The organism is Rhizobium sp. BK619, assembly GCF_014195245.1.
In the GTDB taxonomy this organism is placed as follows: Bacteria; Pseudomonadota; Alphaproteobacteria; order Rhizobiales; family Rhizobiaceae; genus Rhizobium; species Rhizobium acidisoli.
Window position 1 is genome coordinate 1 of sequence record NZ_JACIBH010000013.1, and the last position, 54,435, is coordinate 54,435.

Here is a 54,435-nt window from a genome sequence, read left to right on the forward strand (position 1 = left end):
CCGCTGAAAACATGCGAGGGACGGTTGAAACATGGGTCAATTCTCAATGGAAATATCTAGCTGCGCCGGGTCAGCTCTCAGTGGAAATCAACACTTCTCATCTTTGAAGATGATTTTCGCCGCCTCATTGACGTCAGTCAGTTGCCATCCAGCCGGTACGATGACCAGCGCTACGCAAAATGGTTCCGAGATCAGCTCGATGTTACGCCGAACCAGGCTCACTAGCGCACAATAAGATAAAAAGAGGCGGGCAGACCGCATTGCGATTGCTGCACCTTCGCGTCCTATTCTCAGCGGATGAGCGCCTCGCACCCCATTCAGCCGGATCGCGATCTGCTGAAGTTTACTGATGTATTGGTCCAGGTTGTCCTTAAAGGCCGTATCCATCGATTTTCTCCGCGTCGGTCAAATGAGGCCTTCATCGAACCGATACCAACGGCTCAGCGTTCTTCCGAGCTGCCGTTTTGTGTCGAGGTAAAATAGCTCAGAGGTGACGCCGGGTCCGTTCTTGATAGACGGATGTCCGCTCATCACGCCCATAAGGCAGGGAACTGCGCGGCTCGCGAGGACACAGTTCCGGATGTTGACCGCCTCGTTCGGAGTTGGATGGCTGCCAGGCACGGCAAGTTGTTCGAGATCGGAAAGGAGCGACCTCAGTCGCGGGAGGATCACGAAGGGCGGAGTTCCAAGCCATTTGTCGTTCATCGAGTGGGACCTTTTGATTCGAGTGCCGGTTGCTGGCGAGCAAGGAAATAGTCCGATTCGTGAGACATAAGCAAAGAAAAAGAGCAAAAATCTCTAACTGCGAGACAAATGCTCAATATGTTGACATTTTGCAAATGAGGGCTGCTCTTCCGCCAAATGAAGATTTTGGCGAGCCAATTCCGGGCAGCACGAGCGCTTCTTGGCGAAGATCAAGAGGTTGTTGCCGCATGGGTGGAACTGGATCGACGCGAGATCAGCCGATGGGAGGCGGCTAGATACAAGCTGTTTTCCTCAGATGCCGAGGACCTGCAAAAGGCATTTGAAAAAAACGGTATCGAATTCCTGTCAGCAACAGGAGCCCAGGGGGCAGGGGTGCGCTGGCTCAAGCCAGGCCAAAAGGATCGATTTCGGGGAGCGCAGTTCCGCGCAGCCCGAGCGATGGCCAACCTGTCGATGCGTGATCTCCAAGCAAAGTCTGGCGTGAACCGGAACTTCGTTACCCGCTTGGAAACGGGACAAATCGGCGGTTTGAACCTAGAGACGTTGAAGAAGCTGGAGCAGGCATTTACCCGCTTGAATATTGAACTCACCCCGGAGACTGAGAACTGGGGTGCGGGGGTTCGATGGACGGTACCTGAGCCTTTTGAATAGCGTGGCGTGCAATCTTGAAAATATCACGCTCAAACAGGGTAGGGTCGCTAATTCGACTCCAGAACGGGTATAAAAGGGTAATCCAATAGCCACCCGCATGGGCATTCAAGCGTGAGCGAACCAAATGAAACGGCATTCGTTTCGGAATTGATCCGTGCCGCGAACCAAATCGAAAAACTGACCGACCACGAGGTCAAACAGCTCCTGTTTCGGTCGATTGTGATGGCCCGAGACCTGCGGGAAGCAGTCGGCATACCGGGCAGCGGGACCCCAGAGGATGCGGTTGTTCGGCTTTACGACATTGCCGTGGCTGTCGATCAGGTTAGTCCGGCAGCTCGGACCGGCGCTCTGCTTGAGGCGGCCGGATTGATAAGAGACCTAAGGATCGTCGTGGAAAGTGGCACGAAACTGGCGTTGTGGCAGCCTGTATCTCAGCCGGTCACCTAGCGGTGACAAATGCGCTTTCATCAAACTTACGCGGTTTCGATGTGATTGCCTTCTAGAGGCCGCACCCCCAGGGCTCTTCCAAATCCCGAGGATGCAAGAAGCTGTGGATCGACCCTGCGCCAAGCCTGACATGTAAGGAGAAGCTGGTCAACGCAAGCGAGCTTGCGTCCTCCACTGCGTTCGGCCCTGGCGGGTGACAAGCTCCTCCTTACATGTCGTGCGATAGCTATCGGGACGGGGAACATCAAAAAGAATCGATCCCCTCCGGGGGATCGAACAGGGAACAGGCTCTGAGGTAGCGGACGATCTCAAACGTTGAATTTGGATTGTGCGAATTGACTATCGTCAGCGGAAGCCGACAATGAGAACTGACTCGTTTTATGGTACCAAGTTATGAAAAAAACTGCTGATGTCGGAAAACCGTTCAACATCGCCTCCTATGCGCTTTTGACGATGATGGTGGCTGAGGTCACCGGGCTGAAGCCCGGCGATTTCGTGCATACGCTTGGCGACGCTCACCTCTACCACAACCATTTCGACCAGGCGAAGCTGCAGCTGGCGCGCCGGCCGAAGCCGCTGCCCTTCATGCGCATCAATCCCGATGTGAAGGACATCTTCAGCTTCACCTTCGACGATTTCGAGCTGATCGGCTACGAGGCCGATGCCAGCATCAAGGCGCCGATCGCCGTCTGATCCGGGACATTCCATGGCCGACATCCGCAGGACCATTATCGCCGCCGTTGCCCGCAACGGCATCATCGGCCGCGACGGCGACATGCCCTGGCGGCTGTCGAGCGATCTCAAGCGCTTCAAGGCGCTGACATTGGGCAAGCCTGTCGTGATGGGCCGCAAGACCTATGATTCGATCGGCAAGCCGCTGCCGGGGCGGCCGAACGTCGTCATCTCCAGGCAGGCGGCGATAGACCATCCCGATATCTCCATGGCGCATTCGCTGCCGGAAGCGATGACGGCGGCCGAAAGGCTGGCGCGCGAAAGCGGCGTCGACGAGGTCTGCATCATCGGCGGCGGGCAGGTCTATGCCCAGGCGATCGGCCTTGCCGACCGGATGTGCATCACCCATGTCGAGGCCGACCTCGACGGAGACGCATCGTTCCCCGCGATCGATCCCGACATCTGGCGGGCAGGGGAGCCTATCGCGGTTCCGGCCGGCGAGAAGGACAGCCACCCCACGCACTTCGTCGTCTACGAGCGCCGACACGCCTGAAAATGAACTATTTTCCAATTAAATTGACCAAGTTTCTCACGTTGCGTTGAAAGCCGCTGCGGCGATACTTATAACGGTCCCAACGCATCCGCCGGTCAGCCCCCACGGTTCCGGATGCGTGGAAGACTTAACGAACAACGAGGTTTTGATGCCCTGGAGCAATCAGAATGGCGGCGGCGGCCCTTGGGGCGGCGGCGGCGGTAATAATAATCAGGGACCATGGGGCCAGGGGCCGAACCGCCCGCGGGGCGGTGGCAGCGGCAAGGGTGGACCGCCCGATCTGGAAGATATCATCCGGCGTGGCCAGGACCAGCTGCGCAACATCGTTCCCGGCGGTTTCAACGGCGGCGTGGCGGTGATCGTCGCGGCGGTCGTCGCCATTTTCTGGCTGATCCAGTGCGTCTACGTGGTGCAGCCGGACGAACGCGGCGTCGAGCTGCGGTTCGGCAAGCCGAAGGACGAGATCTCGATGCCCGGCCTGCATTTCCATCTCTGGCCGCTGGAATCCGTCGAGACCGTCAAGGTGACCGTGCAACAGCTGAATATCGGAGCGACCTCTGCATCGTCTTCGAACGGCCTGATGCTGTCGAGCGACAAGAGCGTCATCAATGTGCAGTTCGCCGTCTTCTACACGGTCAGCGATCCGAAGGCCTATCTCTTCAACGTCGAAAATCCGGCAGAGACCCTGCAGCAGGTTTCCGACAGCGCCATGCGCGAAATCGTCGGGCGTCGTCCGGCGCAGGACGCCTTCCGCAGCAATCGCCAGCCGATCGAAGTGGATGTGCTCAATATCGTGCAGGATACGATGAACCGTTACGGCGCCGGCGTGACCGTGACCGGTGTGACGATCCAGAACGTGGCTCCGCCGCGCGAAGTCGCCGATGCCTTCGAAGAAGTGCAGCGTGCCGGCCGAGACCGCGACAGCACGATCGAAGACGCCAACCGCTACACGAACCAGAAGCTCGGCCAGGCGCGAGGCGATGCGGCACGAATCCGCGAAGATGCAGCCGCCTACAAGAACCGTGTCGTGAAGGAGGCGGAAGGTGAGGCCCAGCGCTTCACCGCGATCAACGACGAATATTCGAAGGCGCCCGAAGTGACCCGCAAGCGGCTGTTCATCGAAACGATGGAGCAGGTGCTGAAGAACTCGAAGAAGGTCATCATCGACGAGAAGCAGGGCGTGCTGCCCTATCTGCCGCTCAATGAGCTCGGCAAGCCGGCGCAGCAGGGAGGTTGAACCATGACATCGAACAGACTTCCCATCATTCTCCTCATCCTCGCCATCGTGCTGGTCGGGCTTTATTCGTCGATCTTCGTGGTGAATGCCCGCGAGCAGGCGATCGTCGTCCGCTTCGGCCAGATCCAGTCGGTCAAGACCGAACCCGGCATCTATTTCAAGCTGCCCTTCGGCTTCATGGATGCCGACCGCGTCCAGCTTGTGGAAAAGCAGGCGCTGAGGCTCGATCTCGACAATATCCGCGTTCAGGTTCAGGACGGCCAGACCTTCGATGTCGATGCCTTCGTGATCTACAATATCTCGGATGTTCGCCGCTTCCGCGAAACGGTCTCGGGTGACCGCGAGGCTGCGGAAGCGCGGCTGAGGGCGCAGCTCGATTCATCGCTTCGCCGCGTTTACGGCCTGCGCGACTACAATGCTGCGCTCTCGGAAGAGCGTGTCGCGATGATGCTGGAGATCCGAGACGACCTGCGCACGGATGCCGAAAATCTCGGCCTGCATATCGACGACGTTCGCATCCGCCGCACCGACCTTTCTCCGGAGGTTGCGCCCAACACCTACAACGCCATGCGTTCGGAACGCCTGGCCGAAGCCGAGCGCATCCGCGCGGAGGGCAATGAAGAAGGTCAGCGGCGCCGGGCCGTCGCCGACCGCCAGGTTGTCGAGTTCACCGCGGGCGCCCAGCGCGATGCGGAAATCCTGCGCGGTCAGGGCGATGCGGAACGCAACCGTGTCTTCGCCGACGCCTTCAACAAGGATCCGGCTTTCTTCGAGTTCTATCGCTCGATGGCGGCCTATTCCTCGGCGCTTTCTTCACAGGATACGACGCTGGTGTTGTCGCCGAATACGGAATTCTTCCGCTATTTCGACAATGCCGCCGGCACCCTGAAGGCGCCGACAAATCCGGCTGCGGCAATTCCCGGCGCGGCTGCTCCGGCAGCACCCGCCCAGCCGGCGAACTGACACCGACGGATGCCACGAGCATCCTGACAATCCTGAAAGGGCCGGCCCGGGTGCCGGCCTTTTTTTCGTGGAAAGGTCGAGATAATCAGGCTTTTGTGAGGGTACGTCGTATTGCACGGGGATTTCGCGAAAAGGTGATTTCGCCCTCCATCATTCCGCCTTATGCTGGTGCTCAATGTGCGCATTTACCCCTTATGAGGAAGCTTGATGGCCCCCACGAATCGCTCGCCCTTCAGACGAACGCTCGCGCTTATGGCCAGCGCTGCAATTCTTGCGCATGCCGGCATGAACGGGGTCGCCTATGCGCAAACCGCGCCGCAGACGACGGCGCCCGGAGCTGTTACACCCGCTCCGGCTACTCCGGAAATCGCTGCTCCTGCGCCGACGCCGCCTGCAGCGGCTGCAGCGCAGCCGACCTCGCAAATTCAGGCCGCAGCCCCGAACAACGGTCCGGCTTCGGTCGCCGATCTCGCCGAAGGGTTGCTCGATGCCGTGGTCAACATCTCGACCTCGCAGAACGTGAAGGATGACGAGGGCGTCGGCCCGGCGCCGCGTGCGCCCGACGGCTCGCCCTTCCAGGAGTTCTTCAACGACTTCTTCGACAAGAAGCAGGGCAACAAGGGTCCGAACCATAATGTCAGCTCGCTCGGCTCCGGCTTCGTCATCGACCCGGCGGGCTATATCGTCACCAACAACCACGTGATCGAGGGCGCCGACGACATCGAGATCAATTTCGCCAATGGTTCGAAGCTCAAGGCGAAACTGATCGGCACGGATACGAAGACCGATCTTTCGGTGCTGAAGGTCGAGCCGAAGGCACCGCTGAAATCGGTGAGATTCGGCGATTCCAGCACCATGCGCATCGGCGACTGGGTGATGGCGATCGGCAATCCGTTCGGCTTCGGCGGTTCGGTGACGGTCGGCATCATTTCCGGGCGCGGCCGCAACATCAATGCCGGCCCTTACGACAATTTCATCCAGACGGATGCCGCGATCAACAAGGGCAATTCCGGCGGGCCGCTCTTCAACATGAAGGGTGAGGTGATCGGTATCAACACGGCGATCATTTCGCCGAGCGGCGGCTCGATCGGCATCGGCTTCTCTGTACCGTCAGAGCTTGCCTCCGGCGTCGTCGACCAATTGCGCGAATATGGTGAGACGCGGCGCGGCTGGCTCGGCGTGCGCATCCAGCCGGTCACCGACGATATCGCCGACAGCCTCGGGCTCGACACCGCCAAGGGCGCGCTGGTCGCCGGCGTCATTAAGGGCGGCCCCGTCGACGACGGTTCGATCAAGGCGGGCGACGTCATTCTGAAATTTGACGGCAAGACCGTCAGCGAAATGCGCGATCTGCCGCGCGTCGTGGCGGAAAGCTCGGTCGGCAAGGAAGTCGACGTGGTGGTGCTGCGCGACGGCAAGGAGCAGACCGTCAAGGTGAAACTCGGCCGGCTCGAAGACAGCGATCAGGCGGCGGCATCCGGCGATGCGGCGCCTGACGGTTCGCAGGATGACGGCGTGATCACCCCGGACCCCGGCGAGAACAACGACATGGACGAGCCGGACTCTGGCGATCAGGCCCAGCCGGCACCAGGCGCGCCCACGCCGGACCAACACCAGGGCCAGGTGTCACCGGATGCATCAACGCCGAAGAACGTGCTCGGCCTGTCGCTGTCGCTTTTGAGCGCCGAGACGCGCAAGGCTTTCGGCATTGCCGAGAGCGTCGACGGTGTCGTCGTGACGGAGGTGACGCCCGGCTCCGCTTCGGCCGAAAAAGGGCTGAAGCCCGGCGACGTGATCGTCGAAGTGGCGCAGGAGTTCATGAAGTCGCCGGACGCGGTCGCTGCCAAGGTGAAGTCGCTGAAGCAGGAAGGCCGCCGCAACGCCCAGCTGATGATCGCATCGGCGAATGGTGATCTGCGGTTTGTGGCGGTGCCAATGGAGTAAGGGGGACGGCGGCGACTAGCCGCCGCCTTCCTGTTCTCGCTCAACCTCTCCTCCGTCATTCCTGTGCTTGTCACAGGAATCCAGCCACCGCGCGTCTGCGCGGTGAATGAGTCTCATGAAGGTAAGGGGTATCCCGCGCCCAACGACTTGGGCGCGCTGGATCCCTGTGACATCCCCGGGTCAAGCCCGAGGACAGGGATGAGGAGATTGGGGTAAGCGTTCGCGCCAAATTCTATGCCGACGCGTCGGATAGTGACTGGGTTTGGCTTAGCAACCGTCCAGAGACGGTGAGCTGAAACATTCAACCCGCTACAAAATCCGTCTTCCGGTAACCCTGGATATAAAGCAGCGCCGTCAGATCGCCGTGGTTGATGCGCATCTGTGCCTCGGCGGCCACGGCGGGTTTGGCGTGGAGGGCGACGCCGGAGCCGGCGAGGTGCAGCATGCCGAGGTCGTTGGCGCCGTCGCCGACGGCGATCGCGTCTTCAGGCGAAATGCCGAGGTGAGCCGAAATCTCGTTCAGCGCATCGACTTTCGCCTGCTTGCCGAGGATCGGCTCGGCGACGAAGCCGGAGAGAATGCCGCCGTCTTCCAGCAGGATGTTGGCGCGGTTCTCGTCGAAGCCGAGGGTGGCGGCGATGCGGCTGGTGAAGACAGTGAAGCCGCCGGAGACGAGGGCGGTGTAATGGCCTTTCGACTTCATGGTGGCGATCAGCTCCGGTCCGCCGGGGGTGAGCGTGATGCGCTTGCCGATCACCTCGTCGACGACCGATATCGGCAGACCCTTCAGTAGGGCAACCCGCTCACGCAGCGCCGGTTCGAAGGCGATCTCGCCGTTCATGGCGCGGGCGGTGATGGTCGCGACCTTTTCCTTCAGGCCGACTTCGGCGGCAAGTTCGTCGATGCATTCCTGGCCGATCATCGTCGAATCCATGTCGGCGATCAGCAGCTTCTTGCGGCGGCTTTCCTGCTCCTGAATGACGAGGTCGATCGGCGCGCCTGATATGACGGCAAGAATATTGGCCTCGGTCGCCTGCAACTCCGTGCCGTCGCGCAGCGCGATGTCGCAGGCGATGCCGTCCGCCAGCCAGTAGAGGCCGGAAGCGTTCACCGCTTCGGCCGCCTGTTCGGCGATCTTGGGTGTCAGCACGGGATTTGACGGATTGGCAACAAGCGTGGCAACGAGAGCCATGATGGAAAACCTTCTGAGCACAGTGAACGCGATCCTGATAACCGGGCCGACCGCCAGCGGCAAGTCCGCGCTTGCCGTCGAACTGGCCAAGCGCCATGGCGGCGCGGTCGTCAACGCCGACAGCATGCAGGTCTACGACACGTTGCGGGTGCTGACCGCGCGCCCATCGGAAGAAGAAATGCAGGGTGTGCCGCATCATCTCTACGGCCATGTGCCGGCGGGTGCGGCCTATTCCACCGGCAGCTGGCTGCGCAATGTCTCGGCGCTGCTGCCGGCGCTCAGGGCCGCCGGCCGGCTGCCGGTCTTCGTCGGTGGCACCGGGCTTTATTTCAAGGCGCTGACCGGCGGCCTCTCCGATATGCCCGATATACCCGAGGCGCTGCGAGAAGAGTTGCGAGCGCGTTTATTGGAGGAGGGGCCGGATAGGCTCCATGCAGAGCTTGCCGAGGTCGATCCTGCCATGGCGGCGGGCCTCAACCGCCAGGACGGGCAGCGCATCGTCCGGGCGCTTGAGGTGGTGAAGGCAACGGGACGGTCGATCGCCGATTTCCAGGGCCGGTCGGGACCGGTGGTGATCGACGCTGCCCAGGCTCGCAAGATCGTCGTGCTGCCGGAGCGGGCCGTGCTGCATGCCCGCATCAACGGCCGTTTCGAAAAGATGCTGCGCGAGGGAGCGGAAGACGAGGTGAGGGCGCTGCTTGCGCTCGGCCTGCCTGCCGAGGCGCCTGTCATGAAGGCAATCGGCGTCTCGCAGATCGCGGCGATGCTGAGCGGCGATATGATCCGTGACGAGGTGCTGGAGAAGGGTGCCGCGGCGACGCGGCAATATGCCAAGCGGCAGATGACGTGGTTCCGCAATCAGATGGACGAGAGCTGGGAGCGGCTGACGGTTTAGCTGTGGGCCAGCCCGTCAGCCGCCGCACTTGTGCTGGGCATCGGGCAGGATCCAGCTTTCACCGGTGCGGCCGTTGGTGACGAGGAACAGTTTCCCGCCCTCGTCGGGGCTGCAATCGCGGTCGATCTCGACCAGGCACATGGTGACGGGATCGCCGGGCTTCGATCTGATCAGCGCTTCCTCCCTGTCATAAGAGACCTGGTAGCCGTCATTGGCATAATCGATACCCGTGCCACTATCGAAATCCGCATCGTCAGCCGCGCCGCCATTGTCGAGGCGGGGATGAACCTCCAGGACCGATGTGGTCGCACAGCGCCCGGCTTTCGCAGGGATTGCGGTTGCCTCGGGCAATTGGCTGCCCGCGAGAGACCGGGCTGAAATCCCCTGCATGAAATCGTTTTTGTCGGGCGAGATATTCCAGAGGACCGCGAGATAGGCGCTCAGAATGCACGACCTGTCGTCGCCGCAATCGCGCCGATCCGCCAGGAAATTGCGGGCGACATGGATGTTATCCTCGTCAGGCTCGGCTTTTTTCTGAGCGGCATAGCGTTGGTTGAAAAGCTCGTCGAGCCGGGAGAGTTGGCTGTCGCCGCAGACGATCTTTTTATCGGCGCTGCCCGCCTTGGAACAGTCGAAGCCGGCAGCATCGGCCACTGTTGCGAAAAGAATGCCGACACCGAAGACAATGATGAAGTTCAAGATGGATTTCACGATCGCCCTCTCCGAAAACTACCGTCTCCGACGGCGCAACGCACATTCGCATCACGGTGTGGACTCATCAATGCGCAGCCGTCAGTATGCCATGCTTTTCTCGACGGCGCCGATGGTGCGCGGTTATGCCAGGGCGCGCCGCTGATCGGGGGAAGTCTCGTCATCTTCTTTGCCGGTGCGGGATCGCGCCTGCTGTTTTCCACTGATCGTTTTCAGGATCGCATCATGTCCCTTGCCTCTCCGTTTCATGGCCTTTCGGCCTTTCCGCCAACGCCCGCCGACATCAATGGCCGAGTGGACACCGAAGCCCTCTGCGGCTTGCTGGAACGTCTGTGCGAGGCTGGCGTCGCCTCCATCGGCCTTCTGGGCAGCACCGGGATCTACGCCTATCTCACCCGCGAGGAGCGGCGGCGGGCCGTCGAGGCGGCGGTCGAATGCGTCAACGGCCGTGTTTCCATCCTCGTCGGCGTCGGCGCTCTGCGGACCGACCACGCGCAGGATTTAGCGAGCGATGCGGAGGCTGCCGGCGTCGATGCTCTTCTGCTTGCCCCCGTCTCCTATGCGCCGTTGACCCAGGACGAAGCCTACGAACATTTCCTGGCGGTCACGAAGGCAGCGAAGCTGCCGCTCTGCATCTATAACAATCCCGGCACGACCCATTTCACCTTCAGCCGAGACCTGCTGCAGCGCCTGTCCGCCATCGAGACGATCAGGGCGGTGAAGATGCCGCTGCCGGGCGATGGCGATCTGCGGGGGGAACTCGCGGCATTGCGTGAGAAGACCGATCTCGCGATCGGCTACAGCGGTGACTGGGGTGCAGGCCAAGCGCTGCTTTCGGGCGCCGACGCCTGGTACAGCGTCATTGGCGGCCTGCTGCCGCGTACAGCTCTCGCCCTGACCAAGGCTGCCATGGCTGGCAACGGCGAGGAGACGCATTGGCTTGATGGGCTTTTCCAGCCGCTCTGGGACACGTTCAAGGCATTCGGAAGCATCCGGGTGATCTATATGCTGGTCGAGCATCTCTCACTCGGCCGGGCGGAGCTTCCGCGGCCACTCTTGCCGCTAGGATCGGCGGACCGCCAACGGGTGCTCGACGTCGCCCGGCCGCTGATCGCCCAGGAGATGGGGCAGCCGCATCAATCCTTGTTGTAAAGGCTGCTCAGCGGCTTTTTCAGAATGCTTTCGCGCAGCGACGGGCCGGGCTCCCGGCGGGTGATTGCGGGCTGGTCGGCCGGAGGCGCCGGCCGGGGAAAGACCGGTTCTTCGCGGCGCATCTCGCGGCGGAGCGCATCCAGCCGGGGATCGATCGCCGGCGGCGCGGCGGGGTCAAGCCGCGGTGTCTGCGGCAGCAGTTCGCGCCGGTAGGATTCGAGCGGCGCGGACGACGGGGCAGGCGGCGTATAGGGCTTTGCGTCGATTTCCTCGTCGAACGCATCAACCTCGTCGGGGGCTGCCGCTGATGCAGCATAGCTCTGCTGGAAATTCGAAATGTCGGGTCCGACGGTCACCGCCCGCATGCGGGTGACGATCTTGCGCAGATCGACCGTATCCGGATCTTCCTCGCTGTGTTTGCTGTTGGCGCTGGCTGCCTTCGGCAGCAGGCTCTCGTCGACGCGGGAAAAGCGCATACGCATCGGCACGCTGATCGCCTCGCCGAAGGCGATCGCCTCGCCGTTGCCGATCGAGGAGATGAAGCTCGTCGTCGAGATCGACGAATTCGGGATGGCCGAGCGGATGATTTCCTGGTCGCGGTCATTGGCCAGGCGCATGGCAAAGAGCGTCGAGCACTGCGACAGGATCGTCTGATCGAGCTCGCCCGGCCGCTGGGTGATGATGCCGAGCGAGACGCCGTATTTGCGGCCTTCCTTGGCGATGCGGGCGATCGCCTGGCGCGTCGGCACGAAGCCGAGGGTCGGATCGGAGGGGATATAGCGGTGGGCTTCCTCGCAGACGACGAGCATATGGATGGCGCCCTCGCTCCACAGCGCCACTTCGAAGGCCATGCGGCAGAGCACGGAGGCGACCGAATTGACGACCTCGGAGGGAATGCCGGCGAGTTGGAAGGTGCAGATCGGCCGGTTTTCGCCGGGAATGCGGAAGATCTGCGCGATGGTCTCGGTGATCGTGTCGCTGATCGTGTTGTTGGAGAACATGAAGTGATAGCGCGGATCGTTGATCGCGGCGATCAGGCGCATCTTCAGCGAGCGCAGGAAGGGCTTTTCCGTGCGGCCTTCCAGGCGGCCGATGCGCTCGTCGATCAGCGCCAGCAGATCGGCCATGCGGTAGGGAACCGGCGTGTCCGCGGTGATTGAGCTCTTTTCCGTCGTGCGGCGCACCAGCGAGTTGTCGCTGCCGCGGAAGGCGCGCTTGGCCTCGGGTAGGATATCGCGCAGCATGTCGAGTTCTTCCGGCACCGGCGGGCGGCCGCGAAAGACGACTTCGGCGAATTCCTCCAGCCGCATCAGCCAGAAGGGCAGGTCGAGCGTATCGGTATCGATGGTGACGGCATGCTTGGGGAATGCGGCGGCGAATTCGTTGTGCGGATCGAGGATCAGCACCCGCAGTTTCGGGTTGGCTGCGATCGCCTTGTGCAGCAGCAGCGACACGGCCGTCGACTTGCCGACACCGGTGGAGCCGACGACGGCGAAATGCTTGGAGAGCATCGAGGGGATGTGGATCGCCGCATCGATGCTTTCGTCCTGCGTCAGCTTGCCGATGACGGCGGTCGTACCCTCTCCGGCATCGTAGATGCGCATCAGGTCGGCGGCGCGGATGCGGTGGGCGATGGCGCCGAGATAGGGATAACGCGAAATGCCGGTCGAAAATTCCTCGCGCCCGTCCTCATCGACACGGACTTCACCGAGCAGTTCGGTCTCGATCTTGAAATTGTTGTCCTCGCCTTCGCCCCAGGCATGGCTGCCGGTATTCATCTGATAGACGAGGGCAACGACGCGGTTGCGGCCGACGCTGATCGAAATCAGCCGGCCGACGGACCAGAGCTCGGTCAGATCGGTACCGCCTTCTTCGGCGACGGCGGCAATCGTCGCCCGCGAGCCGCTGCAGGCAACGACGCGGCCGAGAAAGCGATTTCCCGGCGCATGGCCGTCGCGTCGATCGTGCTCGCCTGCCTTGCCAGACACGCGCAAGTCGTTGTTGAGCAAAGGGCTACTCCCTGCAATGGGGCTTAATAATAAAGTCCATCCTTTAACAAATCCTTCAAACCATGGTTTTTAGAGGGTAAAGGAGCGCGGATGGATTTTTATTGCGGCATGCGTTGACGCTGCGAAATTTTCTGTCTATCACTTCCGACCATGAAAATCGCAACGGCTCTTATCGTGGTGGGAAAGCGCATGGGCAGGATGGTGTAACCATCCGGCGGTAGCCACCCATGCGCTAGATGACAGGCTCCTCCGGGGCCTTTTTTTATGCCCGAAATTCGGGCTTCCGGCCACAAACGCAAATCCCAGCATAAACGGAACAGACAGATGAGCACGGACAATCAGGCGGCAGGCAATCGGATGACGGGAGCGGAGATCGTTCTCAAGGCGCTGAAGGACAATGGCGTCGAACATATCTTCGGCTATCCCGGCGGCGCGGTCCTGCCGATCTATGACGAGATCTTCCAGCAGGAAGAGGTCAAGCACATCCTCGTCCGTCACGAGCAGGGGGCAGGCCATGCGGCCGAAGGGTACGCCCGCTCCACCGGCAAGGTCGGCGTCATGCTGGTCACCTCGGGTCCGGGCGCCACGAATGCGGTCACGCCGCTGCAGGATGCGCTGATGGATTCGGTCCCGCTGGTCTGCCTGACCGGTCAGGTCCCGACCCCACTGATCGGCTCCGACGCCTTCCAGGAATGCGATACGGTCGGCATAACCCGGCCCTGCACCAAGCACAACTGGCTGGTCAAGGACGTCAATCAGCTCGCCGCCGTCATTCACGAAGCCTTCCGCATCGCCCAGTCCGGTCGTCCGGGTCCTGTCGTCGTCGATATTCCGAAAGACGTGCAGTTCGCCACCGGCACCTACACGCCGCCCGCCGATTACACGATCCAGAAGAGCTATCAGCCGAAGATCCAGGGCGACCTCAGCCAGATCCATGCGGCGATCGAACTGATGGCCACTGCGCGCCGTCCGGTCATCTATTCCGGCGGCGGCGTCGTCAATTCCGGCCCCGAGGCCTCCAAGCTGCTGCGCGAACTGGTCGAGCTCACCGGTTTCCCGATCACCTCGACGCTGATGGGTCTCGGCGCCTATCCGGCTTCGGGCAAGAACTGGCTGAAGATGCTCGGCATGCACGGCTCGTACGAAGCCAACATGGCGATGCATGACTGCGACGTCATGGTCTGCATCGGCGCCCGCTTCGACGACCGCATCACCGGCCGCCTCAATGCCTTTTCCCCGAACTCGAAGAAGATCCATATCGATATCGATCCCTCTTCGATCAACAAGAACGTCCGGGTCGATATAGGCATCCGCGGCGATGTCGGCCATGTCCTCGAAGATATGGTCCGCCTGTGGCGGGCGCTGCCGAAGAAGCCGGAGAAGAACCGCCTCGAAGAGTGGTGGACCGATATCGCCCGCTGGCGGGCGCGCAACTCCTTCGCCTATACGAGGAGCAACGACGTCATCATGCCGCAATATGCGCTGGAGCGGCTCTATGCGCATACCAAGGACCGCGATACCTACATCACCACCGAAGTCGGCCAGCATCAGATGTGGGCGGCGCAGTTCTTCGGCTTCGAGCAGCCGAACCGCTGGATGACGTCGGGCGGCCTCGGCACGATGGGCTACGGCCTGCCGGCCGCCCTCGGCGTGCAGATCGCCCATCCCGACAGCCTCGTCATCGACATTGCCGGCGACGCCTCGATCCAGATGTGCATTCAGGAAATGTCGGCGGCGATCCAGCACGATGCGCCGATCAAGATCTTCATCATGAACAACCAGTATATGGGCATGGTGCGCCAGTGGCAGCAGCTGCTGCACGGCAACCGTCTGTCGAACTCCTATACGGAAGCGATGCCTGATTTCGTCAAGCTGGCGGAAGCCTATGGCGCCGTCGGCCTGCGCTGCGAAAAGCCGGATGAGCTCGACGATGCCATTGTCGAGATGATCGAGGTCAAAAAGCCCGTCATCTTCGATTGCCGCGTTGCCAATCTCGCCAACTGCTTCCCGATGATCCCCTCGGGCAAAGCGCATAATGAAATGCTGCTGCCTGATGAAGCCACCGACGAAGCGGTCGCCAATGCGATCGACGCCAAGGGCCGCGCGCTCGTCTGACATTTTAATTTGCGCATAATCTTTCCGAAAATCGCTTCCGGTTTTCGGGGTTATGCGGCAGGGAAGAGGAAACTCAAGACCATGAATGCACACCTACAGCCCACGGGCTCCGCTTACTTCATCTCGCCGGAAACGGCGGCGATCGAAAGCCACACACTTTCCATCCTCGTCGACAACGAGCCGGGCGTTCTTGCCCGGGTCATCGGCCTGTTTTCCGGCCGTGGCTACAATATCGAGAGCCTGACGGTCTCCGAGACCGAGCACCAGGCGCATCTTTCCCGGATCACCATCGTCACCCGCGGCACGCCGCATGTGCTGGAACAGATCAAGGCGCAGCTCGAGCGCATCGTGCCGGTGCACCGCGTCGTCGATCTGACGGTGCGCGCCCGCGAACTCGGCCAGGAGCGGCCGATCGAGCGCGAGGTGGCGCTGGTCAAGGTGGTCGGCGAGGGCGAGATGCGCGCCGAGACGCTGCGCCTTGCCGATGCCTTCCATGCCAAGGTCGTGGATGCGACGATCGATCACTTCATCCTGGAGATCACCGGCAAGTCCTCGAAGATCGACCAGTTCGTGGCGATCATGAAACCGCTGGGGCTGATCGAGGTCTGCCGCACCGGCATCGCCGCGATGAACCGTGGCGCGCAGGGCATGTGAGCCGGGCACCACAACAGTGCTGAAAGCCGCTGGAGGTCAGAGCATCTCCAGCGGCTTTTTCTTTGCCGGCGGCGGGAAGGCGGCGTCGAGCGCCTGCCAGTCCTCGTCGGTGATCTCAAGCGAGACGCAGTCGCGATTCTCAGCCGCGCGGGCGGCATTCGACGTTTTCGGGATGACGATGACGCCGTCGCGTTCCAGCAGGAAGGCGAGCGCCAACTGGGCGGGTGTTGCCTGATAGGCCTTGGCGATGCGGATCAACTCGGGATGATGCAGGATGTGCCCCTGCTCAATCGGCGAATAGGCCATCACCGGAATGCCGCGGCTCTGGCACCAGGGCAGGAGGTCGAATTCGATGCCGCGGCGGGAGAGGTTGTAGAGTACCTGGTTGGCGGCGACATTGGCGCCGTCGGGCACGCCGAGCAGTTCCTCCATGTCGCCGGTGTCGAAGTTGGAGACGCCCCAGGCGCCGATCTTGCCGGAGGCCTTCAGCATTTCGAAGGCCGCGACGGTCTCGGCCAGCGGATGACTGCCGCGCCAGTGCAGGAGATAGAGATCGATGCGGTCGGTGCCGAGCCGCTCCAGGCTGCGCTCGCAGGCTTCCACCGTGCCTTTCAGGCTGGCATTCCAGGGATAGACCTTGCTGACGATGATGACCTCGTCGCGCCGTCCCTTGATCGCTTGGCCGACGATCTCCTCGGCGCCGCCGTCGCCATACATTTCGGCGGTGTCGATCAGTGTCATCCCCAGATCTATGCCGGCCTTGAGGCTTTCGATCTCGGCCATGGCATGACCGGCATCCTCGCCCATGGCCCAGGTTCCCTGGCCGAGCGCCGGCACTTCCGCGCCGTTCGGAAATCTGACGAATGGAATTGGGTCGTCCTGCATGGGTGTTTTCCTGGGAGAGAGATTGGGCCGCGTCGCCATCTTTCAAGTAATCCTGTCACCATGACAATGATGTAATGGCATCGGTGATTTAGGGCAGTTACGCTGAACTAAATAAACGGCCTGCGGGAAAGCCGGCCTCGGGAGGTCGCATGCCGCTGGATACGTTTCTCGCCCTCGTTCTCTTTGCCTTCACGACGTCGATCACGCCGGGGCCGAACAATATGATGCTCTTCGCCTCGGGGGTGAATTTCGGCTTCCGCAGAACGATCCCGCATATGTTCGGCATCGGTGTCGGCTTCTTCTCGCTGCTGATTGGTGTCGGCCTCGGGCTCGGCGCGGTGCTGCACACGATGCCGGCCGTCTATACGGCGTTGAAATTTGCCGGCGGCGTCTATCTCGTCTGGATTGCCTGGAAGATCGCCTCGTCGCGTTCGCTGAGCGAAGGCAAGAGCGCCGTCGAGCCGATGTCCTTCTTTTCGGCGGCGGCCTTCCAGTGGGTCAACCCGAAAGCCTGGGTGATGGCGGTCACCGCGATGGCGACCTATACCAATCCGGAACTCTATCTCGTCAGCGTGCTCCTCGTCGGCCTGGCCTTTGCGGCGGTCAATGTGCCGAGCGTTTCGACCTGGGCGGGTTTCGGCTCGGCGCTGCGGGAATGGCTTTCGGATCCGGTGCGGCTGAAATGGTTCAATACCAGCATGGCGGTTCTTCTGGTGGCGAGCCTCTGGCCGATGCTAAAATAGGGCGATCGACGGTTTCGTCAGCATCAGCCAGAGAATGCCGATGACAGCTGAGAAGGCCGGAAAGCCGCAGGCGAACCAGATGCGGTAGAGGCTGAAATAGGCCGGCGGCAATGCGCTTCCGGATTTTGCTGCGACACGGGCGAGATCGCGCAGCCGGATCTGGATCCAGACGACCGGCAGCCAGAACAGGCCGGTGACGATATAAAGCAGCAGCGACAGCGCGATCCAGCCTTCCCAAAGCTCCCAGCCGATCGCCCGCGCCAGCAGATATCCGGTCACGGGCTGGAAAATGGCGGCGGTGGCGGTGAAGATCGTATCGGCAATGACCACGGTTCCGGCGACATGGGCGATCAGAACGGGATCACGCGTGCGATGCGCCATCACCATGAAGAAGGCGATGCCGGCGCCGGTGCCGAAGAGCACGGTCGCGCCGATGACATGGGCAAGCAGCAGCCACTCCTCGAGCATCAGCGTTCATCCAGGGTGGCAAGGGCCGTCAGCGTCAGCAAGATCGACGGCAGCACCTTGACGAGGGGGCCGAGCGGGTCGAGCCAGAGCGCGGGTTCGAGCAGGCTGGCGCCGGTCAGATAGGCGAAAGAGACGGCCAGCATGCCGAGAAGAGAGCGTTTGGCGAGCGGACGGACAAGCACGGTGGCGCCGAGCGCCACGTCGATCAGGCAGGTCGCAAGCGTCAGCGCCGTTGCTGCCGCTTCGGGCATGAACGGCAGGAAGTGGGCGGATGTCTTCGTGAGCGCCAGCAGCGGGATGAGGCCGGAGAGCAGCCAGAAGACAGAGAGGCCTGATATGACGAGCGGTTTCAGGAGATAGAGCCGGGCAAACCAGAGATCCTGCACGCCGGAGGGATTGGCCGAGAGCGTTGCCGGCGCGGATGTCGCGGTTAGGCCGCTTTCCCGTTTTTCGCTTCGTATGCCCTCCGACATGACGGTCATCGCCGTCGAGCGCAGCGGCGAACGCCAGCCGAGCAGCCCCGCCATATCGGCAAGCCACGTCACGGGCCTGGCGAGCCACGAGGCAAGGGAAAAGACGCGGGCGGGTGCTAGGCCCAGCCATTGCCGGTGAAGGCCGATGAGATCGGCGAGTGTGAGAACCTCGTCGGCGGCAAGATCAATATCCCCGCGGAGGCCGTCTGCGACAGCCCGGGATACGGCTTCCGCCACATCGTCCACAGAAAGCGTTTCGACCGGACTGTCGGCATGGACGAGCGGCAGCGCCAGCGGAAAGGCGGCAAGCGCCCTGAGCAGCGACGAGCCGCCATGGGCATTGCGGCCGAGCACGAGGGCAGGGCGGAGGATGAGATGAGGCAGGCCGCTTCCTACTAGCGCCTCGTCGGCCCGCCGCTTGGTGGCGAGGAAGGGCAGGTCGCCTGCCGCTCCCGCAGTCCTTGCCGATATCTGCACGACCAATGGCTGAGATGTGCGTTTGGCGGCGGCATAGAGCGCCAGCATCGCTTCAGCCTGCGTGGCCGAGAGATCGTCGGAGAGCCCATCCTGTAGCGCGCCGGCGCAATTGACGACAGCCTGCCGGTCTTTGAGGAGATCTTCCCAGTCCCCGGGCCTTGTCATGTGCGAGAGATCGGCGCGCCGCCATTCGATCGCCGGCTGTTTCAGACGGGCACGCATGGGATTGCGGCCCAGCCCGGTCACAGCATGCCCATCGGCGACGAGCCGGGCCGCGACGACGGAGCCTATGAAGCCGGTTGCGCCGAGAATCAGAATGTTCATGGCGGGAGATTAGCGGAAAAGTTTGAAGGGGATAGAAGGGCTTGGCGGGAGTGTGGTGTGTGATAGAAAGAGGAGATGACTTTATGAGCATGCCTTAGGGTTTTGCGGGGTGCTGCCGCGATTCCCCTTCTCTCCAGCGGGGAGAAGATGCCGGCAGGCAGATGAGGGGGGTGAGCGGCGAAAGCCGCGAATGCACGGAGCGTAAGTGAAGGGCAATCATGACGGATGTGCCGTGTGGCCCCCTCATCCGACCCTTCGGGCCACCTTCTCCCCACTGGGGAGAAGAGGGAGCAGGCCGCGAACCTTGCCTATCCTTTAGACTGCCGTTTTGGAGGACATGCCTTGCACGACGATCACGACCACGACCACCACGATCATGACCACGACCACCACCACGATAACCACTATTCCGACATGCAGGCCCGCGTAAAAGCGCTGGAAACGCTGCTGACCGAGAAGGGGCTGATCGATCCGGCGGCGATCGATGCGATTGTCGAGACTTATGAAACGAAGGTGGGGCCGCGGAATGGGGCGCATGTCGTCGCCAAGGCTTGGAGCGATGCCGATTTCGCCGCGTGGCTGAAGCGCGATGCGACGGCGGCGATTGCGAGCCTTGGGTTTACCGGTCGGCAGGGCGAGCATATGCGCGCCGTCTTCAACACGCCCGAGACCCATAATCTCATCGTCTGCACGCTTTGCTCCTGTTATCCCTGGTCGGTGCTCGGCCTGCCGCCCGTCTGGTACAAGGCGCCGGCCTATCGTTCGCGCGCGGTCATCGATCCGCGCGGCGTGCTTGCCGAATTCGGGCTGACGCTGCCAGAGGGCAAGAAGATCCGCGTGTGGGATTCGACGGCGGAGCTGCGTTATCTCGTAATCCCCGAGCGGCCCGAGGGCACGGACGGAATGGACGAGGCAGCACTTGCCGGTCTCGTCAGCCGCGACGCGATGATTGGCACGGCGGTGGCCGGCAGCCCGGAGGCTCTTCCATGAACGGACCGCACGATCTCGGCGGGCAGATGGGCTTCGGGCCTGTCGCGCCCGAAAAGGACGAGCCCTATTTCCATGCCGAATGGGAAAAGCGGGCGCTCGGCATCACGCTTTCCTGCGGCGCTTTCGGCGCCTGGACGATCGACGAAAGCCGGCATGCGCGCGAAAACATTCCACCGGCCGATTATCTCGCCGCCAGCTATTACGAGATCTGGATTCGCGGCGTCGAGACGTTGCTCGCGCGGCACGGTTTTGCGACGCGCGAGGAGTTGCTGTCCGGCCGCAATCTGCAGGAAGGTGCTGCGCCGAAGCGGGTGCTGAAGGCGGAGATGGTGCCGGGCGCGCTGGCGAAAGGGGGGCCTTGCGATCGTCCTGTCGAAACCGCACCACTCTTTGCGGTCGGCGAGACGGTGAAGACGAAGAATTTCAATCCGGCCACCCATACGCGGCTGCCACGTTATGCGCGCGCCAGGACGGGTGTCGTCGAGGCGGTTCAAGGGGCTTTCGTCTTCCCCGACGACAATGCGCATGGCCGAGGCGAAAATCCGCAATGGCTCTATACGGTCGTCTTCGGCGGCGGTGAGATCTGGGGCGAGGGAGCGGATCCGTCGCTGACGGTCTCCATCGATGCGTGGGAGAGCTATCTTGAGCGTTTGTGAGACGCCGTCTCAGCTGGCGCAATCGCTTGGGTTGCCGAGGTCGCCCGAAGGTGATCCGGTTTTTCCCGAGCCTTGGGCGGCGGAGGCTTTCGCCATGACGGTGCATCTGCATGAGAAGGGGCTGTTCGCCTGGGGCGAATGGGCCGAGGCCCTGTCCAAGGAGCTGCATAAGCCCGGCCGCGCTGGCGATGGCAGCAATTATTTCGACTGCTGGGTGGCGGCCCTTTCCGAACTGCTGGTCAGCCGCGGCATAGCGGATGCATCCGTCATCCTCGACCTGCAGCAGAGCTGGCAGCGGGCGGCCGAAGCCACGCCGCACGGGCAGCCGATCGAACTTGCCAACGATCCGCTGCGCTGATTTTCACGAAGGGAATTGCCTGTAGCATTCCTCGGCCACACCACGCAGGGTCTCACGCGAGATTTCACCGGTAACGGCATAACCGAGTTCGCCGTCGATCCAGTAGAAGGTTTCGAGGTTGCCAGATGAGGCGAAGCGGAAGCTCGTCGTGCGGTTTTCTGTGTTGCGGCCGACGATGACGGTCAGGCGTTCTCCCGCCTGGTTCTCATACATGAACATGGCGCCCGGTCTGTCATCGACCGGCAGCAGGCGGCCGCCGACCAGCTTGAAGCCGAGCGATTGCAGGTTCGGGATCTTCAGGTTCTGGATGGCCAGGCGCTTGCCGAGCCAGGTGGCGAGATGGGCCTCCTCGTCGGCGAAGACCTCGACGGGGTGGCGAACCTCGGCGGCGTAGACCATGAAGGCGGTCTCGGCCTGTTTCGGCAAGGTTTCTGAACCGGTAAGCTGCAACGCCGGCCTTTCCAGCAGTGCGGGGCCATAATGGCCGCTGACGGCGCCGAGCGCGAAGACAAAGAGGGCCGCGGCGGCGATCGCCCAGCGTTTCGGCGTAGAGGAGACCGCGCGCGTGGGGGCGACCAGCAGTGGGTCGGTGTCCTTTGCCTTCTCGTAGCCGGCAAACAGCGATCGGATGCCGCTATTCTGCGCCTGCCATTCGGCGACCAGCGCCGCCTCGTCGGCATTATCGGCAAGGAAGGCCTCGAGGCGGGCACGGGCGGTTTCCGGTAGCTGGCCGTCGGCATAGGCGTGGAGATCGGCTTCGGTGACGATCGGGTTGGTTTCGTTCATTTCGGTCTCCGAAGCGTAATGACGTTATCGGCCTTCAGCCTCTCGGCGACGCGCTGGCGGGCGCGCGACAGCCGGGACATGACGGTGCCGATGGGAATGTCGAGGGAAGCGGCAACCTCGCTGTACGTGTACCCTTCGATGACCACCAGCATCAGCACGGCGCGGTGCTCCTCCGAAAGGCTGTTCAGTGCGTTATCGAGCCGCGCGCGCTCCAGCGGATCGGCCGGCGGTTCGGGAGTGGCCATATCCCCGGCGGCGTCAAGCGCGACCAGCGCGTCGCGCGCCTTGCCGCGCCGGCCGTTGCGGTAGAGATTGGTCATGATGGTCAGGACCCAGCCGCGCAGGTTGAGGCCGCGCCATTGGCCACGGCGCGCCAGCACCTTCTCGACACAGTCTTGCAGCAGATCCTCGCCATCGGCATCCGAGCGCGTCAGGCTGCGCGAATAGCGCCTGAGCGAGGGAAGGAGGGCCAGGACCTGGCCCTCGAAACTTTCCGGTGCGGGTGTTTTCACGCCAGCCGCTTTCTGATGATCAAGGCTTGGCAAGCTCCCAGTTGCCGCCGACGCCATCGCCGGTGATGTCGCCCGCCTTCTTGTCCTTGACCCAGTAATACAGCGGCATGCCGTCCTTGGCCCATTGCTTCTTGCCATCCTTGCGGTCGATGATCGAATATGCACCATCAGCCTTGGCATCGGAAGCGGCCATCAGCGGCGGCCAATTTTTGGCGCAATCGTCGTTGCAGTTGGAAACGCCCTTGGCGTCCTTCTTGAAGGTGTAGAGGGTCATGCCGTTTTCGCCGGCAAGAACCTTGCCCTTGGCGGATTCGACTTCCTTGACAGGAGCGGCTGCAAGAGCAGCGGTCGCTGCGAGGGCTGCGGCGGCCACGACGGACAGGAATTTCACGGATTTCATGATGTCTCTCCTTGAGAATTGGGCACGCAATTTTGCGATACCTGACATGAGACACGAGACGAGGCGGTATTATTCCGCATGCAGGTAAAGTTTTATCGCGGGCGGGATCATTCGCTGTGAATAAGCTCTTAGGATTGTGCCCGGCACGAACGTGGAGGATTTCAACTCCCGCAACACGCTGCTTTTGCGGCTCGTTTACATCATTTCAATTTGCGGATAGGATGTGTCCTTAATTCCGTTCGCAGAACCAGCCATCACGCGAGTTGCTGAATGATCCTGAAAAGCCAGGTCGAGTGGGCGCTCCACTGTTGCGCCATTCTCGCGGGCCTGCCCGAGGGCAGGTATCTCTCCACCAAGGCGCTCGCGGAGCTTCATGGCCTGCCGAAGGAATATCTCTCCAAGGCGCTGCAGAGCCTTTCGCAGGCATCGCTGGTCGATACAACGCTCGGCCCGAGCGGCGGTTACCGGCTTGCCAGGCCCTCGTCCGAGATCAATTTCCTCGACATCGTCGAAGCGGTCGAGGGCAAGGCGCGCAGCTTCACCTGCACGAACATCCGCGACAACAATCCCTGCCGGCCGGCCGGCTATTGCGACAGCAAGCCCTGCGCGGTCGCCCGCATCATGTGGGAAGCCGACGAGGCCTGGCGCGATACGCTGCGGCGCGTCCGGCTGTCCGATCTGGTCGGTACCTTGTCCGAGGAAGTGCCGGCAGAGCTTTGGCGGAGTACCTTCGAATGGGTGCTCAAGCGCGCCGGCTAACTACCCCCTGAAGATTGTCCTGATGGTTTTCAGAATGGCGTGGGCGCTGTGGGCGGGTTCCGGCGGGAGGGCTGCGTCGCGAAAGCGTTCCGCGCGGCTGGCGAGTTCTTCGGCGATTTCTTCCGCCAGCGCCGGACGCTGGTTCAGCAAGGGGGCGAAGGCCTGCTGATCGATTTCATAGACCGTCACCGGGGTCAGAGCCTCGAGCGTGCAGACTTCCTGCATGCCGGCGAGCAGTCCGGTCTCTCCAAAAAAATCACCTGGCGCGAGCCGCCCGCGTTCCCCATCGCCGTCCCGCGCCGCAATAATGCCGGCCCGCACCATCATCAGCGACGGCAGCATGTCGCCCTCCCGGACGATCACGTCGCCCTTGCGGAATTCACGCACGGCGGTGGTCTCGGCAAGCTTCTGCTTTTCATCTGTCGTCAGCGTCGCAAAGATCGGAATGGCCTCAATCAGTTCGAGCGGCGTGACGCGCGGCGATCGTGCGCTCTCTTCTGTCGGCAGATCGCCTGTCAGCACCGAGGCCGCCGCCGGAACGGCGAGAAGCAGGCCGGCGGATTTGCAGTGGCGATAGACGAGATCGAGCACCTCGTTGCGCGCCTGAACGCGCCGGCTCGGGCTCGTCACCCGGAACTGCAGCTCGACTTCGAGCGCGGTGGCGTCCAGCCCTTTCAATGCGACGACCGGCGGCGGGTCGCGCACGATCGAATTGCAGCTCGTCAGCGCCGATAACATGACCTGGCGGACCGATGCCGGCATCCGGGTCGGGGCGATGCGGATTGTGAGGATCAGCAGATGGCTCTCGTCCGGACGGCTGACATTCGTCAGGGCGAGCTTGGCGAGAAAGCTGTTCGGCAGAACGACGAGATTGTTTGCGCTGGTCAGGATATGCGTCGCGCGCCAGTTGCTCTCGACGACGCGCCCTTCCGTGCCATCGCTCAGAAGAATCCAGTCGCCGATGACATAAGGCCGGCCGAGTGTCAGCGCGATGCCGGAGAAGACGTCGGCAAGCGTGTTCTGGAGCGCAAGGCCGAGAATGATGGCGACCACGCCCGAAGTGGCAACGAGGGTGCCGATCGGCACGCCGAAGACGAAGGCCAGGACCGACAGGGCCATGCCGATATAGACGACGCCGATGACGAGATCCTGGAGCAGGCGGGCCTCTCGGGGACTGCCTTCCAGAACCAGATACAGCCTGATGAAACCGATGACAGCCCATGCCAGGTGAATCCACCAGAGCGTTTTCGCGACAACGACAAGCAAGGCCTGCGGATCCTCGGACCCATATCCTTGAAACCGATGAGGTTCGATGCCGCTGCCGACGAGGATCAGCGTCATTAAGCCAAAGAAGACAATCTGCACCACCAGCCGCGTCGTCGGCCGCTGGCGCGAAAGCAGGTGCCAGACGACGATACCGGCAAAGCCGACTGTTATCAGGGATATCAGAGGCTTGCCGAAGAGCGCGTCGTAGATCATCTGTCTCTGTCTCCGGGATGGGCGGGCGGCACATGATTGAGCATGTCGGCCGTCCGCGCAAGCATCGGCCCCGCGCGGACGGGCTTGGCGGCCCTTACTTGTTGAGGGGATAGGTCAGCTCTTTCTGGTTGGTGTCGACGACGAACACGGCAAGCAGGCGGGCGGGCTTCGTTTCGCTGCCGTTGGCGCTGATGCCGTGGCGGTCGCCCGGCATTTCGGAGAAGCTCTCGCCAGCCTGATAGACCTTGACCGGGCCGTCATTGACCTGGCTGCGGATCGCGCCTTCGAGCACGGTGGCGTAGATGAAGGCCGAGTCGGGATGGGTATGGCCGTCGGAGAAGCCGCCCGGGCCGTATTCGACCAGCACGCCCTTGATGCTCTTGCCCGCCACGTTCGGAAGTTCGTGTTCGTAGACGAGGGTGACCTTTGCAGATTTGCTGTTGTCGGCAGCGCCGGCGCCGGTGGCCGCCAGGCAGGCGAGGGCGGCGGCGAGGATCGATGCTCTGATCATTGGAGTCTCCATTTTTGCGGGGTTGGGAGGACGCGCGCCGGTGGCCGCGTCCCGGGGCAAAATCACTTCGGCTGGGCGGATTTTGCGAACCATTGTTCGAAGGTGATCGAGCCGAGCCGCGGGTTGTCGTCGGAAACGAGCGAGTGGTCGTTGAGCCGGACGCCGAAATATTTTGCTTCCGGATCGGCCTCGACGGTGCGTGGGTCTTTCATCGCCTTCAGATATCGGGCGACGAGTTCGCTCAGGCGCGCCCGTTCCGGACCTGATATTTCGATCGTGGCGTTGGCGGGGGGCGACAGCGCCACGTCAGCCATGGCGTCGGCGACATCGTCGGAGGCGATCGGCTGCACAAAGGCCGGCGACAGGCGAACCGTCTGGCCGATGGTGCCGGACTGGGCGATGCCGTTCAGGAATTCCATGAACTGCGTCGAATGCACGATGGTATAGGGAATGCCCGACGCCTTGATCAGCTTTTCCTGGGCGAGCTTGCCGCGGAAATAGCCGCTGTCCTGCAGCCGCTCGGTGCCGACGACGGAGAGCGCGATATGGTGCTTCACGCCGGCAATCTTCTCGGCGGCAAGAAGATTGCGCCCCGAGATCTCGAAGAATTCGAGAACGGCCTTGTCTTCGAAGGAGGGCGAATTGGCAAGGTCGAGCACGACTTCCGCGCCCTCGAGCGCCGCTGCCAGTCCATCTCCCGTGATCGTATTGACGCCTGAGTTCGGCGAGGCGGCAATCACCTCATGTCCCTTCTGGCGCAGGCGTTCGACAGTCTTCGAACCGATGAGGCCGGTTCCGCCGATGACAACGATTTTCATAACAGATCTCCGTTCGCTGCCGGGGTGCGGCAGCGTTAAAGGTGAATCTTCTCAATGAATTGTGGGGTTTAGTTCAGGCCAGCCTTGTCGAGGCCGTAGGCCTTATCGGCGGAACCGGGAACGGTCTTGAAGCCGACATTGACGCGGTTCCAGGCATTGATGGCCATGACGACGAAGGTCAGGTCAGAGATTTCCTTTTCGGAAAGCTGGCCGCGAACCCGTTCATAGATCTCGTCGGGAATGCCGCCTTCTGGAAGTTTCGTCAGCGCTTCGGTCCAGGCAAGGGCTGCACGCTCGCGGGGGACGAAGAGGTTCGATTCCCGCCAGATGGCGACGTGATGGAGCCGCAGTTCCGTCTCGCCATGGATCTTTGCCTGCTTCACATGCATGTCGAGGCAAAACCCGCATCCGTTGATCTGCGAAGCGCGGATCTCGATGAGGGCCTGAAGCTTCTCGTCGATCACGCTGCTGCGCAATGCCATGCTGAATTCCATGAACTTCTTGAAAAGCTCCGGGGACTGCTGCGCGTAGTTCAATCGCTGGGTCATGTCGTCTCTCCTTTAATTAAGGATATTTAATATCCTTATGGATAAAAGATATCCGTAATTACTGGACTGTAAAGCCATTCCAGCCTAGTTTGGCTGCATAAAGCCTATGCGCAAAAGTATGAGGGGCGGGGGATGGATATCGTTTCGGCATTGCGGACCTTCCAGCGCGTCGTGGAGACGGGCTCGTTTTCGGCGGCGGCGCACGATCTCGACGTGACGCAGCCGGCGGTCTCACGGCAGGTCGCAGCCCTTGAGGGGCATTTCAACACGCGCCTCCTGCACCGCACGACGAGCGGCTTGTCGCTGACGGCGGAGGGGGAGCGCATGCTGCCGATGGCGCTCAGAATTCTCGAAGCGGTGGAGGAACTCGGCGATGCCACTGGATCGGACGGCGTCATGGCTTCCGGGAAGGTCAGGCTCAGTGTTCCGGCACCGCTCGGCCTCTATCTCAGCGAGCAGCTGGGCGATCTTCTTGCCGCCCACCCGAAACTCTCGGTGGAACTGCTCTTCAGGGAGCAGAGCTCCGATATGATAGAGGAGCGCCTCGACCTCGAAGTGCGCCTCGGCTCGGTCGCCAACAGCAGCCTCGTCTGCCGCCGGATCGGCTGGACGACAGCCTTCCTCGTCGCAGCGCCCGCCTATCTCGCGCGTAAGGCGCCGCCGCCGACGCCGAAGGACATCAAGGACCATGAATGCCTGTGCTATAACAGGGCGGGCGATGCCGCGACATGGTCGTTCTCCAACGGCTCCGAAGACATTTCGGTTCGGATCTCGCCGCGGCTGACCGCCTGCAGCGCCGTCGCCATTCACCGGGCCGCCCTTGCCGGCGCGGGACTGGCGGTGCTTTCACATATCATCGCCGTGCCCGATATCGCCGCCGGCCGGCTGATCCCGGTGATGGAGGATTTTCAGCCGAGCCGGCTGCCGATCACCGTCGTCTATCCCTCGAGACGGAACATGCCGCTGCGCGTCAAGACGGTTCTGGATTTTCTGACCGATGCCATCGGGCGAGACCCGTCGATGTGCGCGAGCGGCATGGACCGTCGCTGGGAGGGATGATCGTCCCGCCGGGCGATTTGCGGTTTTCCGCCTTGCCTAACGCCCGCGAATCCTGCCAAGTCGTCCCATCATGCAATTTGCGCCGCAACAAGACGAAGCCCTCAAGGCTGTTTCGAAATGGCTGAATGAAGGGCGCTCGCCGCTCTTTCGCCTGTTCGGCTATGCCGGAACGGGTAAGACGACGCTTGCCAAGCATTTCGCCGAGAATGTCGACGGCGATGTGCTGTTTGCCGCCTTCACCGGCAAGGCGGCGCAAGTGCTGCGCTCGCGCGGCGCTTCCAACGCCAAGACGATCCATTCGCTGATCTATCGGCCACGCGGCGAGGAGGCGGTTGAGGACGAGGAAACCGGCAAGACCTCGATCGCACCGATGTTTTCGATCAACCGGCAAAGCCCGGTCGCTAAGGCGGCGCTGATCATCGTCGACGAATGCTCGATGGTGGACGAGGCGCTCGGCAGGGATCTTATGAGCTTCGGCACGCCGATCCTGGTGCTCGGCGATCCCGGCCAGCTGCCGCCGGTCAGCGGCGGCGGTTACTTCACCAATCAGGATCCGGATTATCTGCTGACCGATATTCACCGGCAGGCCCGTGACAATCCGATTATCAAGCTCGCCATGCAGGTGCGCGAGGGCAATGAGGTGATGTACGGCGATTACGGCACGGCCAAGGTGATCTCGAAGAACGAGGTGACGCAGGATCTCGTGATGAAAGCCGACCAGGTGCTCGTCGGCACCAACAGGACGCGGCGGCGCTATAATCAGCGCCTGCGCGAGTTGAAAGGCTTTAATGCCGAGTATCCGCAGACCGGCGACAAACTCGTCTGCCTCCGCAACGATCCGGCCAAAGGCCTGCTCAACGGCTCGCTCTGGCAGGTGATGACCTCGTCCAAGGAAACGACGAAGCCCGGCATCAATCTGCTGGTCCGGCCCGAAGACGACGACATGGATCGGGGCGCTGCCAAGATCAAGCTCCTGAAACAGGCCTTCGAGGATGTCGAAGGCGAAATCCCCTGGAACACCCGCAAGCGCTACGACGAGTTCGACTACGGCTATGCACTGACCGTTCACAAGGCGCAGGGTTCGCAATGGAACGACGTCGTGCTCTTCGACGAGAGCTGGGCGTTTCGTGATACGCGGGAACGCTGGCTTTATACGGCCATCACACGCGCGGCGGAGACGCTGACGATCGTGCGCTGATAGGATTGGCGGGAGGCGACGGTGGCGGCCGTCGAGAGCGTGGGCCAGGCTTGCCCGCGGCGCGGTCAGGCGTTCAAGGTTATGCCTGCACGATGCCGAGCAGAACGGCCTTGGCGATCGCCTGGAAGCGGTTGTTGGCGCGGAATTTCAGGATGATTGCGGCTTCGAGATCCCTCGTCTCATCATGCTTCAGATCGAGCGCCCGGGCGATTCGCTGGGTGGAATAGCCCTCCGCCATCAGTTCCAGGCAACGCCGCTCCTGCGGGGTCAGGCTTGCGCTGTCCTGGTTGTCATTGAGCGGCGGCTCTTCGACACTGTCGTCGTAGTCCAGAAGGTCGCCCACCTGCTGGAGCTGGCGGTGCAGCGTCGACATCTCGGCCGTCAGCTCGCGCTTGCGCACCTGCAGCGCTTCGCGGAACATCGCCTCGGCTCTTTCCTGCGAATCGGCCTTGCGAAGCTCGTCCATCAATTCCTGGATGACGGCAATCGGCATGCCGGTCTCGCGGCAGACGGTGATAACCGCCATGCGCATCACGTCGTCTTGGCCGTAGACCCGCATCAGCCCGATGCGATTGGCCGAAATCAACCCCTTTTCTTCGTAGAAATGCAGTGTCCTGTGCGTAACGCCGAATGCGTTGGCCATATCGGCGATTGGCACCGGACCGTCCGGTAGATCCGGCGGCAGCGCGGCCGAAGGCAGAAACCGGTATTTCGACCGGGCCTCCGAAGCGATACCGGCGGCAGCAAACAGGCGTTTGGAACCGTCTGGCATGAACCCTCCTAGGGCATCGTGTTGCACCTCATGCGGATTTGCCAGTTGCTTCCCAGGCGCGGCGAGTGGGGTTTTCCTCTGGGCGTTCTTATCATTGGGAAAGAAGCAGTACGCGGCCTACGTTTACGCGATACAATGTCCACGTTATGCGTGAACGATCTCATTTATAAGTGCTAAAAATAATCTCTTTTAAATGGGATAGCAACGTAAGGGCATATTTTGCCGGCACGCCTTCTGTGCTGCAGCAAAACATGTGCTGCGCTGCCGCATGATCCAGCCATCTTCGGAAGGCCGCGGGAATTACTGTTTGCGCTACGCTTGCCGTCGATCTTCGATTGAAATGCTTGGGTTTCATCAACGTCCGGCATCGCATCCATCTGCGAATCTCGTTGGCCATTGCAGGGCACTTGGCTTAAAAGCAGGGCCTCCCGTTTCCGTGACCGATGGATGCCAGCCATGCCCGCCAAGCTCTCCGTGAACCTCAACGCCGTCGCCATGCTGCGCAACCGGCGCGACCTGCCCTGGCCGAGCGTCGAGGCGCTGGGCCGAATCGCCCTTGCGTCAGGCGCGAGCGGCCTGACGGTGCATCCGCGCCCCGACCAGCGCCATATTCGCTTTTCCGACCTGCCGGTCATCCGCAATCTGATCGATGACGAATTCCCGAACGCCGAGTTCAACATAGAAGGTTATCCCACGCAGGAATTTTTCGACCTCTGCGCCGGAGCTGCGCCCGAGCAGGTGACGCTGGTGCCTGACGATCCCGCGCAGGCGACCTCCGATCACGGCTGGGATTTCCGCAAGCACCGGGCATTTCTGACCGATGCCGTCGCACGGCTGAAGACGATGGGATGCCGGGTCTCGCTGTTTGCCGACGGAGACGGGGATGCTGAAGCCGTCGAGATCGCCAAGGCCGTCGGCGCCGACCGGATCGAACTTTATACCGGTCCCTATGGCGGCTGTTTCGACGCGCCGGAACGGGCGGCCCCGATCCTCGAAGCGCTCGGACGGACGGCGGATGCAGCGCTGGCGATCGGCCTTGCCGTCAATGCCGGCCACGACCTGACGGTCGCAAACCTGCCTGATCTGGTGAAGCGCATTCCGGCGCTTGCCGAAGTCTCGATCGGCCACGGGCTGACGGCCGACGCGCTGGAGTATGGCATGGCCGAGACGGTACGGCGGTTCTGCCGGGCGTGCGGGCAGGCGGTTTGAGTGGGGTCTTCTTCGAGGCGGCAAGAAAGGGTCTTTTGCGCCCAAGGACTTGGGCGCGCTGGATTCCTGTGACAGGCACAGGAATGAGGGTGGAGAGGTAGCGCTTCCCATCAGTCGTTGCCTCAATGGCGACGGGAAATTTGACGAAGGCACTCAATTTAACCTCCCTCATTCCTGTGCCTGTCACAGGAATCCAGCCACGGCGCGTCCGCGCCGTGAGTGACTCACCTCACGTGATGAGGGTTTCAGCGTCCCAAATCGGAGCACGCTCATCCCTGCGGCGAGCGCAGGGATGAACGGAAAGCTCAGTGGCCTCCGGCGTTTCCAGCCGCCGTCAAAGCAGCCTTATGCGCCACGAAGAAATCCTTCAGCGATTGCGGCTGTTTGCCCGTCAGCTTGGTGAAATCCCCAGTGACGATGTCGAACTTGCCGGCGCGGATGTTGGCGTCGGCGGAAACCAGCATGTCGGCGACGAAGCCGGGGAGGCCGGCGCCGCGCATGCCCTGGCCGAGCTGCTCATCATTGACGTCGACCACTTCGAGCGGCTTGCCGGCGGCTTCGGCGGCGATGGCGGCGATCTGGCGGTTGTTGAGCGACGCCGCACCGGTCAGCGTGTAGGTGGCGCTGTCCGATGTGCCAGAGGCAAGGGCGGCGGCGATCGCCAGGGCGCAGTCGTCACGCGAGATGGTCGAGACCTTGCCGTCGCCCGTGGCGCTGTACCATTTGCCGCCCTGCAGGTTGTGCGGCATGCTGTGCAGGTAATTGTCGTGATACCAGGCGTCGCGGATGATCGTGTAGGCAAGGCCGCTCGCCTTGATGGCGTTTTCGCTGCCGAGATGATCAGGCGCGAAGGTGACGAGCGAATCGTCCGGCGCCGGCATCGAGGTATAGGCGATGTGCTTGACGCCAGCCTTGGCGGCAGCGGCAACGGCCGCCTTGTGCTGGGTGAGGCGTTTGCCGGGGGTATCCAGCGCATCGGTACTGATGATCAGCAGGCGGTCGACGCCGGCGAACGCCTTCTCGAGGCCTGCCGCGTCGTCGAAATCGGCCTTGCGGGTGACGACGCCCTTGTTTGCGAGTTCGGCAAGCTTTTCCGGGCTGCGCGTCGCCGCGACAATCGTGCCGGGGGCGACATTGTATGTTTCGATGAGGTGATGGATGACGCGTTGGCCGAGCTGTCCGGCGGCGCCGGTGACCAGGATGGTTTCGCTCATAAGTCGGTTCCTTCTGTGCTCGATAGGTAGTCTCAAAAAGAGAGCAGCACTAGAATAGGAATTGACTTGACGGTGTAAAGGAGGCAGTTTTTCGGCTCTACGTTACCAAAAGGGAACCAGCTCATGAGCGGCGCGGTCGTCAGTCTGAAAAACAGGATGCCGGGGGCGCGGCGCGAGATCGATCTTGCCGGCCTCGATTTTTCCAATTGCCCGGTCAGGGACATGATGCAGCAGATCGGCGGAAAATGGTCGACGCTGCTGCTCGAAGTGCTGGCGGCGGAGCCGCGTCGGTTCGGCGAGCTCAGGCGGATGCTGCCCGATATTTCCCAGCGCATGCTGACACAGACGCTGCGTGATCTGCAAAGAGATGGTTATATCGCCCGCGAAGTTTTCCCGACCAAACCGCCGAGCGTCGAATATTCGATGACCGAACTCGGCCGTTCGCTCTACCTGCCGCTGTCGCAATTGTTGAACTGGGCGGAAGCCAACCATGATGCCGTCCGCGCCGCCCGTTCACGTTTCGATTCTGCCGATAGCTAGAGTGTCTTACTTGCCGCGTCCTTCCGTCAGGAACAGCAGGAAGGCGAGCGCCGGGAAGGCGAAGCCGATCCAGGCGGTCATCGTCCAGCCGCCGGTGGCATAGGCCCAGCCGCCGAGCGCCGAGCCGAGCGCGCCGCCGGCGAAGAAGGTGGCCATGAAGAGGCCGTTCAGCCGGCTGCGATGTTCCGGGTTCAAGCCATAGATGGCACGCTGGCCGCAGACGAGATTGGTCGTCACCCCGAAATCGAGCATGATCGCCGCCACAGTCAGCAGGATCAGGGCGGTCAGCGAGCCGTCCGCTGCGAAATGGCTGATCAGGAAGGAAGCCATGCCGAGCAGCATGGCAAGCGTCGAGGCGATCTTCGTCATGCCGCGATCGGCAAGCCGCCCGGCGATCGGCGAGGCGATGGCGCCGGCAGCGCCGGCAAGCGCGAAGAGGGCGATGCCGTTTTGCGTCAGCCCGAAGGCCGGGCTTGCAAGCAGCAGCGGCGTCGTCGTCCAGAACAGGCTGAAGGCACCGAACATGCCGGCCTGATAAAGCGCCCGGCGCTGCAGCACACGTGAGGTCAGCGCCAAATGGCCCATGGAAGCCAGCAGCTCGCCGTAGCGCAGCTTCGTCTTCGGCACGCGGACCGGCAGGTTGGCGCGCAGGATGACGGCGAGCACGATCATCAGGGCTGCGGTGACATAATAGACCACATGCCAGGACGAGGCCTCGGCGACGAAACTTGCGAAGGGGCGGGCGAGCATGATGCCGCAGAGCAGGCCGCTCATGACGTTGCCGACGACCTGTCCGCGTGTCGCATCGGGCGCCATGTTGGCGGCAAAGGGAACCAGGACCTGAACGGCGACCGATGAAAGGCCGATGCAGAGCGAAGCGACGAGGAAGGCTGTGGGTGTCGAAGCCAGCGCCGCGCGGATCAGCGCAACAGCGGAGACGGCGACCAGCAGCAGCACGAGCCGGCGGTTCTCCGTGAGATCGCCGAGCGGCACGATCAGCAGCAGGCCGAGGCCGTAGCCGATCTGCGTCAGTGTGACGATCAGGCCGGTTGCGGCAGGCGTGAAGCCGAGCTCGGCGCTGATCGGGCCGGCAAGCGGCTGGCCGTAATAGAGATTGGCGGCCACCAGCCCGCAGGCGGCGGCAAAAAGAAAGGTGAGCCAGGGGGATAGCGCCCTTGGAATGGCCTTATCCGGCGCGGTGGCTGAAATGCTCATCAGAAACTCCGGTATGATTGAATGGATTAATTGCAAATCGGTCTGCCGGCGGCCACCCGTTTCCGGGCGCGCAGGGGAATGCTGGCATTCCCCCGGGGGAAAGTCAGGTCACCAGCTTCATCGCGGCTTCGGCAGCGGCAGCCATTTCTTCGCCGCTGCGTTCCGTTTTGCCGATGACGCGCATGCCCTTGGTGAGGCAGAGAAGCGCAAGCGCTACCGCCGATACATCGATATCCGCCGAAATCGAGCCATCGGACTGGCCGAGGCGGATGAGGTCGGCGAGAAGCGTCTCGTCGGTGATGAAGGCGGTGGCGACGCGTTCGGCCGCCTCTGCATCGAAGAGAGCGAGATCGCCGGCGCTGCCGACGACGAGGCAGCCCCGCCGGCCGATTTCACCGTGCGAAGAGCCGGCAAAGAAGGTGATGAGCGCATGGAGCTTATCGCGGCCGGTCTCGGCACGTGCCAGCCTGGCATCGAGCAGGCCGCGACGCACGGCGCGGTAGCGGTCGAAGGCGGCAAGGAAGATGCCGCGTTTGTCGCCGAAAGCCTTGTAGACGCTGCCGGCGGCAAGCCCCATGGCCTCCGTGAGTTCACTGATCGAGGCAGCATGATAGCCGCGCTCGGAAAAGACGCGTTGCGCCGCGTCGAGTGCCGCGTCGGCGTCGAATTCCCGCGGACGGCCGCGGCTGCGGGTCTTCTCATGATCGAGGGTTGTTGCGCTCATGCTTGCCTAATTAGGAAATGATCGTTTCCAAATCAAGCGAAATTTTTGCGACGCAGCAAATCAGAGTGTGAGAAGCCAGTTCTGGCCATTTGCCTCGGGGCCGAACATGCGATGTCTCTCCTCGGAGACAAGCCGGAAGCCCGATTTGACGTAGATGGCGCGGGCGGTTTCCAGCATGTCGTTGGTCCAGAGCTGGAGCTCGCGATAGCCTTTCTGCCTGCAAAAGCGGATGCATTCGTCGACCAGCAGCTTGCCAAGCCCGAGGCCGCGGGCTGATTTGTCGACATAGAGCAGCCGCAGCTTGGCGATGCCGTCGCCGCCATTGGTGACGAGGACCGAGCCGACATTGACGCCGCCGCGTTCGGCAATCCAGCAATATTCCTTGGCGGGATCGAAATTGGCGAGGAATTTGCCGGCGACCTCGGCGACCAGCGCCTCGAAGCGCAAGTCCCAGCCATATTCCTCGGCGTAGAAGCGACCCTGGCTCTGAACGATCCAGCCGATATCGCCGGCGCGATGGGCGCGGATGATGGCGGGTGCGGGCTTGGCCGCCGGGTCGAGCAGGGCGCGGATCGTGTCCATGGCCGAGACGACGGCTTGCGGCTCGCCGATCGCCAGAGTGTCGAAGCGGGCGGCGATCTGGGCATTGGCGCGCCGGCCGAGTTCTTCGAACTGCACACGTCCCCGATCGGTGACATTGATGATCTGGCTGCGTAGGTCGGCCGGATCCGGGCTGGTCTCGATCAGCCCTTCGGTGCGAAAGCGCTTGAGGATGCGGCTGAGATAGGCAGGGTCGAGATGCAGGTCGCGGACAAGGGCTGCGGCGCTGATGCCGTCATGCGAGCCGATCTCGAAGAGAATGCGGGCATCCGTCAGCGTGAAGGGGGAGTCGAGATAGGCCTTGTTCAAGAGGCCGAGGAAATTCGTGTAGAAGCGGTTGAAATCGCGGGCGGTTTCGATGAGGGCGGTGTCGGACATGATGATCTCCAAACGGAGATCTCGCCAGACTGCTGACACAGGCTTGCTCCTCGCTCAGCGTCGTCCTCGGCCTTGTGCCGAGGATCTGCTGCCCCATCGAACCGAGGCAGATGCTCGGGACAAGCCCGAGCATGACGGATGAGAGGCCGGCGACTGTCCGAACAAGCTGACGTGCATCTCCTGATGGAGTTCTTTGTCCTCAATTTAGTTGACTGAGTCAACTAAATTGATCACAACTCACGCAGCTTCTTCCGTTTCCGCTTCGTCGTCGCCGAGAGCGAAATCCACCGCCGCATGGGCATGGATCGTCGTGGTGTCGAAGCCCGGCAGCGGCAGGCGGTTGGGATCGAGGATCAGGCAGATCTCGGTGCATCCGAGGATGATGCTGTCGGCGCCGTGCTCTGCGGCGCGGTCGATGATATCGATCAGTTTTTCGCGCGAGCTGTCGTGCACCCTGCCGGCGCAAAGCTCGTTGAAGATGATGTCGTGCACAGTCGTGCGGTCGGCGGCGTCGGGCACCATGATGTCGAGACCGAGGCTCTTCATTCGGTCGGTGTAGAAGCCGTGCTCCATCGTGTAGCGGGTGGCAAGCAGCAGCGGACGCTTGCGGCCGGCCGCATGCAGCGATTTCGCCGTCTCATCGATGATGTGGATCAGCGGCGCGGAGATCTTGGCGGCGACCTGATCGGCAATCAGGTGCATGGTGTTGGTGCAGATGAGGATACAGCCGGCGCCCGCGGCCTCCAGACGCGCCGCCACCTCGCCGAGGCGGCGAGCCGCGCCAGCCCAGTCGCCAGCCTTCTGAAGAGCGACGATCTCCTCGAAATTGACCGAATGCAGGATGAGCTCGGCCGAGGCGAGGCCGCCTTTGCGGGCGCGCACCATCTCGTTGACGAGGCGGTAATAGACCGCCGAACTTTCGAAACTCATGCCGCCGATCAGGCCGATCGTTTTCATCTCTTCATGCTCCCATGCTGCGAGTTTCGAAAATGATGCCGCAATGCTCGCGCGATGTGTTTGCGTTGTTTGTCTTTCATATCAAATATCTGATATGGTTTTGCACAGTTTCCAAAAATCATGCAAAAATCGGGCGGAGGATCCCCTTAAGGCACATGCTTGACGATCGTGACAGACGCATTCTCGACATGCTGCAGAAAGATGCAGGCATATCCGTGACCGATCTGGCCGAGTACGTGGCGTTGTCGGTCTCGGCCTGCTCGCGGCGCATCCAGCGGCTGGAGGAAAGCGGCCATATCCTTCGGCGCATCATCGTGCTCGACCGGGAAAGGATGGGCGTGCCGACGACGGTCTTTGCGCTCGTCAAGACGGCACACCATTCCGACGAATGGACGGAAACCTTCCGCAGGATCATCAGCGACATCCCCGAGATCGTCGAGGCGCACCGGCTGACCGGCAATCACGATTACATTCTGAAGATCGTGCTGCCGCGCGTCGAGCATTACGATGTCATCTATAAGCAGATTGTGCGCAAGCTGGAACTCTTCGATGTCTCGGCGTCGATCTCGATGGAAGAGTTGAAACATGGAATGGCGATACCCGTGGGCTATGCCCGATAAAACGGCATTTCGAGAGGCCGCGATAATATGAGCAACAGCGATATTCATAGCTATTTTCTGCCAGGGGAAAAACTTCTTTGGTCCGGGCGTCCCGCACAGGGATTTCGTCTGACAACGTGGGATTTCGCCCTCGTTCCCTTCTCGCTTTTTTGGGGCGGCTTTGCTCTCTTCTGGGAGACCAGCGTATTGACCACGCCGGGAACGCCGGTTTTCATGCGCCTATGGGGTATCCCGTTCGTCCTGATAGGCCTTTATTTGATCGCGGGACGCTTTGTCGTCGATGCGGCGGTGCGGGCGCGTACCGAATACGCGCTGACCGACCGGCGCGTCATCATTCGCAGAAGCGGTCTGCTTCCGAATGTCTCTGCCACCCAGCTCGACCTGCTGCCGTCGATCAATCTCGAAGAGGGCAGTTTCGGTAAGGGGACGATCACATTCGGCACGTCTTCTTTTCAGCGATACAAAACGGCGGGCGTCTGGACGCCCAGCCTGTCAAGAGACCCGCAGCTTCTGGGGATCGACAGCGTGCGGCACGTTTATAATCTTCTGGAAAAAGCACGGCTCGATTGCCTGAAAAACCGATAGGTCTCCGCCCCATCGATAGCGATTAATTTGCCTCGATACGGAACGTTTTTCGACATATTGCGTTCACCTTTGGTTCAGGAGGAGGGGCAGCTATCCCTCCACTTGGAGGAGTAGAGGAGAACAGTCATGAGAAAGCTAACCATTTCAGCGTTATGCTTGATCATAGGTATCCCCGGCGTTACGCCGGCGCAGGCGTTTCCGGCTATCACCCCACCCAGGATCGAACCTCAGCAGCAGATCGAGCAAGTGCAATGGCGCGGCCGAGGCGGCCACTGGAACGGCGGCCATCACGGCGGATACCATCATAGTCATGGATCGGGCTGGGGCTGGGCCTTGGGCGGTCTGGCCGTCGGTACGATCATAGGCGGCGCATTATCCCAGCCCTATTACGGCTCGTATTATGGCTCACCCTACGGCGGCTATTACGGTACACCCTACCGCTATTATGGCTCGCCCTACCGGTATTATGGTTCGCCCTATCGCTACTATGGCTCGCCTTACCGCTATTATGGCCGGCCGTACCGCTCCTATGCATCTTCTGCCTATTATGGAGGAGGCGGAAGCCACGAGGCTTGGTGCTATTCGCGCTATCGTTCGTACAGGGCGTTCGACAATACGTTCCAGCCCTATTACGGACCCCGTCGCCAGTGTGTCGGTCCCTATTGATCGGCGCGTTACGCATCTGCCCGTGAACTGCTTCCAGGGCGACTCCCTTCTTGCGACCCGGCGACACGGCATGCCTGTGTTGAACCCCAGCGGACGCTCGGTCTGGGGAGTTACGACTCGGCCTGAGTTCGGCTCCCATGAGCTTTCCCGCAGGAAGAGCCGATAATCATCGAACCCCCTCGACTGCCGGCGGCGCAGGGCAGGCATGCCGAAACGGCAGTTGCAACATTCGCGGCAAAAGCCACATTGGTTTCGAGCGAGATGGCGCAAAAGGGGCAGGTCATGAGCGATCATCATGTCGTCGTTGTCGGCGGCGGTTTCGGCGGGCTGCAACTCGTCAACGGGTTGAAGGGCGCGCGTGTGAAGGTCACACTCGTCGACCGGCGCAATCATCATCTCTTTCAGCCGCTGCTCTATCAGGTGGCGACCACCATCCTTTCCACCTCGGAGATCGCCTGGCCGATCCGCCGCCTCTATGCCGACCGGCCCGATGTGACGGTGCTGCTCGGCGAGGTCACCGGCGTCGACAGCGGCGCCAGGACGGTGTCGCTGCGCAACGGCATGACTCTGGGTTACGATACGCTGGTACTGGCGACCGGGGCGACGCATGCCTATTTCGGCCGTGACGAATGGGAACCGGTGGCGCCCGGCCTGAAGACGCTCGAGGATGCGACGACGATCCGCCGGCGCGTGCTGCTTGCTTTCGAGAAGGCGGAGATGGAGAGCGATCCCGCCGTGCGCGACGCGCTTCTGACCTTCACCATCGTCGGTGCCGGGCCGACCGGCGTCGAGCTTGCCGGCATCATCGCCGAGCTCGCGCATTTCACCCTGCCGAAGGAATTCCGCAACATCGATACGCGCAAGACCCGTGTCGTGCTGGTCGAGGCAGGCCCGCGGGTGCTGCCGACCTTCGCCGAGGAGCTTTCGGCCTATGCCCAGACGGCGCTGGAAAAACTCGGCGTCGAGATCCATCTCGGCAGGCCGGTGACCGACTGCAGCGCCGACGGCGTGAAGATCGGCGAGACCTTCGTCGCCAGCCGGACGATCGTTTGGGCGGCCGGCGTCACCGCCTCGCCGGCGGCCCACTGGCTGAACGTGCCGGCCGACCGGGCGGGGCGCGTCGTCGTCGAAAAGGATCTGAGTGCGCCCGGCCTGCCCGATGTCTTCGTCATCGGCGACACCGCTTTGGTCATGCGCGAGGACGGCAAACCGGTGCCGGGTATTGCGCCGGCGGCCAAGCAGCAGGGCGGCTACGTCGCCCGGGTCATCCGCGCCCGCCTGTCCGGCAAGCCGGCGCCGGCGCCCTTTCGTTACCGGCATCAGGGCAGCCTGGCGACGATCGGCCAGAGTGCGGCGATTATCGATTTCGGCCGCATCAAGCTGAAGGGCTGGATCGCCTGGTGGATCTGGGGTCTTGCCCACATCTACTTCCTGATCGGCACCCGCTCGCGCTTCTCCGTCGCCTGGAGCTGGCTGTGGATCTATCTCAGCGGCCAGCACAGTGCCCGGTTGATCACCCAGCGGGAGACGATGCGGGAGGAGGGGTAGGCTCTTGCTGCGAGGCAAGCCGGCGGACAGCAGGAGAGGGCATGCCTCGGGGCACCCCCCTCTGCCCTGCCGGGCATCTCCCCCACAAGGGGGGAGATCGACTTGCGGATAGAATCTCTCCAAACAATTGATGTTAGAACGAGCGGGTTCGTCCAGCCAATCTCCCCACCTGTGGGGGAGATGCCCGGCAGGGCAGAGGGGGGCGGCCACGGCACGCCGGTTCAGGAAACCGGCCGGCCCGTGAAGTCAATCCTCCCACGCTTGACACATGTCCCCACACCGCCTTAGCATCCCGCCCGCGTCCCCCAACCACCACCTAGGGTGTCGCATCCAGCCGTATCAACGGATAGAGGTTCCAATGCGCCGACTCACTTCTCACGAAAATCACATCCGAATTTCTGAGAAGTTGGTGGTTCATGCGCACTTTGAATCTGGGCATCCTCGCCCATGTGGATGCAGGCAAGACTAGCCTTACCGAAAGACTGCTTTTTGACGCCGGCGTTATCGACAAGCTTGGCAGCGTCGATACTGGCAATACACAGACGGATACCCTCGAACTCGAGCGACAGCGCGGCATCACGATCAGGGCCGCGGTGGTGTCGTTTGCGATCGGCGACAGGGTCGTCAATCTGATCGACACGCCCGGTCACCCCGATTTCATCGCCGAGGTCGAGCGGGTGCTTGGGTTGCTGGATGCGGCGGTGGTCGTCGTTTCGGCGGTCGAAGGCGTGCAGGCGCAGACGCGTGTGCTGGTGCGGGCGCTGCGGCGGCTCGGCGTTCCCTTCGTCTTCTTCGTCAACAAGGTCGATCGTCTCGGCGCGCGGTACGGGGAAGTGATCGAGGCCCTTGCCGCGCAACTGGCGGTGCGTCCCATCGCCATGTCCTCCGTCACCGATGCCGGCAGCAAGCTTGCCCAGGTGGAGGCTCTGGCGCCGGGAGACGAGCCGCTTTTTTCAGCGCTCTGTGAGGCGCTCGGCGAGAGCGACCAGGCGCTGCTCGACGACTATGTGCTCGCCCCAGAACGACTGACCACGGAAAGGCTCGGGCGCAGTCTGGCCGATCAGGTAGCAAGGGGCCTGGTGCATCCCGTCTTCGCGGGAGCGGCCATGACCGGTACCGGCGTGCCGACGCTAAGCTCGGCCATCGCGACGCTGTTGCCCGAGCGGCGGCTTGATCCGGACGGGCCGGTCGCCGGCAAGATCTTCAAGATCGAGCGCGGCTGGGGCGGCGAAAAGCTCGCCTATCTCTACCTGACTTCGGGCACTGTGCAGCTGCGGCAATATCTGGATCTGCCCGGGGGCGAGGAACGGGTGACTGCAATCCACGTGTTCGAGGCCGGCCGCAGCCATGGCGCCGCGAGCTTCTGCGCCGGTCAGATCGCCCGCGTCAGCGGCCTTGCCGGTGCCCGGATCGGCGATGCGATGGGCAGTAATCCGGCCTTGGGCGGGCGGGCTTACTTTGCCCCGCCGACGCTCGAAACACGCGTGCTTGCCCGACGGCTCTCGGACAGCGCGGCGCTTTGGTTGGCGCTGAACCAGATGGCCGAGCAGGATCCGCTGATCAATCTGCGCAGGACCGAGGAGACGAATGAAGTCTTCGTGTCGCTCTATGGCGAGGTGCAGAAGGAAGTGATCCAATCGACGCTGCTGACGGATTTCGGCCTCGAGGCGGGTTTCGAGGAAAGCACGGTCATCCTGGTCGAAAGACCCGTCGGCAGCGGGGCCGGCCTGCAGATCCTCTTCAAGGAACCGAATCCGTTTCTCGCCACCATCGGCCTGCGCGTCGAGCCGCGCCCTGCCGGCTCGGGCAACAGCTTCGCGCTGGAGGTGGAGGTCGGCCAGATGCCCGTCGCCTTTTACCGGGCGGTCGAGGAAACCGTGTTCGAGGCGCTGAAGCAGGGCATTTTCGGCTGGCAGGTCATCGATTGCCATGTGGCGATGACGGCGGCGCGGCACAGTTCGCCCGCAAGCACCGCTGCCGATTTTCGGCAGTTGACGCCCTGGGTGCTGGCAACGGCACTCTCGGCTGCGCAAACGGCCGTCTGCGAACCTTTCGACCGCTTTCACCTGGAAGCGCCCGTCGAGAGCCTGAGCAGCGTGCTCACTCTGCTGGCGAAGTCCGCTGCGGCGACGTCGCATTCCGTGATCGCCGATGGCGTGGCGCGGCTCGAAGGCGCTCTGGCGTCTCAGATGGTTCAAAGCGTCCAGCAGCAATTGCCGGGCCTGACGAGTGGGGCAGGGACGATGGAAACCGCTTTCGATCACTACGCCCCGATATCAAGGCCGCCGCGCCTGCGTCTGCGTTCGGGGCCTGATCCGTTCAACCCGGTGGAATATCTGTTGCGGCTGCAGTCCACGAGAGCCTCATGCTGAGGTGCGCAGGCCGAAGGCCGGAGCCTCGAAGCAGGGGGCGGGCGCTCTGAAGTGGCGGTAGAAGCGGCGTTGGCGGATGATGCTTCGAGGCGATCCTTTGGATCGCACCTCAGCATGAGGGCCGGTGGAGTATGCCGTTATCAAAAAAAGGCGGCCCCCGAAGGAGCCGCCTTTCATTCTTCAAGCCGACAGCGAGGCAATATCGATGACGAAGCGGTAGCGGACGTCGCTCTTGACGACCCGCTCATAGGCTTCGTTGATATTCTGGATGTCGATCTTCTCGATCTCGGAGACGATGTTGTGTTTGCCGCAGAAGTCGAGCATTTCCTGGGTTTCCTTGATCGAGCCGATCATCGAGCCCGCCAGGCTCTTGCGCCCGCCGATGACCGAGAAGGCGTGGACCGGAACCGGGTGCTCGGGAACGCCGACCAGAACCATCGTGCCATCAGACTTCAACAGGTTGAGATAGGCGTTCCAGTCGATTGTGGTGCCGACCGTGTTGATGATCAGGTCGAAGGTGCCGGCGAGTTTGGTGAAGGTCTCGGCGTCGCTCGTTGCATAATAGTCCTTGGCGCCGAGCTTGAGGCCGTCTTCCTTCTTCGACAGCGATTGGGAGAGGACGGTGATGTCGGCGCCCATGGCAGCACCGATCTTCACGCCCATGTGGCCGAGGCCGCCCATGCCGACGATCGCAATCTTCTTGCCGGGACCGGCTTTCCAATGCGCGAGCGGCGAATAAAGCGTGATGCCGGCGCAAAGCAGCGGGGCGCCGGAATCGAGTGGAATATTGTCGGGGAAGCGCAGCACATAACCTTCCTTGACGACGATCGAGTCGGAGTAGCCGCCGAAGGTCGGGGTCGTGCCATCCGCTTCATAGCCGTTATAGGTCGGGACGAGGCCCGGCATGTAGTGCTCGTAATCCAGGTCACGCGTAGCGCAGCCGACGCAGGAATCGACGAAGCAGCCGACGCCGACGCGGTCGCCGACCTTGAATTTCGTGACCTTGGAGCCGACGGCGGAAACGACGCCGGCGACCTCGTGGCCCGGTACCATCGGGAAAATGGAATTGCCCCACTCGTTGCGGGCCTGGTGAATGTCGGAGTGGCAGACGCCGCAATATTGAACTGCGATGACGACGTCGTCATCATTGGGTTCGCGGCGCTCGAAGGTGAAGGGGGTCAGCGGTTGCGACGCGTCGGTAGCGGCATAGCCTTTTGCGATAGCCATCTGATGCTTCCTTTTGGGGTTGGGAGGGGTTGAGCGGGATGGCGGACTATTGCCCGGATGCTGGCGAGGGCGTTAGAGTGATCCTCTCAGCTTCTTGCACGATCCTGCAAAAGTCAGGCGCCCGGCTGTTTGCGAAATGGCAAAGACACTCTAGATAAGGGCGATATCGCCCGCGCCAGACAGCTGACAGTCAGACAGCTGACAGAGAGAGTTGCCGCATGACCTTGCCCTTCAGCCCCTATCAGGAGATCGTCGATATCGCGATGCGCTTTGCGCCTCACGACGGTGAGTTCTCCACTTCAATCGGCAGTCTTCATGTCAGCCGCCGGTCCAGGCCCAGCGATCCCTTGCACAGCAGCTACCGGCCCTGTTTTGCCTTCGTGCTGCAGGGAGCCAAGAGCCTGCTGCTCGGCACGGAACAGATCAGCTACGGCACGGGGGATTATCTGCTGACCTCGCTCGACCTGCCCGTCGCCTGGCGGGTCACGGAGGCAAGTCCCGACGTTCCGCATCTCTGCCTGGGGCTGGCAATCGATTCCGAAAAGCTTTTGGAGTTACTCAGCCGCATCGATATTCCGCGCCCGGCCGCCCATACCGACGGGCAGCGTGGCATGGTGGTGAACGTCGCGCCGCCCGAGCTTATGGATGCCGCCGTCCGCCTGCTGCGCTTGCTCGATCGTCCAGGCGACATTCCCGCCATGGCGCCACTGATCGAGCAGGAAATCCTTTACCGGGTGCTGACCGGACCGCATGGTGCCCGGCTGATCAACATCGCCACGTCGGACAGCCACAGCAACAGGATCGCGCGCGCCGTCGCCTGGCTGAAGGAGAATTTCGCGCGGCCGCTGCGTATCGAAGACCTTGCCGACCGCGTCAATATGAGCGTCTCGTCCTTCCATCACCACTTCAAATCGGTCACGGCGATGACGCCGGTGCAGTATCAAAAGCAGCTTCGCCTTCATGAGGCGCGCCGGCTGATGTTCGTTGAGCGTCTCGATGCCGGCACGGCCGGCCACCGCGTCGGCTATCAAAGCCCGTCGCAGTTCAGCCGCGAATACAGCCGTCTCTATGGGGCCTCGCCCGCCCGCGATGTCGACGGCGGGCGCGAGATCATGGCGGCGGAATAGCATTCAAGGATGTTCGGCGGCGGCCATCCGGTCATTAAAGGATGTTTGACGTTTCCGGGCTAGGCTGGTGCTATCAATCAAGCAGGCACCGCCGTCCGCATGACGCAAGCACCGTCTCTTTCCATCGTCGCGCCTTGTCACAACGAGGAAGAGGGGCTGCGCGAGTTCTGCCGCCGCGCGAGCGCCGCCGCGCAGAGCGTTGCCGGCGACGCCTTTGAGCTCATCCTCGTCGATGACGGCTCGTCCGACGGCACCTGGGAGATCATCTCGGATCTGGCGGAAAAACTGCCGCAGGTGCTGGGCGTTCGTCTCCTGCGCAATCACGGCCACCAACTGGCCTCGACCGCCGGTCTTTCCGCGTCGCGGGGCGAGCGCGTTCTTTTGATCGACGCCGATCTGCAGGACCCGCCCGAGCTGCTTTTGATGATGATGCCGATCATGGAGCGTGGCGCCGATGTCGTTTACGGCCAGCGCACGCGCCGCGAAGGCGAAAGCTGGTTCAAACTCGCCTCCGCCTCGCTTTTTTATCGCGCGCTTTCCAGGCTCGCTTCCGTCACCATCCCGCGCGATACTGGAGATTTCCGGCTGATGCGCCGGCGCGTGGTCGATATACTGCTGGCGATGCCGGAGCGCGATCGCTTCATTCGCGGCATGGTCAGCTGGATCGGCGGCAAGCAGGTGGCGCTTCCCTATGAGCGCGACGCCCGTTTTGCCGGCACGACGAAATATCCGCTGCGCAAGATGATCAATTTCGCGCTCGACGCGATCACCAGTTTTTCCACGACACCACTGCGCATCGCCACATGGCTCGGCATGATCAGCGCCGGCGTCGCGATGGCGCTGCTCGTCTATACCTTCGTGCGCTGGCTGCAGGGCGAGACGGTCACCGGCTGGTCGTCGATCATGGCCGCCGTCAGTGCCTTCAGCGCCATCCAGCTGATCTGCATCGGCATCATCGGCGAATATCTCGGCCGTCTCGTGCAGGAGAGCAAGAGGCGGCCGATGTTCATGATCGAGACCATCCTGCGCGGCGGCGAACATGCCGAGCTGCCGACGGCTTTTTCGGAGATGAGCGCCGGCGACAAGCGCTCCGCGCTGGATGCAGCCTTTGCATCCGGTGAGCCGCGCTCGCAAAAGAACAGCCGGACCGGATGATGGACCGGATTGCCGCGCCTGTTCATTCGGCAGCCAGGCCCGAAGAATTGGTTGCCAGGCAGGATTCCACCATTGCGATCATTGCTTTCGTCGCGCTTGCCGTGGCCCTGGTGGTGCTGTTCCGCTTTCCGCCGGTTCTCGACTACGCCAATCACTATGCCCGTATCTGGCTTCTTTCGGGCGGGATCGGCGAGCAACCGTTTCCTGAAATCTATGCGATCGACTGGAACCGCACCTTCACCAATGTCGGGATCGATCTTCTGGCGATTTCGGTAGGGCCGCTGGTCGGCGCCGACAGGCTGGCGCGGGCTTTGCTTTTCCTGGCCATCGTGCTGCCGCCGCTTGGTGCGATCGGCCTGCACCGGGCACTCTTCGGCGGCCGGCACTATTGGCAGATCGCCATGCTGTCGCTTGGCTGGTGCGCCACGATGATCGGCGGCTTCCTCAACTTCCAGATCGGCCTTGGCATGGCCTTGTTCTTCGCCTGCGCCGACCTGCTGCTGCAGCGCCGAAATCCGGTTCTGCTTTTTGCCTGGCGGCTTGCCGCCGCGCTGCTGCTGACGGTGATGCACATCTTCTCACTCGGCTTCTATATGGCGATCGTCTGCGGCCTCGAATTTTCCTGGCGTTTCGACATCGTGCGATCGAAGGCAGGGCTGATGAGGCTCGCCGGCCGTTTGGCGCTGGCGATCGGCGCCTGCGCCCTGCCGCCACTTGCGCTCTATCTTCGCACCACCGCTTTGCCGAACGCCGGCGGCGATGGCCTCGGCCTTGTCTGGAACGATGGCGTCGTCCTGATCGTCATGAACCTGTTTTCCGCCATCACCACCTATGTCCCGGTGGTGGATGTCCTGCTGGTTCTGCCGCTGATCCTCATCTGCACGCGCGCCGTTCGCGCAGGCGACATCCGCATGCATGCGGGCCTTGCCGTCGCCGCCTGCGGATTGCTGCTTCTCTCCTGTGTCGCACCGCTCCACATGCTCGGCACCGGATGGATCAGCTGGCGCTTTCCGATCATGACGGTGCTCGTCGTCATGGCGATGGTATGCCCCTTCGCGAATCTGACGCGCCGGCAGGCGCTGTTGCTGGCGGTTGTCGTCAATCTCGCGGTTTTCGGGCGGGCCGGCTGGATCGGCTGGAACTGGTGGCTGGCACAGCAAGACGCCGCTGCCGTCGAGACCGTGCTGAAAAAGGTGCCGGCCGGCGCGGTCGTTCTGCCTCTAGGGCACGAACCCGAGATGGTCGGCGACTTTGCCCACACCAACCGGCATTTTGCCTGGGGACTGGACACCTTCCGGCATCTGCCGACGCTTGCCGTACCCTTCTCGCACGCTTTTGTGCCGACGCTCTTCACGGCCAAAGGCAAGCAGCCGCTCTCCGTTCTGCCGCCCTGGTCGGAGATCGCGGTTCCCGAGGGCAATCTGGTACCGATCAGCGTGCTTTCATGCCCTGGCATGATGCAGGAATATAGAGGCTATGCGCCTTATCTCTCGGACTGGCGCAGGCGTTTCGATTTCATCCTCGTCGCCAATGCCGATATTCCCGACCGGCATGTCGGCGCCTTGATGCCGGCCGGCCTGACGCTGATCGAGGATGCCGGCTTCGCCAAGCTCTACGCGATCGACAAGGCGGCGCCGGCAGCGCCTCCCTCGGTGCCTGCCGGTTGCGCCACGGCTCTATGAACCGTTGCGCTTGGCCTGGCCTCGCGCCTCGCTCTCCTTGTCATGTCACCGCGACCGCGTAATGTCAGCGCTCCTGGACGCGGCGATCTGTCCGGAGATAGACCTTGAATCCGGCCGTAGTTGCCCATCAACCCGATCCCTGGCGATCTGAAACGAGAGACCATGAGCGACACATCGCATACCCCGGAAGCTGGCGCCAAATATGTCATCGGCGTCGATGTCGGCACCGGCAGCGCCCGGGCCGGCTTGTTCGATATGGCCGGCAGCATGCTTGCCTCCGCCAAGCGGAATATCAGCTTGTTTCATGAAGCCGGTTCCATCGTCGAGCAATCGAGCCGCGAAATCTGGAGCGCCGTTTGCGCGGCCGTGCGAGAGGCGGTTTCCACAGCCGGGGTCGATCCGGCCTCCGTGGTCGGTCTGGGATTCGACGCAACTTGCTCTCTGGTCGTTCTCGGCGAAGGCGGCAAGCCGCTCCCCGTCGGGCCTTCGGAAGATCCGAACCGGGATATCATCGTGTGGATGGACCACCGCGCCGTCCCGCAGGCGGAGCGCATCAATGCGTTGGGTCATGACGTGCTGCGTTATGTCGGCGGCCGCATCTCGCCAGAGATGGAAACGCCCAAGCTTCTCTGGCTCAGGGAAAACCGTCCCGCTGTGTTCGATGCCGGCTGGCAATTCTTCGATCTTGCGGATTTCCTGACCTGGCGGGCGACCGGCGATCTGTCACGCTCGACCTGCACGGTCACCTGCAAGTGGACCTATCTCGCCCATGAGAAGCGTTGGGACGGCAGCTATTTCCACCAGATCGGCCTCGGCGTGCTGGCAGACGAAGGTTTTGTCCGCATCGGCCAGACTATCGTCGAGCCCGGTTCGGCGCTTGGTGAGGGACTGACCGCTGCTGCGGCGGTGGAGCTTGGCCTTACGCCGGGAACGGCTGTCGCAGCCGGGCTGATCGACGCCCATGCTGGCGGTGTCGGAACTGTCGGTGCCGATCCGCAAGCCAATCTTGCCTATGTCTTCGGAACCTCTTCCTGCACGATGACCTCGACGGCAGAACCGTCTTTCGTTCCCGGTGTCTGGGGACCTTATTATTCGGCGATGGTGCCGGGCCTATGGCTGAACGAGGGTGGCCAGAGTGCTGCCGGCGCGGCGATCGACCATCTTCTTTCCTTCCATCCGGCGGCCGGCGAGGCGAAGGAGCTTGCGAAAAGCGCGGGCATTCCGCTGCCGGTACTGCTTGCAGACATGGCTGCCGGCAAGGCGGGCCGTTCTTCCGATGCCGTCAAGCTGGCGGCCGGGCTGCACGTCGTTCCCGAATTCCTCGGCAACCGTGCGCCCTTTGCCGATCCGCATGCCCGCGCGACCATTACCGGTCTCGGCATGGAGCGGGATGTCGACAGCCTGGTCTCGCTCTACATCGCAGGGCTCTGCGGCATCGGCTACGGCCTGAGACAGATCATCGAAACGCAGGCCGAGGCGGGGGTCACTGTCGAGAACATCGTCATCAGCGGCGGCGCCGGCCAGCACGATTTCGTCCGCCAGGTGCTTGCTGATGCGAGCGGCAAGCCGGTGGTTGCCACGAAGGCCGAAGAGCCGGTGTTGCTGGGCGCGGCCATCCTCGGTGCCGTCGCCGGCCGGCAATTTGCCGATGTCGGCGCGGCGATGAGCGAGTTTACGAGGGTGGAAACACGTTTTCAGCCGTCGAAGGGTGAGATTTCCGATCTCCACCGCAAGCGTTACGAAGCCTTCAAGGAGCTTCAGACACTGGCGCGCAAGTTTCGCAGCGATGGCTGACATCGCTGCGCGACAAATGTCGAAGGCTAATTATTGATGGCTATGATCGCCCAATGGCTGTCTTCGCAGGCGTTATCCTCGCAGACCGCGCCCATCCAGACGGCGCCGTTTGCGAGCATGACGCCATCGCTGTTGACGAAGAGATCCTGATATTGCTGGCGCCCGACGGCGCGGCGCGTCTCCGGCGTCACCAGATCCTCGAAATTCTCGACGAAATCCTCGGCGTTCTCGACATCATAGGTCTCGCCATTGGCTTTGACGGTCAGCGGATATTCGGCAAGGCCGGCGATCGTCTCGGCGTCGCCGGAGCGCATCGCCAGAACGAGCCGGCGCAGCGGCCGGTCGAAAGCCTCGGCATTGCCGTGCAACTCCTCGATCCTGTTATAGACCTCGTTTTCCGACTGCGCGATGGCGCCGGCGCTTAGGAGCGGTGCTCCGAGGACGACTGCTCCGGCGAGGAGAAGGGCGGCAGGCAAGCGCGACATGGAAAGCTCCCGGCAATGGCATCGATTGACATTATGCGATGCTGACCGATGCGCGCCTATCCAATTCTGGTGTCTCCCTGAGCTTTCCCGTATAAAAATCTGCCGGGCCTGCTTGACGGCCCGATCGGTTTGTCGCATAAACCTCACGAACCGTACCGTACGGTACGTATATGGGAGCCGTGACCGTGTCCGTCGATACCGCAGAGCCGAGCGAGTTTTCGCCGCGCCAGAACGCCGTTCTGGAGCAGGCGCTGCGGCTGCTCGTCGATGGCGGCGAGAAGGCGCTGACGACCTCGGGGGTCGCGCGTGCCGCCAATTGCTCGAAGGAAAGCCTCTACAAGTGGTTCGGCGACCGCGACGGTCTGCTGTCGGCGATGATTGCCTATCAGGCGAGCAAGGTCCGCACCTTCGAGCGCAACGGCGAGCGGCTGACGGCGGCAAGCCTGCATGACCATGTCGTGATCTTCGCACGCGACCTGCTGGAGGTTTTGGCCGGCGATGTCTCGCTGGCGCTGAACCGGCTGGCGATCGGCCAAATCAACAAGACAGAGGCGAACCGCGACGGCTCGAAGCTCGGCAAGCTGCTGCTCGAGCGTGGCCGCCGGCAGATCGACCGCCGCGCCATGGCGCTGATCGATGCCGGAAAGAGGGCAGGGCTCCTGCGCTTTTCCGATGCCGATGAGGCTTATCACACGCTTTACGGCCTTGTTGTCTCCGACCTGCATGTGCGCATGCTGCTCGGCGAACCGGGCCTCAAGGATACCGCGCGCCAGGCGGAGAGGGCGGTCACCGCCTTCCTCCGGCTCTACGGCACGGACAAGGTTCTGGCGGAGATGCCGGTTCTCGGCTGATTTCGCCTTAATGACAGTCAACAAGACAAGCACAAGGGAAGGAACTTCAAATGCGCGTCTATTACGATCGTGATGCCGATCTCAACCTCATCAAGGCTAAGAAGGTCGCCGTCATCGGCTACGGCTCGCAGGGCCGTGCTCATGCGCTGAACCTCAAGGACAGCGGTGCCCAGAACCTGGTCATCGCACTCAAGGCCGGTTCGCCCACCGTCAAGAAGGCCGAAGCCGATGGCTTCAAGGTCATGACAGTTGCCGAAGCTGCCGGCTGGGCCGACCTGATGATGATGGCGACCCCGGACGAACTGCAGGCCGATATCTACAAAGCCGACATCGCTCCGAACATCCGCGACGGCGCTGCCATCGCTTTCGCTCACGGCCTCAACGTTCACTTCGGCCTGATCGAGCCGAAGGCTTCGGTCGACGTCGTCATGATCGCGCCGAAGGGCCCGGGCCACACGGTTCGCGGCGAATACCAGAAGGGCGGCGGCGTTCCCTGCCTCGTGGCCGTTCATCAGAACGCGTCCGGCAATGCGCTTGAACTCGCGCTCTCCTACGCCTGCGGCGTCGGCGGCGGCCGTTCCGGCATCATCGAAACCAACTTCCGCGAAGAGTGCGAAACCGACCTCTTCGGCGAACAGGTCGTTCTCTGCGGCGGTCTCGTCGAGCTTATCCGCGCCGGTTTCGAAACGCTGACCGAAGCCGGTTATGCGCCCGAGATGGCCTATTTCGAGTGCCTGCACGAAGTGAAGCTGATCGTCGACCTGATCTATGAAGGCGGCATCGCCAACATGAACTACTCGATCTCCAACACGGCCGAGTGGGGCGAATACGTCTCCGGTCCGCGCATCATCACCGCCGAGACCAAGGCCGAGATGAAGCGCGTCCTGAAGGACATCCAGACCGGCAAGTTCACCTCCGAGTGGATGCAGGAATACCGGTCGGGTGCAGCCCGCTTCAAGGGCATCCGCCGCAACAACGACAGCCACCAGATCGAGGAAGTCGGCGCCAAGCTGCGCGGCATGATGCCCTGGATCGGCAAGAACAAGCTGGTCGACAAGAGCGTGAACTAAGCGGTTCCGATGAAATAAACATAGGAGGCCGGAGTGAAAGCTCCGGCCTCTAACGTTCCGCGCGCACGGTGAGCCAGCGGGTCGGCTTGCCGTCATAGCCGCCGCCGTCGCTTTCCTCGATGGCGAGGTTTTGCCAGCCGCCTTTGGTCAAAAGCGCCGACAGCCATTTGCGTGAGGGGTAGTTGTAGTAGCGCCCGAAGCCGTCATGGCCTTCCGCTTCTCCCGCCTTGAAACTTGCGTGAAGAAGGCCGCCGGTTTTGAGCGCGCGGCGGATGCGGGCGAAGACATCGGGCAGTTCAGCCCTGGGAACGTGGAGAAGGCTCGCATGCGCCCAGACGCCGTCGAAGGCGCTGTCGGCGTCGAGCTCCTGGAACAGCATGACCTTGACCGGCCTGCCGATCAGCGCTTCCGCCTGTCTGGCAAGCTCGGCGGAGCCATCGGTCGGCGTCACGTCGAAACCCTGCGACAGCATGTAGGCGCTGTCCTGGCCGCCACCGCAGCCGAGTTCGAGGATTGCACCACCCGGTGCGATACCGGCGAGGAAGGCATCGAGCTGCTGCTTCGGTAGGCTGCGCGTCCGGTTGGCGTATGTCGCGGCGTAGTCTTCGTAAAAGGCGGAGGTGCTGTCACGAGGCATCCGGATCGGCCGTTGGTGAGCGTGGTCTGGATTGAAGATGTCTTTCGGGAAGCCGGTCGGCGCCGATGATGTCGACGACGAGGATGCCGTCCGGTATTTCGCGGTAGAAGGCGACGTGGCGCATGTGGAGGAGGCGGCGAAGGCCGGAGCCGAGTTCGTCGCACGCATCTCCCATGGAAGGCACGCGCGAAAGAAGCACGAAAATCCTGTCCCAATCGAGAAGATAGGCATCCGCCTGCGCCTCGCCGAAATGCAGGCTGGCATATTCGTCAATGCCTGACAGCACGGCGTCTGCGGTTCGGGTCAGCCTATAGGTTGATGTCACGCAGCTTCGCCTTCGTTTCCAGCAGGATGTCGGCAATGCGCCGGTCGCTGATGCCGCTCTCCTCAGCCTGCGTCAGGATATCACGCAGTTCGTCGTCATCAAGCTTGCGGTGGTTCTGATCCTTCAGGACGAGTTCCGCCAGATATGCACCGGCACTGCTGTATCTGCCGCTTGCTACACGGCGTGCGACGTAGTCCGCCAGATTGTCCGGAAGCATGATCGTCATTTTCGCCATCGAATTCGGTGCCGTCCGTAGATGCCGGTTTCAGCGTCCCTGATGCCAGCTTCCCATTCCCCACTTTGTGATAGAAGCGTTGCGCTCTGCCGTCGAGCACTTGGGTCACATCAAGGTCAGTCTTTTTTATCGATGTGGAAGACTCGTTCCAAAACTTTGACATGGGCGTCGCCGGGCAGGATATCCGCCTCATGGCGCTCGGCCGTCGCGTAAAGATCGCATCAGCGGTCGCAAGTTTGAGGGCTGCCGATATCTCTGCGGCACGGTGGGCAAGCGTTGTGCCGAGGGGGCCACCATGCGGCGCCCCCCTGTCGGTGTTGACGCCGCCGGTCGCGTGGAACGTCCGACGTTCAGGTCGGGATGAGGCGCGTCCAGCCGTGCTCATCGTTTGTTACGCCCTTCTGCAGACTGACGAGCTGTTGACGCAATTCACTGGTCAACTTGCCGGTCTGTCCGTCTCCGACCAGAAACTCACCGCCGGCATGTCGAACCAGGCCGATGCCCGCCAGAACTGCGGCAGTGCCGCAAGCGAACGCTTCGACGAGCCTGCCACTGGCAGCGTCGTCTTGCCATTCCGCGAACGAGTAGGGGCGCTGCTCGACGCGCAAGCCCCTTTCTTCGGCGAGCACGATCACGGAAGCCCGGGTGATGCCCGGCAGGATCGTGCCGCCAAGGGGCGGGGTCACCACTGATCCGTCGTTCATCACGAAGAAGACGTTCATGCCGCCGAGTTCTTCGACCCAACGATGCTCTGCGGCGTCCAGGAAGACCACCTGATCGCAACCCTTTTTGGTCGCCTCGGCTTGCGCCACGAGGCTGGCTGCGTAGTTTCCGCCGCATTTTGCTGCACCCGTGCCGCCGGCGGCTGCACGGGTGTATTCGGTCTCGACCCAAAGGGAAACCGCCTTTGCGCCGCCCTTGAAGTAGGCGCCGACCGGAGAGGCGATGATGCAGAAGACATATTCCTGAGCCGGACGAACGCCGAGAAACGCCTCGTTGGCGAACATGAAGGGGCGAAGGTACAGGCTGGCGTCGCCCGACGGAATCCAGGCCTTGTCGACACGGACCAGTTCTTCAACCGCCTTCAGGAAGAGGTCTTCGGG

At 62.3% G+C, this 54,435-nt stretch carries 57 protein-coding genes and 2 pseudogenes (1 of these 59 only partly in view); 32 read left to right on the forward strand and 27 right to left on the reverse strand.

The window, feature by feature from the left end; genetic code table 11:
* Positions 1–87: 87 nt before the first annotated feature.
* The gene (locus tag FHX14_RS23660) at positions 88–387 is read right to left on the reverse strand and encodes a hypothetical protein (protein WP_184379045.1); all 300 of its coding nucleotides are present in this window, start codon (positions 385–387) and stop codon (positions 88–90) included.
* Between the two features lie 474 nt (positions 388–861).
* On the opposite strand from FHX14_RS23660, the gene FHX14_RS23665 reads away from it, so the two are divergent.
* The 7 genes and pseudogenes from FHX14_RS23665 to FHX14_RS23695 all read left to right on the forward strand — a co-directional run bounded on the left by FHX14_RS23665 (position 862) and on the right by FHX14_RS23695 (position 7,172).
* Complete coding sequence (locus FHX14_RS23665) at positions 862–1,356, forward strand: helix-turn-helix transcriptional regulator (RefSeq protein WP_184379047.1); 495 nt, start codon at positions 862–864, stop codon at positions 1,354–1,356.
* 111 nt (positions 1,357–1,467) lie between these two features.
* Positions 1,468–1,803, forward strand: a complete 336-nt coding sequence (locus FHX14_RS23670) for a hypothetical protein (protein WP_184379049.1) — start codon at positions 1,468–1,470, stop codon at positions 1,801–1,803.
* Between the two features lie 387 nt (positions 1,804–2,190).
* Positions 2,191–2,496 (forward strand): annotated as a pseudogene (thyA, locus tag FHX14_RS23675) (thymidylate synthase); the annotation flags it as partial.
* A 13-nt stretch (positions 2,497–2,509) separates the two neighbouring features.
* Positions 2,510–3,028 carry a dihydrofolate reductase gene (locus FHX14_RS23680; protein WP_184379051.1) on the forward strand — a complete coding sequence of 173 codons (519 nt, stop codon included), beginning with the start codon at positions 2,510–2,512 and terminating at the stop codon, positions 3,026–3,028.
* A 148-nt stretch (positions 3,029–3,176) separates the two neighbouring features.
* Complete coding sequence (gene hflK / locus FHX14_RS23685; RefSeq protein WP_003593446.1) at positions 3,177–4,265, forward strand: FtsH protease activity modulator HflK; 1,089 nt, start codon at positions 3,177–3,179, stop codon at positions 4,263–4,265.
* A gap of 3 nt (positions 4,266–4,268) precedes the next feature.
* Positions 4,269–5,228: a protease modulator HflC gene (locus FHX14_RS23690; protein ID WP_012558332.1), complete on the forward strand. Its 960-nt coding sequence runs from the start codon at positions 4,269–4,271 to the stop codon at positions 5,226–5,228.
* A 207-nt stretch (positions 5,229–5,435) separates the two neighbouring features.
* Entirely contained in the window at positions 5,436–7,172 is a 1,737-nt protein-coding gene (locus FHX14_RS23695) for a Do family serine endopeptidase (protein WP_184379053.1), read from the forward strand.
* A 301-nt stretch (positions 7,173–7,473) separates the two neighbouring features.
* Here FHX14_RS23695 and serB read toward each other — a convergent pair whose 3' ends face one another.
* Complete coding sequence (gene serB / locus FHX14_RS23700) at positions 7,474–8,364, reverse strand: phosphoserine phosphatase SerB (RefSeq protein WP_184379055.1); 891 nt, start codon at positions 8,362–8,364, stop codon at positions 7,474–7,476.
* Between serB and miaA the strand changes: the two genes are divergently transcribed.
* Positions 8,363–9,259, forward strand: a complete 897-nt coding sequence (miaA, locus tag FHX14_RS23705; RefSeq protein WP_184379057.1) for a tRNA (adenosine(37)-N6)-dimethylallyltransferase MiaA — start codon at positions 8,363–8,365, stop codon at positions 9,257–9,259. The two genes, serB and miaA, sit on opposite strands and share 2 nt — an antisense overlap.
* A 15-nt stretch (positions 9,260–9,274) precedes the next feature.
* Here the strand turns inward: miaA and FHX14_RS23710 are convergent, their stop codons facing one another.
* Positions 9,275–9,970 carry a hypothetical protein gene (locus FHX14_RS23710; protein ID WP_184379059.1) on the reverse strand — a complete coding sequence of 232 codons (696 nt, stop codon included), beginning with the start codon at positions 9,968–9,970 and terminating at the stop codon, positions 9,275–9,277.
* An 85-nt stretch (positions 9,971–10,055) separates the two neighbouring features.
* Between FHX14_RS23710 and FHX14_RS23715 the strand changes: the two are divergent.
* Positions 10,056–10,171 (forward strand): annotated as a pseudogene (locus FHX14_RS23715) (LysE family translocator); the annotation flags it as partial.
* Positions 10,172–10,195: 24 nt separating this feature from the next.
* A complete protein-coding gene (locus FHX14_RS23720) occupies positions 10,196–11,122 on the forward strand; it encodes a dihydrodipicolinate synthase family protein (RefSeq protein WP_184379373.1) in 927 nt (308 codons plus the stop codon).
* Here the strand turns inward: FHX14_RS23720 and FHX14_RS23725 are convergent.
* Positions 11,107–13,131 (reverse strand): ATP-binding protein, encoded by a 2,025-nt coding sequence (locus FHX14_RS23725; RefSeq protein WP_179613143.1) that lies wholly within the window; start codon positions 13,129–13,131, stop codon positions 11,107–11,109. The two genes, FHX14_RS23720 and FHX14_RS23725, sit on opposite strands and share 16 nt — an antisense overlap.
* A 324-nt stretch (positions 13,132–13,455) precedes the next feature.
* On the opposite strand from FHX14_RS23725, the gene FHX14_RS23730 reads away from it, so the two are divergent.
* The gene (locus FHX14_RS23730) at positions 13,456–15,246 is read left to right on the forward strand and encodes an acetolactate synthase 3 large subunit (protein WP_184379061.1); all 1,791 of its coding nucleotides are present in this window, start codon (positions 13,456–13,458) and stop codon (positions 15,244–15,246) included.
* 81 nt (positions 15,247–15,327) lie between these two features.
* Entirely contained in the window at positions 15,328–15,900 is a 573-nt protein-coding gene (ilvN, locus tag FHX14_RS23735; protein ID WP_003593459.1) for an acetolactate synthase small subunit, read from the forward strand.
* 36 nt (positions 15,901–15,936) lie between these two features.
* On the opposite strand, the gene FHX14_RS23740 is transcribed toward ilvN, so the two are convergent.
* Positions 15,937–16,785, reverse strand: a complete 849-nt coding sequence (locus tag FHX14_RS23740) for an aldo/keto reductase (RefSeq protein ID WP_184379063.1) — start codon at positions 16,783–16,785, stop codon at positions 15,937–15,939.
* A 149-nt stretch (positions 16,786–16,934) separates the two neighbouring features.
* Between FHX14_RS23740 and FHX14_RS23745 the strand changes: the two genes are divergently transcribed.
* Positions 16,935–17,528 carry a LysE family translocator gene (locus tag FHX14_RS23745; protein ID WP_184379065.1) on the forward strand — a complete coding sequence of 198 codons (594 nt, stop codon included), beginning with the start codon at positions 16,935–16,937 and terminating at the stop codon, positions 17,526–17,528.
* On the opposite strand, the gene FHX14_RS23750 is transcribed toward FHX14_RS23745, so the two are convergent.
* Both FHX14_RS23750 and FHX14_RS23755 read right to left on the reverse strand, forming a co-directional pair.
* Positions 17,520–17,996, reverse strand: a complete 477-nt coding sequence (locus FHX14_RS23750; protein WP_012558322.1) for a DUF2269 domain-containing protein — start codon at positions 17,994–17,996, stop codon at positions 17,520–17,522. The two genes, FHX14_RS23745 and FHX14_RS23750, sit on opposite strands and share 9 nt — an antisense overlap.
* Positions 17,996–19,270, reverse strand: coding sequence for an SDR family oxidoreductase (locus tag FHX14_RS23755; RefSeq protein WP_184379067.1), 1,275 nt, complete (start codon positions 19,268–19,270; stop codon positions 17,996–17,998). Before FHX14_RS23755 ends, FHX14_RS23750 begins: the two co-directional genes overlap by 1 nt.
* A gap of 342 nt (positions 19,271–19,612) precedes the next feature.
* Between FHX14_RS23755 and nthA the strand changes: the two genes are divergently transcribed.
* The 3 genes from nthA to FHX14_RS23770 are packed head-to-tail and all read left to right on the forward strand — an operon-like array spanning position 19,613 to position 21,274.
* Positions 19,613–20,260: a nitrile hydratase subunit alpha gene (gene nthA, locus FHX14_RS23760; RefSeq protein ID WP_184379069.1), complete on the forward strand. Its 648-nt coding sequence runs from the start codon at positions 19,613–19,615 to the stop codon at positions 20,258–20,260.
* On the forward strand, positions 20,257–20,916 hold the full coding sequence (gene nthB / locus FHX14_RS23765) for a nitrile hydratase subunit beta (protein ID WP_184379071.1): 660 nt from the start codon (positions 20,257–20,259) through the stop codon (positions 20,914–20,916). Before nthA ends, nthB begins: the two co-directional genes overlap by 4 nt.
* Positions 20,903–21,274 carry a nitrile hydratase accessory protein gene (locus FHX14_RS23770; RefSeq protein ID WP_184379073.1) on the forward strand — a complete coding sequence of 124 codons (372 nt, stop codon included), beginning with the start codon at positions 20,903–20,905 and terminating at the stop codon, positions 21,272–21,274. Before nthB ends, FHX14_RS23770 begins: the two co-directional genes overlap by 14 nt.
* 3 nt (positions 21,275–21,277) lie before the next feature.
* On the opposite strand, the gene FHX14_RS23775 is transcribed toward FHX14_RS23770, so the two are convergent.
* Genes FHX14_RS23775 through FHX14_RS23785 form a run of 3 tightly spaced genes read right to left on the reverse strand, consistent with a single transcriptional unit; the run spans position 21,278 to position 22,972 of the window.
* Positions 21,278–22,060: an anti-sigma factor gene (locus FHX14_RS23775; protein ID WP_184379075.1), complete on the reverse strand. Its 783-nt coding sequence runs from the start codon at positions 22,058–22,060 to the stop codon at positions 21,278–21,280.
* Positions 22,057–22,572 carry an RNA polymerase sigma factor gene (locus FHX14_RS23780; RefSeq protein WP_184379077.1) on the reverse strand — a complete coding sequence of 172 codons (516 nt, stop codon included), beginning with the start codon at positions 22,570–22,572 and terminating at the stop codon, positions 22,057–22,059. Before FHX14_RS23780 ends, FHX14_RS23775 begins: the two co-directional genes overlap by 4 nt.
* Before the next feature lie 19 nt (positions 22,573–22,591).
* A complete protein-coding gene (locus FHX14_RS23785) occupies positions 22,592–22,972 on the reverse strand; it encodes a hypothetical protein (RefSeq protein WP_003593476.1) in 381 nt (126 codons plus the stop codon).
* A gap of 270 nt (positions 22,973–23,242) precedes the next feature.
* Between FHX14_RS23785 and FHX14_RS23790 the strand changes: the two genes are divergently transcribed.
* A complete protein-coding gene (locus FHX14_RS23790) occupies positions 23,243–23,731 on the forward strand; it encodes an Rrf2 family transcriptional regulator (protein WP_003593477.1) in 489 nt (162 codons plus the stop codon).
* On the opposite strand, the gene FHX14_RS23795 is transcribed toward FHX14_RS23790, so the two are convergent.
* The 4 genes from FHX14_RS23795 to FHX14_RS23810 all read right to left on the reverse strand — a co-directional run bounded on the left by FHX14_RS23795 (position 23,732) and on the right by FHX14_RS23810 (position 27,087).
* Complete coding sequence (locus tag FHX14_RS23795) at positions 23,732–25,210, reverse strand: mechanosensitive ion channel family protein (protein ID WP_184379079.1); 1,479 nt, start codon at positions 25,208–25,210, stop codon at positions 23,732–23,734.
* A 94-nt stretch (positions 25,211–25,304) separates the two neighbouring features.
* A complete protein-coding gene (locus FHX14_RS23800; RefSeq protein ID WP_184379081.1) occupies positions 25,305–25,721 on the reverse strand; it encodes a cupin domain-containing protein in 417 nt (138 codons plus the stop codon).
* Positions 25,722–25,783: 62 nt separating this feature from the next.
* Positions 25,784–26,539, reverse strand: coding sequence for an SDR family oxidoreductase (locus tag FHX14_RS23805; RefSeq protein WP_184379083.1), 756 nt, complete (start codon positions 26,537–26,539; stop codon positions 25,784–25,786).
* Between the two features lie 68 nt (positions 26,540–26,607).
* Positions 26,608–27,087, reverse strand: a complete 480-nt coding sequence (locus FHX14_RS23810; RefSeq protein WP_003593481.1) for a carboxymuconolactone decarboxylase family protein — start codon at positions 27,085–27,087, stop codon at positions 26,608–26,610.
* 132 nt (positions 27,088–27,219) lie between these two features.
* Between FHX14_RS23810 and FHX14_RS23815 the strand changes: the two genes are divergently transcribed.
* Both FHX14_RS23815 and FHX14_RS23820 read left to right on the forward strand, forming a co-directional pair.
* The gene (locus tag FHX14_RS23815) at positions 27,220–28,146 is read left to right on the forward strand and encodes a LysR family transcriptional regulator (protein WP_184379085.1); all 927 of its coding nucleotides are present in this window, start codon (positions 27,220–27,222) and stop codon (positions 28,144–28,146) included.
* A gap of 70 nt (positions 28,147–28,216) precedes the next feature.
* Positions 28,217–29,344, forward strand: a complete 1,128-nt coding sequence (locus tag FHX14_RS23820; protein ID WP_012558309.1) for an ATP-dependent RecD-like DNA helicase — start codon at positions 28,217–28,219, stop codon at positions 29,342–29,344.
* Positions 29,345–29,423: 79 nt separating this feature from the next.
* Here the strand turns inward: FHX14_RS23820 and FHX14_RS23825 are convergent, their stop codons facing one another.
* Together FHX14_RS23825 and FHX14_RS23830 are read right to left on the reverse strand one after the other, a co-directional pair.
* Positions 29,424–30,116 (reverse strand): MerR family transcriptional regulator, encoded by a 693-nt coding sequence (locus FHX14_RS23825; RefSeq protein ID WP_184379087.1) that lies wholly within the window; start codon positions 30,114–30,116, stop codon positions 29,424–29,426.
* Positions 30,117–30,289: 173 nt separating this feature from the next.
* Positions 30,290–30,493, reverse strand: a complete 204-nt coding sequence (locus FHX14_RS23830) for a hypothetical protein (RefSeq protein ID WP_184379089.1) — start codon at positions 30,491–30,493, stop codon at positions 30,290–30,292.
* A 79-nt stretch (positions 30,494–30,572) separates the two neighbouring features.
* Here FHX14_RS23830 and FHX14_RS23835 point away from each other — a divergent pair, with 79 nt between their 5' ends.
* Positions 30,573–31,325: a pyridoxine 5'-phosphate synthase gene (locus FHX14_RS23835; RefSeq protein WP_179613150.1), complete on the forward strand. Its 753-nt coding sequence runs from the start codon at positions 30,573–30,575 to the stop codon at positions 31,323–31,325.
* Positions 31,326–31,630: 305 nt separating this feature from the next.
* On the opposite strand, the gene FHX14_RS23840 is transcribed toward FHX14_RS23835, so the two are convergent.
* The gene (locus FHX14_RS23840) at positions 31,631–32,539 is read right to left on the reverse strand and encodes an SDR family oxidoreductase (RefSeq protein WP_184379091.1); all 909 of its coding nucleotides are present in this window, start codon (positions 32,537–32,539) and stop codon (positions 31,631–31,633) included.
* A 123-nt stretch (positions 32,540–32,662) separates the two neighbouring features.
* Here FHX14_RS23840 and FHX14_RS23845 point away from each other — a divergent pair, with 123 nt between their 5' ends.
* On the forward strand, positions 32,663–33,079 hold the full coding sequence (locus FHX14_RS23845) for a helix-turn-helix domain-containing protein (protein ID WP_003593493.1): 417 nt from the start codon (positions 32,663–32,665) through the stop codon (positions 33,077–33,079).
* A gap of 6 nt (positions 33,080–33,085) precedes the next feature.
* On the opposite strand, the gene FHX14_RS23850 is transcribed toward FHX14_RS23845, so the two are convergent.
* From FHX14_RS23850 to FHX14_RS23865, 4 genes are all read right to left on the reverse strand, one after another.
* The gene (locus FHX14_RS23850; RefSeq protein WP_184379092.1) at positions 33,086–34,294 is read right to left on the reverse strand and encodes an MFS transporter; all 1,209 of its coding nucleotides are present in this window, start codon (positions 34,292–34,294) and stop codon (positions 33,086–33,088) included.
* Positions 34,295–34,397: 103 nt separating this feature from the next.
* Positions 34,398–35,018: a TetR/AcrR family transcriptional regulator gene (locus FHX14_RS23855; RefSeq protein ID WP_184379094.1), complete on the reverse strand. Its 621-nt coding sequence runs from the start codon at positions 35,016–35,018 to the stop codon at positions 34,398–34,400.
* Positions 35,019–35,078: 60 nt separating this feature from the next.
* The gene (locus FHX14_RS23860) at positions 35,079–35,996 is read right to left on the reverse strand and encodes a bifunctional helix-turn-helix transcriptional regulator/GNAT family N-acetyltransferase (protein WP_184379096.1); all 918 of its coding nucleotides are present in this window, start codon (positions 35,994–35,996) and stop codon (positions 35,079–35,081) included.
* Between the two features lie 237 nt (positions 35,997–36,233).
* Entirely contained in the window at positions 36,234–36,953 is a 720-nt protein-coding gene (locus FHX14_RS23865) for an aspartate/glutamate racemase family protein (RefSeq protein WP_184379097.1), read from the reverse strand.
* Between the two features lie 155 nt (positions 36,954–37,108).
* Between FHX14_RS23865 and FHX14_RS23870 the strand changes: the two genes are divergently transcribed.
* The 5 genes from FHX14_RS23870 to FHX14_RS23890 all read left to right on the forward strand — a co-directional run bounded on the left by FHX14_RS23870 (position 37,109) and on the right by FHX14_RS23890 (position 42,744).
* Complete coding sequence (locus FHX14_RS23870) at positions 37,109–37,573, forward strand: Lrp/AsnC family transcriptional regulator (RefSeq protein WP_012558301.1); 465 nt, start codon at positions 37,109–37,111, stop codon at positions 37,571–37,573.
* A gap of 27 nt (positions 37,574–37,600) precedes the next feature.
* Positions 37,601–38,158 carry a PH domain-containing protein gene (locus tag FHX14_RS23875; protein WP_184379099.1) on the forward strand — a complete coding sequence of 186 codons (558 nt, stop codon included), beginning with the start codon at positions 37,601–37,603 and terminating at the stop codon, positions 38,156–38,158.
* A 126-nt stretch (positions 38,159–38,284) separates the two neighbouring features.
* Positions 38,285–38,824: a BA14K family protein gene (locus FHX14_RS23880; protein ID WP_184379101.1), complete on the forward strand. Its 540-nt coding sequence runs from the start codon at positions 38,285–38,287 to the stop codon at positions 38,822–38,824.
* A gap of 282 nt (positions 38,825–39,106) precedes the next feature.
* Positions 39,107–40,372: an NAD(P)/FAD-dependent oxidoreductase gene (locus FHX14_RS23885; protein WP_184379104.1), complete on the forward strand. Its 1,266-nt coding sequence runs from the start codon at positions 39,107–39,109 to the stop codon at positions 40,370–40,372.
* A gap of 416 nt (positions 40,373–40,788) precedes the next feature.
* Entirely contained in the window at positions 40,789–42,744 is a 1,956-nt protein-coding gene (locus FHX14_RS23890) for a TetM/TetW/TetO/TetS family tetracycline resistance ribosomal protection protein (protein WP_184379106.1), read from the forward strand.
* Between the two features lie 180 nt (positions 42,745–42,924).
* On the opposite strand, the gene FHX14_RS23895 is transcribed toward FHX14_RS23890, so the two are convergent.
* Positions 42,925–43,971, reverse strand: a complete 1,047-nt coding sequence (locus FHX14_RS23895; protein WP_003593509.1) for an NAD(P)-dependent alcohol dehydrogenase — start codon at positions 43,969–43,971, stop codon at positions 42,925–42,927.
* A gap of 218 nt (positions 43,972–44,189) precedes the next feature.
* On the opposite strand from FHX14_RS23895, the gene FHX14_RS23900 reads away from it, so the two are divergent.
* The 4 genes from FHX14_RS23900 (at position 44,190) to FHX14_RS23915 (ending at position 49,729) form a co-directional block, all read left to right on the forward strand.
* The gene (locus FHX14_RS23900) at positions 44,190–45,098 is read left to right on the forward strand and encodes an AraC family transcriptional regulator (protein ID WP_184379108.1); all 909 of its coding nucleotides are present in this window, start codon (positions 44,190–44,192) and stop codon (positions 45,096–45,098) included.
* A gap of 99 nt (positions 45,099–45,197) precedes the next feature.
* Positions 45,198–46,253: a glycosyltransferase family 2 protein gene (locus FHX14_RS23905; protein ID WP_184379110.1), complete on the forward strand. Its 1,056-nt coding sequence runs from the start codon at positions 45,198–45,200 to the stop codon at positions 46,251–46,253.
* A complete protein-coding gene (locus FHX14_RS23910; RefSeq protein WP_184379112.1) occupies positions 46,253–47,935 on the forward strand; it encodes a hypothetical protein in 1,683 nt (560 codons plus the stop codon). The genes FHX14_RS23905 and FHX14_RS23910 overlap by 1 nt, the downstream gene beginning before the upstream one ends.
* A gap of 162 nt (positions 47,936–48,097) precedes the next feature.
* Positions 48,098–49,729: an FGGY-family carbohydrate kinase gene (locus tag FHX14_RS23915; RefSeq protein ID WP_184379114.1), complete on the forward strand. Its 1,632-nt coding sequence runs from the start codon at positions 48,098–48,100 to the stop codon at positions 49,727–49,729.
* Positions 49,730–49,755: 26 nt separating this feature from the next.
* Here FHX14_RS23915 and FHX14_RS23920 read toward each other — a convergent pair whose 3' ends face one another.
* Complete coding sequence (locus FHX14_RS23920; protein ID WP_184379116.1) at positions 49,756–50,214, reverse strand: hypothetical protein; 459 nt, start codon at positions 50,212–50,214, stop codon at positions 49,756–49,758.
* Between the two features lie 170 nt (positions 50,215–50,384).
* On the opposite strand from FHX14_RS23920, the gene FHX14_RS23925 reads away from it, so the two are divergent.
* Both FHX14_RS23925 and ilvC read left to right on the forward strand, forming a co-directional pair.
* Complete coding sequence (locus FHX14_RS23925) at positions 50,385–51,065, forward strand: TetR/AcrR family transcriptional regulator (RefSeq protein WP_184379118.1); 681 nt, start codon at positions 50,385–50,387, stop codon at positions 51,063–51,065.
* Positions 51,066–51,115: 50 nt separating this feature from the next.
* On the forward strand, positions 51,116–52,135 hold the full coding sequence (gene ilvC / locus FHX14_RS23930; protein WP_003593524.1) for a ketol-acid reductoisomerase: 1,020 nt from the start codon (positions 51,116–51,118) through the stop codon (positions 52,133–52,135).
* Positions 52,136–52,184: 49 nt separating this feature from the next.
* Here the strand turns inward: ilvC and FHX14_RS23935 are convergent, their stop codons facing one another.
* The 4 genes from FHX14_RS23935 to FHX14_RS23950 form a co-directional block, all read right to left on the reverse strand.
* Positions 52,185–52,772 (reverse strand): class I SAM-dependent methyltransferase, encoded by a 588-nt coding sequence (locus tag FHX14_RS23935; protein ID WP_184379121.1) that lies wholly within the window; start codon positions 52,770–52,772, stop codon positions 52,185–52,187.
* The gene (locus FHX14_RS23940) at positions 52,762–53,097 is read right to left on the reverse strand and encodes a type II toxin-antitoxin system RelE/ParE family toxin (protein ID WP_184379123.1); all 336 of its coding nucleotides are present in this window, start codon (positions 53,095–53,097) and stop codon (positions 52,762–52,764) included. Before FHX14_RS23940 ends, FHX14_RS23935 begins: the two co-directional genes overlap by 11 nt.
* Complete coding sequence (locus FHX14_RS23945) at positions 53,081–53,332, reverse strand: type II toxin-antitoxin system ParD family antitoxin (protein ID WP_184379125.1); 252 nt, start codon at positions 53,330–53,332, stop codon at positions 53,081–53,083. The genes FHX14_RS23940 and FHX14_RS23945 overlap by 17 nt, the downstream gene beginning before the upstream one ends.
* A 350-nt stretch (positions 53,333–53,682) precedes the next feature.
* Positions 53,683–54,435 carry the 3' portion of a branched-chain amino acid aminotransferase gene (locus tag FHX14_RS23950; protein ID WP_184379127.1) on the reverse strand. Its footprint extends 348 nt past the window's final position, so the window shows 753 of its 1,101 coding nt (coding positions 349–1,101); its start codon lies beyond the right edge, outside the window; the stop codon is at positions 53,683–53,685.

Excerpts from the sequence above, each read along its gene's own strand:
- FHX14_RS23660 (WP_184379045.1), bottom strand. The coding sequence starts at position 387 with ATGGATACGGCCTTTAAGGACAACCTGGACCAATACATCAGTAAACTT.
- FHX14_RS23665 (WP_184379047.1), top strand. The coding sequence starts at position 862 with ATGAAGATTTTGGCGAGCCAATTCCGGGCAGCACGAGCGCTTCTTGGC.
- FHX14_RS23680 (WP_184379051.1), top strand. The coding sequence starts at position 2,510 with ATGGCCGACATCCGCAGGACCATTATCGCCGCCGTTGCCCGCAACGGC.
- hflK (WP_003593446.1), top strand. The coding sequence starts at position 3,177 with ATGCCCTGGAGCAATCAGAATGGCGGCGGCGGCCCTTGGGGCGGCGGC.
- FHX14_RS23690 (WP_012558332.1), top strand. The coding sequence starts at position 4,269 with ATGACATCGAACAGACTTCCCATCATTCTCCTCATCCTCGCCATCGTG.
- FHX14_RS23695 (WP_184379053.1), top strand. The coding sequence starts at position 5,436 with ATGGCCCCCACGAATCGCTCGCCCTTCAGACGAACGCTCGCGCTTATG.
- miaA (WP_184379057.1), top strand. The coding sequence starts at position 8,363 with ATGATGGAAAACCTTCTGAGCACAGTGAACGCGATCCTGATAACCGGG.
- serB (WP_184379055.1), bottom strand. The coding sequence starts at position 8,364 with ATGGCTCTCGTTGCCACGCTTGTTGCCAATCCGTCAAATCCCGTGCTG.
- FHX14_RS23720 (WP_184379373.1), top strand. The coding sequence starts at position 10,196 with ATGTCCCTTGCCTCTCCGTTTCATGGCCTTTCGGCCTTTCCGCCAACG.
- FHX14_RS23730 (WP_184379061.1), top strand. The coding sequence starts at position 13,456 with ATGAGCACGGACAATCAGGCGGCAGGCAATCGGATGACGGGAGCGGAG.
- ilvN (WP_003593459.1), top strand. The coding sequence starts at position 15,328 with ATGAATGCACACCTACAGCCCACGGGCTCCGCTTACTTCATCTCGCCG.
- FHX14_RS23740 (WP_184379063.1), bottom strand. The coding sequence starts at position 16,785 with ATGCAGGACGACCCAATTCCATTCGTCAGATTTCCGAACGGCGCGGAA.
- FHX14_RS23745 (WP_184379065.1), top strand. The coding sequence starts at position 16,935 with ATGCCGCTGGATACGTTTCTCGCCCTCGTTCTCTTTGCCTTCACGACG.
- FHX14_RS23750 (WP_012558322.1), bottom strand. The coding sequence starts at position 17,996 with ATGCTCGAGGAGTGGCTGCTGCTTGCCCATGTCATCGGCGCGACCGTG.
- FHX14_RS23755 (WP_184379067.1), bottom strand. The coding sequence starts at position 19,270 with ATGAACATTCTGATTCTCGGCGCAACCGGCTTCATAGGCTCCGTCGTC.
- nthB (WP_184379071.1), top strand. The coding sequence starts at position 20,257 with ATGAACGGACCGCACGATCTCGGCGGGCAGATGGGCTTCGGGCCTGTC.
- FHX14_RS23775 (WP_184379075.1), bottom strand. The coding sequence starts at position 22,060 with ATGAACGAAACCAACCCGATCGTCACCGAAGCCGATCTCCACGCCTAT.
- FHX14_RS23785 (WP_003593476.1), bottom strand. The coding sequence starts at position 22,972 with ATGAAATCCGTGAAATTCCTGTCCGTCGTGGCCGCCGCAGCCCTCGCA.
- FHX14_RS23790 (WP_003593477.1), top strand. The coding sequence starts at position 23,243 with ATGATCCTGAAAAGCCAGGTCGAGTGGGCGCTCCACTGTTGCGCCATT.
- FHX14_RS23795 (WP_184379079.1), bottom strand. The coding sequence starts at position 25,210 with ATGATCTACGACGCGCTCTTCGGCAAGCCTCTGATATCCCTGATAACA.
- FHX14_RS23800 (WP_184379081.1), bottom strand. The coding sequence starts at position 25,721 with ATGATCAGAGCATCGATCCTCGCCGCCGCCCTCGCCTGCCTGGCGGCC.
- FHX14_RS23805 (WP_184379083.1), bottom strand. The coding sequence starts at position 26,539 with ATGAAAATCGTTGTCATCGGCGGAACCGGCCTCATCGGTTCGAAGACT.
- FHX14_RS23810 (WP_003593481.1), bottom strand. The coding sequence starts at position 27,087 with ATGACCCAGCGATTGAACTACGCGCAGCAGTCCCCGGAGCTTTTCAAG.
- FHX14_RS23815 (WP_184379085.1), top strand. The coding sequence starts at position 27,220 with ATGGATATCGTTTCGGCATTGCGGACCTTCCAGCGCGTCGTGGAGACG.
- FHX14_RS23820 (WP_012558309.1), top strand. The coding sequence starts at position 28,217 with ATGCAATTTGCGCCGCAACAAGACGAAGCCCTCAAGGCTGTTTCGAAA.
- FHX14_RS23825 (WP_184379087.1), bottom strand. The coding sequence starts at position 30,116 with ATGCCAGACGGTTCCAAACGCCTGTTTGCTGCCGCCGGTATCGCTTCG.
- FHX14_RS23830 (WP_184379089.1), bottom strand. The coding sequence starts at position 30,493 with ATGGATGCGATGCCGGACGTTGATGAAACCCAAGCATTTCAATCGAAG.
- FHX14_RS23835 (WP_179613150.1), top strand. The coding sequence starts at position 30,573 with ATGCCCGCCAAGCTCTCCGTGAACCTCAACGCCGTCGCCATGCTGCGC.
- FHX14_RS23840 (WP_184379091.1), bottom strand. The coding sequence starts at position 32,539 with ATGAGCGAAACCATCCTGGTCACCGGCGCCGCCGGACAGCTCGGCCAA.
- FHX14_RS23845 (WP_003593493.1), top strand. The coding sequence starts at position 32,663 with ATGAGCGGCGCGGTCGTCAGTCTGAAAAACAGGATGCCGGGGGCGCGG.
- FHX14_RS23850 (WP_184379092.1), bottom strand. The coding sequence starts at position 34,294 with ATGAGCATTTCAGCCACCGCGCCGGATAAGGCCATTCCAAGGGCGCTA.
- FHX14_RS23855 (WP_184379094.1), bottom strand. The coding sequence starts at position 35,018 with ATGAGCGCAACAACCCTCGATCATGAGAAGACCCGCAGCCGCGGCCGT.
- FHX14_RS23860 (WP_184379096.1), bottom strand. The coding sequence starts at position 35,996 with ATGTCCGACACCGCCCTCATCGAAACCGCCCGCGATTTCAACCGCTTC.
- FHX14_RS23865 (WP_184379097.1), bottom strand. The coding sequence starts at position 36,953 with ATGAAAACGATCGGCCTGATCGGCGGCATGAGTTTCGAAAGTTCGGCG.
- FHX14_RS23870 (WP_012558301.1), top strand. The coding sequence starts at position 37,109 with ATGCTTGACGATCGTGACAGACGCATTCTCGACATGCTGCAGAAAGAT.
- FHX14_RS23875 (WP_184379099.1), top strand. The coding sequence starts at position 37,601 with ATGAGCAACAGCGATATTCATAGCTATTTTCTGCCAGGGGAAAAACTT.
- FHX14_RS23880 (WP_184379101.1), top strand. The coding sequence starts at position 38,285 with ATGAGAAAGCTAACCATTTCAGCGTTATGCTTGATCATAGGTATCCCC.
- FHX14_RS23885 (WP_184379104.1), top strand. The coding sequence starts at position 39,107 with ATGAGCGATCATCATGTCGTCGTTGTCGGCGGCGGTTTCGGCGGGCTG.
- FHX14_RS23890 (WP_184379106.1), top strand. The coding sequence starts at position 40,789 with ATGCGCACTTTGAATCTGGGCATCCTCGCCCATGTGGATGCAGGCAAG.
- FHX14_RS23895 (WP_003593509.1), bottom strand. The coding sequence starts at position 43,971 with ATGGCTATCGCAAAAGGCTATGCCGCTACCGACGCGTCGCAACCGCTG.
- FHX14_RS23900 (WP_184379108.1), top strand. The coding sequence starts at position 44,190 with ATGACCTTGCCCTTCAGCCCCTATCAGGAGATCGTCGATATCGCGATG.
- FHX14_RS23905 (WP_184379110.1), top strand. The coding sequence starts at position 45,198 with ATGACGCAAGCACCGTCTCTTTCCATCGTCGCGCCTTGTCACAACGAG.
- FHX14_RS23910 (WP_184379112.1), top strand. The coding sequence starts at position 46,253 with ATGGACCGGATTGCCGCGCCTGTTCATTCGGCAGCCAGGCCCGAAGAA.
- FHX14_RS23915 (WP_184379114.1), top strand. The coding sequence starts at position 48,098 with ATGAGCGACACATCGCATACCCCGGAAGCTGGCGCCAAATATGTCATC.
- FHX14_RS23920 (WP_184379116.1), bottom strand. The coding sequence starts at position 50,214 with ATGTCGCGCTTGCCTGCCGCCCTTCTCCTCGCCGGAGCAGTCGTCCTC.
- FHX14_RS23925 (WP_184379118.1), top strand. The coding sequence starts at position 50,385 with ATGGGAGCCGTGACCGTGTCCGTCGATACCGCAGAGCCGAGCGAGTTT.
- ilvC (WP_003593524.1), top strand. The coding sequence starts at position 51,116 with ATGCGCGTCTATTACGATCGTGATGCCGATCTCAACCTCATCAAGGCT.
- FHX14_RS23935 (WP_184379121.1), bottom strand. The coding sequence starts at position 52,772 with ATGCCTCGTGACAGCACCTCCGCCTTTTACGAAGACTACGCCGCGACA.
- FHX14_RS23945 (WP_184379125.1), bottom strand. The coding sequence starts at position 53,332 with ATGGCGAAAATGACGATCATGCTTCCGGACAATCTGGCGGACTACGTC.